Raw genomic sequence first — 55,168 nt, 5'->3', positions numbered from 1 at the left:
AGCGCATCCGCACGCCCTCGGCGGCAAGGCCGTCGGCCTCACGCTCGATATAGCGGGCGAAGATGCCCATCAGGCCCAGCACCTCTTCGGTGGTGCGCTTCCAGTTCTCGGTCGAGAAGGCATAAAGCGTCAGCCAGTTCACGCCCAGATCGGGGCAGGCGCGGACGAGCTGCTTGACCCTTTCCGCGCCGCGCCGGTGGCCGACCAGACGCGGCCAGCCCTTGTTGACGGCCCAGCGTCCGTTGCCATCCATGATGATGGCGACGTGCCGGGGTTTGGCGTCCTGACCGTCGGTCCTGGACAAGCGGGCTGCGGGATCGGCCATGAATTCAGACCTGCATGATTTCGGCTTGTTTCGATTCAAGCGCCTGGTCCACGGCGGCGATCATCTTGTCGGTCAGCTCCTGCACGGCGCCTTCCCAGAACTTCTGATCGTCCTCGGACATGCCCGAGCCCTTGGCCTTCTTGATCCGGTCCATACCGTCGCGGCGCACGTTGCGGATCGCGACGCGGGCATGTTCGGCATATTGCGCGGCCACGCGGGTCAGGTCGCGGCGACGCTCCTCGTTCAACTCGGGGATCGGCAGCATGATGATGGTGCCGTTCAACTGCGGATTGATCCCCAGGCCCGAATCGCGGATCGCCTTCTCGGCCTTGCCGACCAGCGCCTTGTCCCAGATGTTGATCGTGACCATGCGCGGCTCGGGCACGTTGACCGTGCCGATCTGGTTGATCGGCGTGGGCGAGCCATAGGCGTCGACCATGATCGGCTCGACCATGCTGGCCGAGGCGCGCCCGGTGCGCAGCGAGGCGAACTCATGGCGCAGCGAATCCATCGCGCCCTTCATGCGGCGTTCCAGGTCGTCGGTGTCGATCTCGATCTCGTCGGACATGCTCGGTCATGGCCCTTCTGCTGTGATTTTCAGCCGCTTTTAGCCGAGCATTGCCCGCAACGCAAAGGCTATGCAGGCATTTTAACCATGCACGCGTGTATAAGTGCCCTGCCCCGCCAGGATTCCGCGAAAACCGCCGGGCTCGTCCAGCGAGAACACGATGATCGGCAGGTCGTTGTCGCGGGCCAGCGCGATGGCCGAGGCGTCCATCACCCCCAGATGCTTTTGCAGCACCTCGTCATAGGTCACGGTTTCGTAACGCTTGGCGTCGGAGAACTTCTTGGGGTCCTTGTCATAGACCCCATCCACCTTGGTCCCCTTGAAGATCGCCTCGCAGTTCATCTCGTTGGCGCGCAGCGTCGCGGCGGTGTCGGTGGTGAAATAGGGGTTGCCGGTGCCGGCGGCGAAGATGCAGACGCGCTTTTTTTCCAGGTGGCGGACGGCGCGGCGGCGGATATAGGGCTCGGCCACCTCGTCCATGCGGATGGCACTGATCACGCGGGTATGGATGCCCTCGGCCTCCAGCGCGGCCTGCATGCCCAGCGCGTTCATCACGGTGGCCAGCATGCCCATGTAATCGGCGGTCGCGCGCTCCATGCCCTGGGCGCTGCCTTGCAGGCCACGGAAGATATTGCCGCCGCCGATGACCATGCAGATCTCGACCCCCAGGTCATAGACGGATTTCACCTCGGCGGCGATGCGCGCCACCGTCGGCGGATGCAGGCCGTAGGACTGATCACCCATCAGCGCCTCGCCCGAGATCTTCAGCATGACGCGACCGTATTTGATCGATTTCTGGTTCTGGTCGGACATGAGGCACCTTTCAACGGGAGGAGGCAGTTTCGCTGCCGCGCAAAATGTCGCAAAGAGGCGGGATGTTCAACTGCCAGGGACCGCCCCTCAGATGCGATGTGAGCAGATTGTCGCGACCATCCCCGCCGGGCGGCATGTGCTTCTGGCCGGCCCGACCGCCAGCGGCAAGTCGGCGCTGGCCATGGCGATCGCCCAGGCCCAGGGCGGGATCGTGGTCAATGCGGACGCGCTGCAAGTCTGGTCCTGCTGGCGGGCGATCTCGGCCCGGCCTTCGGTCGCGGACGAGGCCGCCGTGCCGCATCGCCTTTACGGCCATATGCGGCCGGAGGACGCGTTTTCGGTGGGTATCTGGCTAGAGCAGGTGCGGGGCCTGCTGGCACAGGGCCAGCGCCTGATCGTGACCGGCGGCACCGGGCTTTACCTGCACGCCCTGGGCCACGGGCTGGCGGTGATCCCGCCCATTCCACCCGAGATCCGGGCCAGGGCCGATGCGCTGATCGCCGAGGGCGGGCTTGCGCGGATGGCCGCGGACCTTGATCCCACCTCGCGGGCGCGGCTGGATTTGAACAATCCCGCCCGCGTCCAGCGCGCCTGGGAAGTACTGCGGGCCACCGGGCGGGGAATCGCCGAATGGCAGCGCGACACCCCAGCTCCGCTGATCCTGCCCGAGGATTCCGAGCGAATCGTCCTGACCAGCGACCGCGATTGGCTGGCCCAACGCATCGCCCGACGCTTCGCGCTGATGATCGAGCAGGGCGCGCTGGACGAGGCGCGGGCCGTCCTGCCCTCCTGGCAGCCGAAGGCACTATGGGCGCGGGCCATCGGCGCGCCGGAACTGGTCGCGCATCTGCGCGGCGAATGCAGCCTGGACGAGGCCGCCCGGCGCGCGGTCATCGCCACAAGGCAATACGCCAAATCGCAGCGTATTTTCTTCCGGGGGCGGTTGAAAACCTGGCGCCAAGTGCCGGCCGATGCAGCATAGCAGCAACATATTAAACAAATCGCAACCTTAAGGCGTTATCCACGTTTCCGATATGCCCTATGCGGGTTAGCCTCACAGGGCAGAAACGTGGAAGTTGCCGTATGTCCGAACTGCTTCGCCTGTTGCCTCTGGACCGACTTCTGCCGGATGCCGACCTGGTGCGGACAAGGCTAAGGGAGGCGGGCATCAATGCCGCGACCATCCTTGAGCCGGGCGCGCCGGATCCCCGTGACCATCCTGAGCCAGCGCCGAGTGTCGCGGCACGCGGCCCGGCCTTCACCGCGCCCATGGGCCTGCGCACCGCCGCCGCGCCGGGCGACGGCATGCGCCTGATCCCGCTGGCCGGATTCTGCTGGGGCGGGCCGGTGCGGGGACGGGTGCTGGGCCGTGGCTCGGCCGCCACGCCCCGCGTCCGGGGCGATCATGTGCTGATCCATATCGGCGCCGGGGCGGCGATGGAGGTGGAACTGCCGCGCATGTCGCATCCGCTGCCGCCGGGGCGGCTGGCCTTCATTCCGGCCGGGACCGCCTTTGCCCTGCATCCACCAGCGAAGGCCCAGGGATGGGCCTTGCTGATTCCGCCGCGCCTGGCCGAGCGGCTGCATGTCGCGCTGCCCGCCGCCTTTCGCTGCGGCCTGCCCGATCCCGCCGACCGCCCCCTGCTTGAACCGACGCTGCAAGCCCTTGGCCTTGGCACCCCCCGCGACGAGACCGAAAAGACCGCGACCGGCTGCCATCTGGGCCTTCTGGCCGTCGCCCTGTCGCGCATCGCCGAACGGGCCGAGGTCCACGAGGACATGGACCACCCCGAGCCCGAGGCACGGCCCCTGTGCCAAGGCTTCATCACGGCGATGACCCGCGATCCGGCCCAGGACCGCACCATGTCCGAGATCGCCGAAAGCCTGGGCGCCACACTGGCGCAGTTGGACCGCGCCTGCCGGCAATTCCGGGGCAAGCCGGCGCTGGATCTGCTTTACGAGATCCGCCGCGACCACGCGGCCCTGCTTCTGCGCGAGACCGATATGCCCATCGCCCAGATCGCGGCGAAGCTGGGCTATAGCAGCCTTGGCCATTTCATGCGCGCCTTCGCGGCGGCGACGGGGCGCACGCCCGAAAGCCTGCGCCAGCCCCCGGCCGACGATGCCGCGATGGCCGATCTGGCCTAGACCGGATCGGCCTGGCCCGGCCCCTCTGGCAGCCGCTCGGACTCGCGGCCGCGAAAGCCCTGGGCCACCACGAATTTCTCGGAGGAATCCGAGCGGCTGGCGGGGGGCTTCACATTCGCCACCTTGCGGAAATTGCGCTTCAGCATGGCCTGCATCTCGGTCTCGGCGCCGCCAGCCAGGACCTTGGCGACGAAGGTGCCGCCCGGTTCCAGCACATCAAAGGCCAATTGCGCCGCCGCCTCGACCAGGGCGACGATGCGCAGGTGATCGGTGCCCTTGTGCCCCGAGGAGGACGCCGCCATGTCCGACATGACCACATCGGCACGCCCGCCCAGCCATTCCTTGACCTTGTCGTCCGCCCCGTCCGACAGGAAATCAAGCTGATGGATTTCGGCCCCGGCGATGGGGTCGACCTCTTGCAGATCGACGCCCAGCACGCGGCCGACCTTCCTGCCGGATTTCTCGCCCAGCGCATTCACCCGCCCGACCGCGACCTGGCACCAGCCGCCGGGGGCGCAACCCAGATCGACGACCCGCGCGCCGGGCACCAGAAAGCCGAACTTGTCGTCCAGTTCCAGGATCTTGAAGGCCGCGCGGCCACGATAGCCCTCGCGCTTGGCACGCGCGACATAGGGATCGTTCAACTGCCGCTCAAGCCAAAGCGTGCTGGACAGCTTGCGACCCCTGGCCGATTTGACCCGCACCCGCAAATCGCGCTGGCCGCGCCCCGAGCTTTTCTTTTCCCCGCCACCGCTGCCGCTGCCGCTGCCGGGTTTCTTTCCAACCGTCATCTCATGCAACCCCGTTCAAGCCCTCGGGGGTCAGCACCCCATCCTTGACCATCTGCGCGTATAGCAGCCCCTCGCGCAGACCGCGATCCGCAACCGACAGCCGCGTCGTCGGCCAGACTCGCATCAGCGTTTGCAGGATCGCCGCGCCCGACATGATCAGCGCATGCCGCTCGCGCCCGATTCGGGGGTCCGAGCGGCGCCCCTCGGGACCCAGCGACAGATAGTCGCGGATCACCCTGTCGATCTGCGCGGAACTCATCACCAGCCCGTCCACCTTGGTCCGGTCATAGCGGCGCAGGCCCAGATGGCTGGCCGCGACCGTGGTGACGGTGCCCGAGGTGCCGATGACCTGAAAGCTTTCCTCCATGTCGCGGGCCAGGGCATAGGGGCTGAAATCGGAAAGCATCTCCTCGAAATGCCAGGACATCAGGGCGAAGCGGCCCTGATCGTCCTCGACATCCTCGAACTGGTCGCGCAGCGTCGCGACCCCCAGCGGCACCGAGATCCAGTCCACCACCCGCGCCCCGCCGGGCTGTGGATTGCGGAACCCATCCGCCAGCCGCATGATCGCGCGGGGCCGCTCGGTGGGTTCCACATCCTCAAGGTCGATCCAGACCAGTTCGGTCGAGCCGCCACCGATATCCACGACCAGAAGCTGGTCCGTGCGCTGGCTGACCAGAGGCGCGCATGAGATCACCGCCAGCCGCGCCTCTTCCTCGGCATCGATGATTTCCAGCGGCAGGCCGGTCTCGCGCCGAATCGTCCGCATGAAGTCGCGGCTGTTGCGGGCGCGGCGGCAGGCCTCGGTCGCGACCAGGCGCATGCGGGTGACGTTATGCGCCTCAAGCTTGCGCCGGCACACTTGCAGGGCATGCACCGTCCGCGCCATGGAAGGACGCGACAGCCTGCCAGACGCTTCCAGGCCGTGCCCCAACTGGACCGGCTTCGAGAAGCTGTCGACCACCTGGAACTGGCTACCCGTGGGGCGGGCAATCAGCATCCGGCAGCTATTCGTGCCAAGGTCCAGGGCGGCGTAAAGCTGCCCATCCTCGGCCGGGCGGGTGACGAAAGGCTCGACCGTTATGCTCGGGAACGCGTCCGCACCCGCGGGACGCCTGGGCGCCATATTCACGCCCTCCGATGACAAGTTGGAACAAAGGTAGCCTGCCGCACCAAGCGGTTCAAGGGTTTCCATCGCTCGACCCTCGACAGGCCGGCGGCGCGGGGCTACCAAAGGCTCATGATCGTCATCATTGCCCTTCTTATCGGCGCCGCGATCGGCTATCGGCGCGCGGCCCGCCTGGGCGGCAACCGGGCCGACCGGCTGCAATACGCCACCGTCCATGCCCTGGGCTTCGCCGTGCTGGGGGTGCTGGCGACGGTGCTGATCGGCAGGTGCCTCTGATGTTTCGGCCTTTTCTCGACAGTCTGCGCAGGCATGGGGTGCCGGTCAGTCTGCGGGAATATCTGGACCTGCTGGCGGGCTTGCAGGCGGGGCTTTCCGACTGGCGCGCCGAAGGCTTCTATCACCTGGCCCGCGCCACACTGGTCAAGAACGAGGCGCATATCGACCGCTTCGACCGCGCCTTCGCCGAAGCCTTCTCGGGCCTGGACGAAATTCCGGTGCAGGCGCTGGTGAATGAGGTCTCGATCCCGAAGGAATGGCTGGAGAAGCTGGCCGAGAAGCTGCTTACCCCCGAGGAACGCGCCGCCATCGAAGGCCCCGGCAGCTTCGACGAGCTGATGAAGCGCCTGCGCGAACGCCTGGCCGAGCAGCAGGGCCGCCACCAGGGCGGCAGCAAATGGATCGGCACGGCCGGCACCTCGCCCTTCGGCGCCTACGGCTACAACCCCGAGGGGGTGAGGATCGGGCAGGACGCCAGCCGGCACCGCCGCGCAGTCAAGGTCTGGGACAAGCGCGAATTCCGCGATTTCGACGATTCGGTCGAACTGGGCACCCGCAACATCAAGGTCGCGCTGAAACGGCTGCGGCAATGGGCACGCCACGGTGCCGAGCAGGAACTGGACCTGCCCGGCACCATCCGCGCCAGCGCCGAGCACGGCTATATCGACGTGCGGACCCGGCCCGAGCGGCACAATGCGGTCAAGGTCCTGCTGTTTCTGGACGTGGGCGGCAGCATGGACGATCATGCCCGCCGCGTGGACGAGCTGTTTTCAGCCGCGCGGACCGAGTTCAAGCATCTGGAACATTTCTATTTCCACAATTGCATCTACGAGGCATTGTGGAAGGACAACCGCCGCCGCTGGACCGAAACCACCCCGACCTGGGACGTGCTGAACCGCTTCGGCCGCGACTACAAGGCGATCTTCGTGGGCGATGCCTCGATGTCGCCCTATGAGATCGCGGTGCCGGGCGGCGCCAACGAACATTGGAACCCCGAATCGGGCGAGACCTGGCTGACCCGCCTGCGCGAGACCTGGCCGGATCATGTCTGGCTGAACCCGGTGCCCCGCGCGGAATGGCGCCATACCCGCTCGATCCAGATGATCGACGAGATCTTTCAGGACCGGATGCAGCCCCTGACGCTGGAAGGGCTGACGCAGGCGATGCGGCTGCTTGGCTAAAGCCCGCGCGCGGCCCATATTGGGATCATGCTCAAGCTGACCCCGATCCTGCTTCTGATCCTTTACATGGCCGCGATGTGGTTCTTTTCGCTGTGGCGGCTGAAGGCGGATCTGAATGCCAGATCCTCGGCCCTGACCCACCCCCGGCTGATGCCAATGCTGGAACGGCTGGGCCGCGCCATGGACCTGCCGCCGGTCAAGGCGCATGTCTATGAGGTGGCGCCGGTGAACGGGCTGGCCGCGCCCGACGGACGGATTTTCCTGACGCGGGGCTTTCTGGACAAGCTGGATGCGGGCGATGTGACCGAGGCGGAGCTGGCATCCGTGATCGCGCATGAACTGGGCCATGTCGCGCACGGACACGCCCGCCGGCGCATGGTGGATTTCGCGGGCCAGAACGCGATCCGCATGGCCCTGGCGACGGTGCTGGGCCGCTTCCTGCCCGGCATCGGCGGCTGGATCGCCAATCTTGCAGCCAGCGCCGTCGCCGCCCGCCTCTCGCGCCAGGACGAATTCGAGGCCGACGCCTTCGCCAGCGCCCTGATGATCAAGGCGGGCTTCGGCACCGAACCGCAGAAAAGCCTGTTTCGCAAGCTCGACAGGCTTGCGGGCGCGCGCGGAACCGCCCCTGCCTGGCTGATGTCGCATCCCAGAATCGACGCCCGAATTGCCGCCATCGAGAAACTGGAACGGCGCTGGGGCGCCCGGTGACTTGCTGCCCGGCGTGATTGTCCTATGCTGCACCTGCAAAACCCCCGAGTGCAAAACACCCCGATGACCCGCCCCTTTCGCCGCCGCGTCTTCTATATCCCCGGCTACGACCCGATCCCGCCGCGCCGCTACCGCGAGCTTTACAAGCGCGAGGGGGCCGAGCAGGCGCGGATCTCGGGCTATGGGCTGGCTTTTGGCCCGCGCCGCGACCGGACCGGCTTCGGCTGGGGCGTCAGCGGCGATTTCGGCGGCGTGCCGACCGAGGCCGAATTCGAGGTGCTGGTCTGGGCCGATCTGGTGCAAGGGTCGATGGGTCAGTCGATCCCCGCGACCTATGCCCAGCTTTGCCGCACCGCCTGGGCCTATATCGGCTCGGGCGCGCTGTTCCGGCTGATGCGGCTGAGGCGTGGCCCGGTGATCGCGGCGCTTTATCCGGTGGTCGTGCTGCTGGCGCAGCTTGTCGCGGCGCTGCTGGCCGGCGCCGCTTTGGGCTGGCTGGCGGGGCGGGCCACCGGCCTCGGCTGGCTGCCTGGCATTCCGGTGCTGCTAGCCGTGACCTGGGCGGGGCTGGTCTTGTGGCGTCGGCTCGACGGCAGGATCTTCGCCTATTACCTGATGCATGACTATGCCTTCACCGCGCGGCATCTGGGCGCCTATCCCCCGGCGCTGGAAACCCGGATCAGCCAGTTCGCGGACCGCATAGCCCAGGCATTGGACGATGATTGGGACGAGGTCCTGGTCGTGGGCCACAGCTCCGGCGCCTATCTGGGCGTCTCGGTCCTGGCCGAACTGCTGCGGTCGAAGGTCGCCGAGGGCACGCGGCTTTCCTTCCTGTCGCTGGGCCATGTCGTGCCTATGGCGTCCTTCCTGCCCGCCGCGAACCGGCTGCGCCGCGATCTGCGCGACCTCAGCGCGCGGCCCAGGCTGGACTGGATCGACGTGACCGCGCCGGGGGACGCCTGCTCCTTCGGGCTTTGCGATCCGGTCGCGGTCTCGGGGGTCGAACCGCCGAACCGCCTGCACCCGCTGGTGCTGTCCGCCGCCTTCACGCAAACCCTATCGCCCGAAAAGCGGCGCGCGCTGCGGGGGCATTGGTTCCGGCTGCATTTCCAATATCTCTGCGCCTTCGACCGGCCAGGCGATTATGATTATTTCGCCATCACCGCCGGACCTCTGACCCTGGGCGGGCGCTACGCGGGGCGCGGCCATTCGCCGGGCCGCATCGCGCGGGCGGTGAACGGGCATGTCGCCACATGATCCCGCCCAAACCCCCTTCGCGCCAGGGCAAGAGCTCGGTCTGGCGCTTCATCCGCGATTTCCGCCGCGACATCCTGTCGGCCCAGTCCGACCGGCTCTATCGGGCATGGATGGCCGAGTTTCGCGGCCCCCTGATCCATAGCTTCACCTGCAACGACCCCGCGCTGGTCGATCTGATCCTGAAGAAACGGCCGATGGATTTCCCGAAATCCCCGCGCATGGCGGCCGGGCTTCAGCCGCTTCTGGGCAATTCCAGCTTCATCTCGAATGGCGAAACCTGGCTGCACCAGCGCCGCATCATCGACCTGGCATTCGAGGGCGGGCGCCTGCGCCAGGCGTTTCCCGCCATGTGGCAGGCCGGGCAATCGGCCGTCGCCCGGCTTTCCCCCCTGGCCCAGGGCGGTCCCTTCGACATCGAGCCCCATACCAGCCACCTCGCCGCCGACGTGATCTTCCGCACGCTCTTCTCGCTGCCGATCGAGGACCAGACGGCAAGCCAGGTTTTCGAGGCGTTCCGCGAGCATCAGGACGCACAGCCCATGGTGAACCTGGGCGGGCTGATCGCCCTGCCCCGCTGGGCGCGGCTGCACTCCCGCCAGGTCCGGGCCAGCGCCCGCCGCATCCGCGGCCTGATCCGGCAACTGGTCGCCGAACGCGCCCGGCAGATCGCCGCGGGCACGGCGCCCCCCGACCTGGCGACCAAGATCATGACCACACCCGACCCGCAGACGGGAAAGGTCTTCTCGGACGCGGAAATGATCGACGAGGTGGCAACCTTCTTTCTGGCCGGCCACGAGACCGGCGCCTCGGCGCTGGCCTGGGCGCTTTACCTTCTGGCCGAGAATCCCACCTGGCAAGACCGCGTCGCGCGCGAGGCCCTGGCCCATCTCTCGCCCGATTTCGCCTGCATCAAGAACCTTCCACTCGCGCGCGCCGTCTTCCGCGAAACGCTGCGCCTTTACCCCCCCGTCGCGATGACAGTGCGCGAGACCCGCCGCCCCGAGACCATGCGCGGCCGTCGCGCGCCCAAGGGCGCCCAACTCGTGCTGTCGCCCTGGCATCTGCACCGCCATGAACGGCTCTGGGACAATCCCGACGGCTTCGACCCAGGCCGCTGGGAAACCGAGAACGGCAAGACCTGCATGCGCGATGCCTTCATCCCCTTCTCGGCCGGCGCCCGCGCCTGCCCCGGGGCGGGCTTCGCCATGATCGAGGGACCGCTTCTGCTGGCGACGCTAGTGCGGACCTATGAATTCACCCCGGGCCCCGAACGCCCCGTCCCGGTCATGCGTCTGACATTGCGGGGCAGAAATGGCATAGGGTTGCGCCTGCGGCCACGTCGAATGGGTATTTGAAAAAGCAAAGAAGGCGTAATGCGGCGCCCAGTCCTTCTTTGCTTTCTAAATACCCATTCGCCGCAGTCACAGCCGATAGATGCCAGCGAATTTTTCCTCCAGGTAATCGAGCAGCGGCGCCTCGCTGATCGACTCGCCCGTCGCGCGTTCGATCAACTCGCGGGGTGGGTAGAGCCCGCCATGGCGCTGCATGTTCTCGCGCAGCCATTCTACGGCGGGAGAGGCATCGCCCGCAGCGAGGAAGCGGTCGAGATCAGGGACGGCGCCGCGCATGGCCTGGTTCAGGCAGCCCGCATAGACGTTGCCCAGCGCATAGGTCGGGAAATAGCCAAAAAGCCCCACCGCCCAATGCACGTCCTGCAAGAGCCCGTTCGCGGGCCGGTCCACGGCAAGGCCGAAATCATGCAGGAAGCGGGTGTTCCATGCCTCGACCAGATCCTCGACATCGAGCTTGCCGGCGATCAGATCGCGCTCCAGATCGAAGCGCAGCATGATGTGCAGGTTATACTGCACCTCGTCGGCCTCGGTGCGGATATAGCCCGGCGCGACGCGGTTCACCGTCGCGTGGAAGGCATCCGCGCCGGGAACGGACAGGCCGTCGAAGGCATCCGCCATACGCTGGTAGAGCCAGCCGGTGAAGGCGCGGCCGCGGCCGATCTGGTTCTCATAGATCCGGCTCTGGCTTTCATGCGCGCCCATCGAGACGCCCCGGCCAAGCGGCGTGAAGGCATAATCGCTGTCGATGCCCAGTTCATAGCTGGAATGGCCGACCTCGTGGATGGTAGAATAGAGACAGTTGAAAGGGTCGGTCTCGACCACCCGCGTGGTGATGCGGCTGTCCTGCCAGCGCCCGGAACTGAAGGGATGGACGGCGATATCCATGCGCCCGCGCGACCAGTCATAGCCATAGGCCGTCGCGCAGGCGCGGGCCAGGCGCAGCTGGGTCTCCTGCGGGAAATGGCCGGTCAGCGCCTGCGGCTGGAACGCGGCGCCCAACACATCCTCGCGCAGCGCGACCAGACGGAGGCGCATGGCGTCGAAAAGCGCCGCGATCTCGGCCTGGCTGGTGCCCGGCTCGTAATCCTCAAGGAGTGCGTCATAGAGATCGCCGCCATCGGCCAAGGCGGCGGCCTCTTCGCGCTTCAACATCAGGATGTCGTTCAGGACCGGCAGGAAATCCTGGGGCGCGTCCTTGGCGCGGGCTTCCGCCCATATACCCTGCGAAAGCGAGGTCTGCCGCGCCAGCTCGGTCGCAAGGCGTGCCGGAATGCGCGAGGCGCGAAGAAAATCGCGCGAGATCAGGTCCAGGATGCGCTGGTCCTCGGCATCCTCGGGGACGGCCTGATCCAGCCATTCGGCCAGACGCGGATCGGTGCGGCGCTCATGCAGCACGGCCTCCATCGCGGCCATTTCCTCGCTGCGCTGCTCGGTCGCGCCGCGCGGCATCACGGTTTCCTGGTCCCAGCCCAGCCGCTCGGCCACCGAGGAGAGCGCCTCGGTCTGGCGCTGGAAGGCGAGAAGGTCTTCGAATGCGCTCATCGGATGGTCCCCCGCACCGAGGTTTCATAGGGATAGCGGGCATGGTGCCTGGCCCGCAGGATCAGGGTGAAGAATGCCACGGCCCCGAGTTGATGCGCCAGCGCCAAAGGCAAGGGCGAGGCGTGAACCACATTCATGATACCCAGGAGCACCTGCACGCCCATGGCCGCGATCATCACCGCATAGGCGCCGCGCGTCACCGGATGGGGCGAGCGGCGGGCGCGCAGGAAGACGACCAACGCGAAGATCGCCAGCAGATAGCCCGTCATGCGGTGGGCGAATTGCACCAGGGCCGGGTTCTCGAAGAAATTGCGCCAGCCGAGAGTGGCGTCCCAGATCTCGGACGGAATCCATTCGCCGCCCATGGTGGGCCAGCCGGTATACATGCGGCCCGCGTCGATGCCCGCCACCAGCGCACCGATCAGGATTTGCAGAAAGGTCAGGTGCATCAACCCCGTGGTCATCGAGAAAAGCTTCGCCTCGCCGGCGCGGCGAGCGCGCATCAGCTCGGCCTCGCTGCGCGAGAGCGCCAGGACCGACCAGGCGATCAGGCCGAGGATGGCGAAGGCCAGGCCAAGATGCGTGGCCAGGCGATAGGAGGCCACGCGCACCATCTCGCCCGAAAGGCCGGAATGGACCATCCACCAGCCAATCGCGCCCTGAAGCCCGCCCAGGACACCCAGCATCAGAAGGCGCGGCGTCCAGCCCAGGGGGATGCGCCTGGTGACCAGGAAAAAAAGAAAGCCCGCCGCCCAGATCAACCCGACGAGGCGCCCCAGCAGGCGATGTGCCCATTCCCAGTAATAGATCTGCTTGAAGCCGGCCAGGTCCATGTCGGGATTGACCAGTTCGAACTGCGGGATCTGCCTGTATTTCTCGAACTCGGCGGCCCAGGCGGCGGCGTCCATCGGCGGCAGCGCCCCGGTGACGGGCTTCCATTCGGTGATGGAGAGGCCCGAGCCCGTCAGCCGCGTCGCCCCGCCGAGCGCGATCATCGCCGCGACCAGGACGAAAAGCACGATCAGCCATAGCCGGATCGCGGAGCGGCCACCGCGATGCCCGGAATCGATCAGCCCCCCTTGGGGCGTGCCGCTGCGCGGGGTGGTGTCGGTGACTTCCTGAAAGACGGGGCGTCTTGCCATGTCAGCTTCCTTGCCTTTTCGCCCGGACCGGGCCGGCCCAGCTTGACGGGGCGCGCCCCGAAGTTCAATCAACCGCGACGGACCAATTGTCGCAACATGCCATGAAACACCCGTGTATCGGCCTGGGTCAGAGACATGCGGGACCAAAGGTTGCGCAGGGTCAGCTTCATCGCCGGGGCCTTCTCGGGCGGGAAGAAGAAGCCCGCCGCCTCCAGCCGCTGCTCGTAATGATCGGCGAGCTTCTCGATCTCGATGCGGGTGGCCGGGATCTCGCCCTCGGGGCGGCGGCCCTGGGGCATGGGCTGGGCGGGAAGGCTGTCGCGCGCCCATTCATAGCCGTTCAGCAGCACCGCCTGGGCGAGGTTCAGCGAGGGGAAATCCGGATTTACCGGAACCGTGATGATGGCATTCGCCCGCGCCACGTCGTCGTTTTCCAGGCCGGCGCGCTCGGGGCCGAAAAGGATGCCGACCCGCCCGCCCTGGGCCACGCGCGCCCGCGCATCCTGCATCGCGGTCGCGGGGGTCAGGACGGGTTTCGTCAACTCGCGCCCGCGCGCGGTGGTGGCATATACATGGTCCAGATCCGCCATCGCCTCGGCAAGGCTGGGGAAGACGCGCGCCCGGTCCAGCACCTGCCCCGCCGCGCCCGAGGCCATGGCGACGGCGCCGGGATTCGGCCAGCCGTCGCGGGGCGCCACCAGGCGCATGTCGGTCAGGCCGAAATTCAGCATGGCGCGAGCCGCCGCGCCGATATTTGCGCCCATCTGGGGGCGGACAAGAATGATCGCGGGTTCCATCCCGGGGCCATATCCTTCGCAGGAACGGCTGGCAAGGCGCGGCTTGCTGGGTTATCTGCGGGACGGACCATCAGGATGACATGACCATGACAAACGAACCGAACGCGCCGCAACTCTACCTGATCGCGCCCCTGGGAGCGGCGGCCTCGACGGTGGGGCCGATGCTGGCGGATGTCATGGATCGCTTTCCGGTCGCCTGCCTGCGCATCCCCGGCGCCGGGGCCGAGGACGATCTGGGCCGCCTGGCGGATCTTGCCCGCGAGATCGCCCATGCCCGCGACGTGGCCGTGGTCATCGACGACCATGTGCAATTGGCGCTGCGCCATGGTCTGGACGGCGTGCATCTGACCGATGGTGCCCGCAGCGTTCGCTATGCCAGGAAGGAGCTTGGCGCGGATGCGATCGTCGGGGCCTTCTGCGGCGCCTCGCGTCATGACGGCATGAACGCCGCCGAGGCCGGTGCCGACTATGTCAGCTTCGGCCCCTGCGGTCCGACCGCGCTGGGGCATGGCACCCTGGTCGATTTCGACCTTTTCCAATGGTGGTCCGAGGTGATCGAGGCCCCCATCGTGGCCGAAGGCGCGCTGAGCCCCGCCCTGATCGGCCAATTGGCGCCGGTCGCCGATTTCATCGCGCTTGGCCCCGAGATCTGGAGCGAAGAGGATCCGGTCGAGGCGCTGGGCCTTCTCTGGCGCTGATGGCGCTTACGGCGCGTCCGCATGGGTATTTGGAAAGCAAAGAAAGCGCGGGTGCGGCTCTGTGGAAGGCGGGCATTGCCATTGCGGTCGGCACCGCGCCCATGGCCCTTTCCGTTTTCTTGAATATCCTAGGCTCCGGCTGCCTCTTGCGGAGTTGATGCGGCCGGCCTAAAGCCTTGCCATGACCCAGCATCAGCGCCTTCTCATCATCGACTTCGGTTCACAGGTCACGCAGCTTATCGCGCGTCGCCTGCGCGAGTTGAACGTCTATTGCGAAATCCACCCGTTCAACGCGGTCGATGACGCTTTCCTGCACGCTTTCGCGCCGCGGGCCGTGATCCTTTCGGGAGGGCCGGCCTCGGTCACGCAGGCGGATTCGCCCCGCGCGCCGCAAAGCCTGTTCGATATGAACATCCCGGTCTTCGGCATCTGTTATGGCCAGCAGGTCATGATGGCGCAGCTGGGCGGCCGCGTCGAAGCCGGGCATCACGCCGAATATGGCCGCGCCTTCGTCGCCCCGGCCGAGGACCACAAGGGCGACGGCATCTTCTCGGGCCTGTTCGATACCGGCCGCGAAGAGGTCTGGATGAGCCATGGCGACCGCGTGACCCGGCTTGCGCCCGGTTTCGAGGTCATCGGCACCTCGCCCAACGCGCCCTACGCCATGATCGCCGACGAGGCGCGCGGGTTCTACGCCGTGCAGTTCCATCCCGAGGTGCATCACACCCCGAACGGGCGCAAGATGCTTGCGAATTTCGTCCGCATGGCCGGCTTCACCGGCGACTGGACCATGGCCAGCTATCGTCAGGAGGCAATCCGCAAGATTCGCGAGCAGGTTGGCGACAAGCGCGTGATCTGCGGCCTGTCGGGCGGCGTGGACAGTTCCGTCGCCGCCGTCCTGATCCATGAGGCGATCGGCGAGCAACTGACCTGCGTTTTCGTCGATCACGGCCTGTTGCGTCTGAACGAGGCCGATGAAGTCGTGGCCATGTTCCGCGATAACTACAATATCCCGCTGATTCATGCTGACGAGGCCGATCTGTTCATCAGCGCGCTGGAAGGCGTGTCGGACCCCGAGGTCAAGCGCAAGACCATCGGCAAGCTGTTCATCGACGTGTTCCAGAAATACGCTAATGAAATCGAGGGCGCCGAGTTCCTGGCCCAGGGCACGCTTTATCCCGACGTGATCGAATCGGTCAGCTTCAGCGGCGGCCCCTCGGTCACCATCAAGAGCCACCACAATGTCGGCGGCCTGCCCGAGAAGATGGGCCTGAAACTGGTCGAGCCGCTGCGCGAACTTTTCAAGGACGAGGTGCGCGCGCTTGGCCGCGAACTGGGTCTGCCCGAACAGTTCATCGGCCGCCACCCCTTCCCCGGCCCCGGCCTTGCCATCCGCTGTCCCGGTGAGATCACGCGCGAAAAGCTGGACATCCTGCGCAAGGCGGATGCGGTCTTCATCGACCAGATCCGCAGGCACGGCCTCTATGACGAGATCTGGCAGGCTTTCGTCGCCATCCTCCCCGTCCGCACCGTGGGCGTGATGGGCGACGGGCGCACCTATGACTATGCCTGCGCGCTGCGGGCGGTAACCTCGGTCGATGGGATGACGGCGGATTACTATCCGTTCGCGCATGAATTCCTGGGCGAGACCGCGACGCGGATCATCAACGAGGTCAAGGGCATCAACCGCTGCACCTATGACATCACCTCGAAGCCGCCGGGGACGATTGAGTGGGAGTAATTCGGGCCTATCCAAACGCCGCCGACAACCGCCGATCCGCCTCAATAACACACTGAGAATAAATAATTCTCCTTCCGTTATCTTTCGCCGTCGATCGCTAGGCAAGCCTCGCGATCGACGGCAGGGCTGACGGTATGGGGCGTCTTGTGACATCGCAGAATTGCATATACCGTCAGGGCTTAGAGAGCTTGTGACGGTGTTTTTTTACCTTACTATATTGATAATAAAGGAAAATTAGCCGTGAGGATTGGTCCATTTTGGCCTGACGGTATTTTTGGGGCTCTCTGGCGTTTCTTGAACGAATTCGGAAAGTCCAATGCTTACTGATGCTGCGATCAAGTATCTGAAATTAGAAGAAAAATTATACAATGCGCCTGATCGTGACGGTATGTATGTCGTCGTAAACCCGTCGGGTGCCGTCGTGTTCCGCTATGACTACCGGATGCACGGTCGACGCGAGACCCTGGCCCTCGGCCGATACGGGCCGGCGTGCCTCTCTCTGGCCCGCGCGCGGGAGAAGTTGATCGACGCGCAGCGCTCGATTCAGGAAGGTCGGTCGCCTGCCCAGAAGAAGCAGCGGGAGAAGCGCCGCATCAAGGAAGCGAAGAGCTTCGGCGAGTTCGGCGAACGCTGGCTGCAAGAGCGAGTTGCAGGACGCGGTGTGGGATGAGGTCGACTTCGAGAATGCAGTGTGGCCGATCCCGAAGGAGCGGATGAAACGTTCCAAGCCGCACAACGTCTAGCGAACACTATCCGTCACTCTCAACGCGCGGCAAGGCGGTCAGACCGGACGGTTACCTATCAACGGCAGGCAGGAGACCATCACCTTCGGCCGCTACGGTGTCGGCGGCATCACCCTGTCGGAAGCCCGCGAGCAGTTGGGCGAGGCCAAGAAGCTGATCGCGGTCGGGAAGTCGCCGGCCAAGGAGAAGGCGCGGGACAAGGCCCGCGTCAAGGATGCGGAGACGTTCAGGGCCTGGGCGGAAAAGTGGCTGCGCGGCTACCAGATGGCAGACACCACCCGTGACATGCGCCGCTCAGTCTATGAGCGCGAGCTGAAGCCAAAATTCGGCAATCCGAAGTTGCTGGAAATCACCCATGAGGATTTGCGCGCACTGACCGATGCCATCGTGGAGCGTGGCGCACCGGCAACCGCAGTGCATGCCCGCGAGGTGGTGTTGCAGGTTTTTCGCTGGGCCATCAAGCGCGGCCAGAAGGTCGAGAACCCGGCAGAGCTGTGCGCCCGACGAGCATCGCCACGTTCAAGCCGCGCGACCATGCGCTGACGCCCGATGAAATTACCAGAAATGGAGCGCATCGGCACGACGCCATCTACCTAGGCGACGGCCAAGCTGTTGCCGCTGACGATAGCGCGCAAGAGCAAGTCTATCAATCGGCGGCAATAACCGAACAGGGGCCGATTCGGCCGCTGCTGATCCTGATGATGAAGTAGCCGCGTTCGCCAACCGCGAGCACGGTAAATCGGAGGTGTGACCATGAAACGTAGTGGCTTTTTCGACTGCCTGGCGATCAATCATCCGGGCTTGATGCAGCGGCGGAAGTGGCGGCCTTCATTGATCGCCCTGCCGTGTCTGCTATCGCCCACCAGCCCCGGAAGCGATCGTCTCGATGGGCCAAAGGCCGGTCATGCACTGATGTTTAAAATGGACCACCCGCGGAGGGGATGATCAGGGTGCGCTGCCGCCGAAAAGGCGTTCATCAGAGAAATGCGGCGAAGGCAACCAAGCGGGAAGACCTGCGGCGCCCGCTTGCCGGCACGACCTGGATCTGGACGTTCTCCACTTCCCGCGCCAAATGCGGCATCTACGATGGCGCGGCCCCCATGGTAAAAGGCATGGAGCCCAGACCAATTCCCATGGCGATATTGGCGGCGCCAGAACGAAAGCAGGGACCGCGAAACGCCATGTCCGAAGAGGGTTTGCGCGATCACCCCAGGCGGACCTCACCAAAGTAATCTCCGCGTGAAACGACAGCGCGGCCTGCAAGCCAGGAAGCGCCGGACATCCCCTCTCCGCGCGTCTTTCTTGTCCAAATATCCTCGGGGGTCCGGGGGCAGACAGCCCCCGGCCGGCATCGACCACCCAAAGGCTGGACCTTCGATCTTCGGAGACGGGCCCGAACGGACCCCTCTCGACTTAGCCGATCCGTGCGCCAAGCTCTTTCATCAGCGGCAGAAAATCGGGAAAGGAGGTCGCGATGGGGCTGCCGTCATCGACGCCGATCGGCTGTTCCGAAGCGAGGCCGGCGACCAGAAAGGACATGGCGATCCGGTGGTCCAGATGGGTCTGGGCGACGGCCCCGCCCCTCAGCCCGCCGCCGCCCTCGACCGTCATGCTGTCCTGGGTCGAGGTGACGGCGGCGCCATTGGCCAGCAGCCCCGCCTCCATCGCCGCGATGCGGTCGCTTTCCTTGACGCGAAGCTCATGGACGCCCTGCATCACGGTCGGGCCTTCGGCGAAGCAGGCGATGACGGACAGGATCGGGAATTCGTCGATCATGCTGGCCGCGCGCTCCGGGGGCACCGTCACGCCCTTCAGAGCCGAATGGCGGACAAGAAGATCGGCCACCGGCTCGCCGCCCTCCTCGCGTTCGTTTTCGAACGTGATATCCGCGCCCATTTCCAGAAGCGTGACATAAAGCCCGTCGCGGGTCGGGTTGCGGCTGACGCCGGGCACGCGGATTTCCGAGCCGGGCACGATCAGCGCCGCCGCCACGGGAAAGGCCGCGCTGGAGGGATCGCGCGGCACCGCCACGGGCTGCGGGATCAGTTCGGGCCGGCCTTGCAAGGTGATGACACGGCCCTCGTCAGTGATCTCGGTGCGGATGGTGGCGCCAAAGCCGGCAAGCATGCGCTCGGTATGGTCGCGGGTCGGCTCGGCCTCGATCACCACGGTTTCGCCTGGGGCGTTCAGGCCCGCAAGCAGCACTGCCGATTTGATCTGGGCGCTGGCCACGGGAGTCCGGTAGCGGGCCGGGACGGGTTCGGTGGCGCCGGTGATCGTGACCGGCAGGCGCTTGCCCTCACGCGAGGTGATGCGGGCACCGAAAAGCTCCAGCGGGTCGGTGATGCGGCCCATGGGACGGCGCGACAGGCTGGCATCGCCGGTGAAGGTCGCGGTGATCGGCGTGGTCGCCATCGCGCCCATGATCAACCGCACGCCGGTGCCGGAATTGCCGCAATCGATCACGCCCTCAGGCTCCGAGAAGCCGCCGACGCCGACGCCGTTCACCCGCCACTCCCCCTCTGCCACACGCTCGACCTGGGCGCCGAACGCCTGCATCGCCTTGGCGGTGTCCAGCACGTCCTGACCCTCCAGCAGGCCGGTGATATGCGTCTCTCCGACCGAAAGCGCGCCCAGGATCAGCGCGCGATGGCTGATCGACTTGTCGCCGGGGATGCGCGCCTGGCCGGAAAGCGGGCCGGAACGATGCGCGGTCAAAGGAAGCGGTTCGGCGGAATGTGACATCTGGTCCCCCTGGCTTGTCGCGCAAGGTGATAGCGGTCACCAGGGCGCGAGGCAATCGGCCCGCCTGAAATTCATTCCTGCCGCCGAAAGGTGACGTAATGCGGCACGCGCCCCTCGCGCAGGGCCTTCTGCTCATAGCGGGTGGACAGCCAGTCATCCCAGGCCCCCGGCCCCTCATGGATCAGGTCGAAGCCCGCGGGGGGCACCTCCTCAAGCGTCTGGCGGACGTAATCGGGGATGTCGGTCGCCACGCGGAACTCGGCTCCGGGCTTCATGACGCGGGCAAGCGGGATCAGATGCTCGGGCGTGACGAAGCGGCGGCGATGATGGCGCGCCTTGGGCCAGGGATCGGGATAGTTCAGGAAGGCGCGACTGATCGAGCCTTCGGGCAGCACATCCATCAGGTCGCGCGCATCGCCGGGATGGACGCTGACATTCTGAACCCCGGCATTGCGGATCTTGCCCAGAAGCATGGCCACGCCGTTGATGAAGGGCTCGCAGCCGATGATGCCGATCCGGGGATAGCGGGCAGCCATGTGGACCATATGCTCGCCCCCGCCAAAGCCGACCTCAAGCCAGACCGGGCGGTCGTCGCCGAAGATCGCCGACGGATCGACCGGCCTGCGTTCGGGATTGTCCTGCACGGTGATGCCGCGCGGGCGCAACTCGCCCAGATCCTCGGAGAGATAGCCCTTTTGCGACTGCCGCAGGGTCTTGCCATGGCGGCGGCCATAGAAATTGCGGCGCGGAGGGGTGGGGTCGAATTCGCTCATGGACCGGGGCATTGCCCGGTCCATCGCGAAAGGTCAAGTCAGTCGGCGGCAAGGCGCGAGATGATTACCGTCACCTCGGGCTTCTTGCCGATCTCTTCCATGGCGACCTGACGGGTGATCTTGCGAATCGCCTCTTCCAGGCGGCTGTCATCCCTTACCGTGCGGTCGTCGGCGCGTTCCAGGAACTCGGCCAGCTCGCTTTCGATATTGCGCGCCAAAGGCGCGCCAGCGCGGCCCGTCTCGGGCAGGCCCGAAAGCTCAACCCAGGCGTCGGGCAGCGGACTGTCATCCTCGTCGATGATGACAGAAACCATCGCCTGGCCGTTCAGCGCCATGCGGATGCGGTCGCGCACGATGCCGTCCATGGCGCCGATCAGCACGGTCCCGTCCAGATAAAGCCGCCCGGTGTCGATGTGGTCGACCACGCGGGGCTTGTCGCCGGTCAGGTCCAGCATCATGCCGTTGGTGGCCACGACCGAGGCGATGCCCTTGGCTTCGGCCAGTTTCGCGTGTTCGCGCAGGTGCATATGCTCGCCATGCATGGGGATCACCATCTGCGGCTTCAGCAGGTCATGCACCGCCTGGATATCGGGGCGATTGGCATGGCCCGAAACGTGATAGGTGCCGTCATCGGCATCGAACAGGTCCACGCCCATTTCGGAAAGCGAGTTCATCACCCGGATCACGCCGCGTTCATTGCCGGGAATGGTGCGGGAACTGAACAGGAAGCTGTCGCCCTCCTTCAGCTCGATGCCCAGGTAGCGGCCGCGCGCCAACTGGGCCGAGGCGGCGCGCCGTTCGCCCTGGCTGCCGGTGACGATCAGCATCACCTTGTCGCGCGGCAGTTCCGAGGCTTCCTCGGGGCTGATCACCTGGGGGAAGCGTTCAAGGATGCCGGTCTCGATCGCGACCGTCACCATGCGGCGCATGGCGCGCCCCAGCAGACAGACCTTGCGGCCCGAGGCGATCCCGACCTCGGCCAGGGTCTTGAGGCGCGCGATATTGCTGGCGAAGGTCGTCGCTACCACCATCTTGCGCTGCGAGGTCACGAAATCCAGAAGCGGGTTCGCCAGCACCGCCTCGGAGCGGCCCGGATGCGGCGAGAAGACATTGGTGGAATCGCAGGCAAGGATCTTGACCCCCTGCCCCTCGTTCGCGATCTCGTGCCAGAGGATCGGATCGAACGCCTCGCCCACGACCGGGGTGCCGTCCAGCTTGAAATCGCCGGTATGCACGATCCGGCCCGCCGGCGTGTCGATGATCAGCGCCGAGCTTTCGGGGATCGAATGGCTGATCGGCACGAACTGGACCTGGAAGGGCCCGGCCTGGATCACCTCGGGACGCGGGGCGTGAATGTGGATCTGATCGGCGGGCTGGCCCATATCCTCCATCTTCAGCCGCGCCAGCGCGCCGGTGAAGCGGCGGCAATGGATCGGCTTCTGGATCCGGTCCCAAAGCAGGCCCAGGGCGCCGACGTGATCCTCATGCCCGTGGGTGATGAAGATCGCCTCGATCCGGTTGCGGTTCTGCGCAAGCCAGGCGACATCCGCCATGATCAGGTCGATCCCCGGCGCACTGTCCATGTCGCCGAAGGTCACGCCCAGATCGACCACGATCAGCCTTTCGCGGCCCGGCTCGCCATAGCCGTAGACATAGGCGTTCATGCCGATTTCGCCAGCGCCGCCAAGCGGCAGATAGATCAGGCGTTCAGCCATTTTCCAACTCCTTGTTATAGTCATGGATCAGGCGCAGGCCATGCACGGTCAGATCGTCCTCGATATGATCGAACAGGTCGAAGCCTTGATCGAAAAGCGGGGCCAGCCCGCCGGTCGCGACCACTTTCATGGGCCGGTCGCGTTCCGCCCTAATGCGTTTGATCAGCCCCTCGATCAGGCCGATATATCCCCAGTAGATCCCCGACTGGATACAGGCGACGGTATTGGTGCCGATCACCTTTTCGGGCATGGTGACATCGACATGGGGCAGCTTGGCCGCCGCCATATGCAGGGCCTCCAGCGACAGGTTGACGCCGGGCGCGATCACGCCGCCGACATAGGCGCCGTCCAGGTCGACCACATCCAGATTGGTCGCGGTGCCGAAATCCACCACGATGGTATTGCCGCCATGCCGGTCGAAGGCGCCGGCCGCATTGGCCAGCCGGTCCGGCCCGACCACGGCGCCCGGATCGACACGGGGAGCGACGGGCAGCGCGGTCTCGGGCTTGCCGACGACCAGGGGGCGGGTGTCGAAATAGCGGTTGCACAAGACGCGCAGATTGAAGACCACGCGCGGCGCGGTCGCGCTGATGATGCATTCGGTGATCTGGATATCCAGCTTTTGCAGGGCGATCAGCGACGAGATCCAGACGAAATACTCATCCGCCGTGCGGCGATGATCGGTCGCGATGCGCCAATGCGACAAAAAGCGCGTGCCGTCCCAGACCGAGAAGACCGTATTCGTATTGCCGGTGTCGATGCAAAGCAGCATGGCGATCAGCTTCCGAAAAAGACATCGGCGGCAGGAAGCGAGACCCGGCCGCCAGAGGTGTTCAGGATCAGCGCGCCCTGCTCGTCCACGCCCTCGAAGATGCCGCGCGTCTCGGCCTGGCCGGTGCGGGCGATGATCGGCTCTCCCAGGCGGGCGGCGCGGGCCAGCCAGGCGTTGCGGATGACCGAAAAGCCCCAGTTCTCAAGCTGGGAAAGCCAGTTGGCGAAGGCGGGGGCCAGCAGGTCCAGAAACGCCTCGGGCGATGCGTCGAAGCCCGTCTCGCCCCGGACCGAGACCGGAGGCAGGGCGCCCGCCTCGACCGCCGTGGCCTCGGGGGCGGCGGCCAGATTGACACCGATCCCGACCGCGACCCAGGAGACCGCGCCCGCGGCTCCGCCTTCCAGAAGGATCCCCGCGACCTTGCCGCCGTTCAGCAGCACGTCGTTCGGCCATTTGATCGCCAGCCGGGCGGCGGGACCGCAGGCAAGCGTCAGCGCGTCATGAAGCGCCAGCGCGGCCACGAAGGAAAGCTGCGGCGCCTGGGCCATGCCGCCCTTGGGGCGTATCACCAGCGTAGCCGCGAAATTCCCCTCGGGCATGACCCATTCCCTGCCCCGACGCGCCCGCCCGGCCATCTGCCGATGCGCCATGATCCAGGCAGGAGCGGAAAGTGCCGAGGCCATCCGCATGGCCTCGGCATTGGTGCTGTCGGTGCGGGCCAGCACATGCCGGCCCACGCCCATAGGCCAAAGATCACTCAACGGTATCTGGCTCGGGCTGCGGCTGATCGGGCAGCGCGGGGGCCGGGGCGGCATGCGCCGACGGGGCCGCCACCAGCGTCTCGGCCGCGCGGCCGGCGGCGCCATCCACCCCGAACATGCTGATCGCGCCGATCACCATGGCGGCGGCGGGAACCACCAGACCCAGATACTGCACGGCACCCATGCGCGAGGTCACGCCCTCGGTCTCGGTGCCGAAATACAGGTAATAGACGATGCGCAGGTAATAGAAGGCCCCGATGACCGAGGCGATCACGCCCATCACCGCCAGCCAACCCAGGCCGGCGCCCACCGCCGCGTTCAGCACGCCGAACTTGGCGAAGAAGCCCAGGGTCGGCGGCACGCCCGCCAGGCTGAACATCAGGACCAGCACGGCAAGGCCCTTGGTCGGCTCGGCCCAGGCGAGGCGGTTGAGCGCGGCAAGGTCGCTGACCGGCACGCCGTCACGCTCAAGCGACAGGATGAAGGCGAAGGTGCCGATGTTCATCACCGCATAGATCGTCATATAGATCAGCATCGCCTGCACGCCCACGGTCGAGCCTGCCGCCAGGCCGACCAACGCGAAGCCCATATGCGCGATCGAGGAATAGGCCATCAGCCGCTTGACATTGGTCTGGCCGATCCCGGCGATCGAGCCGAGAAACATCGACATGACGGCCAGCGCGGCGACGATCTGGCTCCAATCGGCGATGACCTGCCCGAAGGCGTCAAAGACCAGCCGCGCGATCAGCGCCATCGCCGCGACTTTGGGCGCGGTAGCGAAGAAGGCGGTGACCGGCGTGGGCGAGCCTTCATAGACATCCGGGGTCCACATGTGGAAGGGCACGGCCGAGACCTTGAAGGCCAGCCCGACCAGCATGAAGACCAGCCCGAAAAGCACGCCCAGCGACAGGTGCCCCGCGTTCAGCGTCGTGATGATGCCGGCAAAGCTGGTCGTCCCCGAGAAGCCATAGACCAGCGAGGCGCCATAAAGCAGCAGGCCCGAGGACAGCGAGCCGAGCACGAAATATTTCAGCCCCGCCTCGGACGAGCGGACCGAGTCCCGGCGCATGGCCGCGACGACGTAAAGCGCCAGCGATTGCAGCTCCAGGCCCATATAGAGGACCAGCAGATCCCCTGCCGACACCATCAGCATCATGCCCACGACCGAAAGCGCGATCAGGATCGGGAACTCGAAGCGCAGCATGTTGCGGCGCTGCATGTAATCGGCGCTCATCGCCAGGACGGCGGCGGCGGCGACCAGCATCACCACTTTGGCAAAGCGGGAATAGGCATCGTCGATGAACATGCCGTGGAAGGCAAGCTGGTCGGCCCGGTCACCCAGACCCACCATGGCCGCGACGATCAGGAAGGCCGCCACGGTCGCCCAGAGCAGCGTCGGAGCCAGCCGGTCCTTACCCAGATAGGCGCCCGCCATCAGCGCGGCAAGCGCGAAGCAGGACAGCAGCGCCTCGGGCAGAATGGTCGAAAAATCGAGCGAGGTCATATCTGCCCCCTAGTGGCTGGTCGTCGCCGCGGCGGTTTCGACCACCGCCTGGCTTTGGTTATAGTCATTGAGCAGGCTGGCCACCGCAGGGCCGGTCACATCGGTGACCAGACGCGGATAGACGCCCAGGATCAGGGTCATGGCGATCAGCGGCACAAAGATCCACTTCTCGCGCGCGGTCATGTCCGTGATCGTCTTAAGGCTTTCCTTGATCAGATCGCCCAGGGTCACGCGGCGGTAAAGCCACAGCGCATAGGCGGCCGAGAAGATCACCCCGGTCGTCGCGATCAGCGCGACCCAGGTGTTTTCCCTGAACACCCCCATCAGCGTCAGGAACTCGCCCACGAAACCCGAGGTGCCGGGCAGGCCCACGTTCGCCATGGTGAAGAACATGAAGATCATCGCATAGCGCGGCATCCGGTTCACGAGACCGCCATAGGCGTCGATCTCGCGCGTGTGCATGCGGTCGTAGATGACGCCGACGCAAAGGAACAGCGCGCCCGAGACGAAGCCATGCGACAGCATCTGGAAGATCGCGCCGTCGACGCCGATCTGGTTCGCGGCGAAAATCCCCATGGTCACATAACCCATATGCGCGACCGAGGAATAGGCGATGACCTTCTTCATGTCCGACTGCACCAGCGCCACCAGCGAGGTATAGACGATGGCGATGGCCGACATCCAGAAGATCACCGGCTGCATGATTTCGGAAGCGACCGGGAACATCGGCAGGCTGAAGCGCAGGAAGCCATAGCCACCCATCTTCAAGAGCACCGCCGCCAGCAGGACCGAACCCGCCGTAGGCGCCTGGACGTGCGCGTCGGGCAGCCAGGTATGGACCGGCCACATCGGCATCTTGACCGCGAAGCTGGCGAAGAAGGCCAGGAACAGCAGCATCTGCGTGCCGCCGATCACGGTGACGCCCAGCAGGCGATAGGTTTCATGGGGGAAGTCGAAGGTGAGCAGCGTCGCGATATCGGTCGTGCCCGCCATGCGATACATCGAGATCATCGCGACCAGCATCAGGACCGAGCCGAGGAAGGTATAGAGGAAGAACTTGAAGGCCGCATAGATGCGGTCCTTGCCGCCCCAGATCCCGATGATCAGGAACATCGGGATCAGCCCGGCCTCGAAGAACAGGTAGAACAGCACCAGGTCCAGCGCGGTGAAGACGCCGATCATCAGCCCTTCCAGCACCAGGAAGGCGATCATGTATTCCTTGACCTTATTTTCCACTTCCCAGCAGGAAAGGATGGTCAGGGGCATCATGAAGGTGGTCAGCATCACGAAAAGGACCGAGATGCCGTCCACGCCCATCTTGTAGCGCAGGCCCATGATCCAGGCGCGATCCTCGACGAACTGGAAGCCGGTATTGGCTGGATCGAAGCCGAACAGCACGAAAAGCGAGATCAGGAATGTGGCCGAGGTCGCCAGCATCGCCAGCCATTTGGCATTGCGCGCCGCCGCCTCGTCCTGACCACGCAGGAACAGAGCCATGATCCCCGCCGCGACGATGGGCAGGAAGGTGATGATGGAAAGAAGGTTCGTCATGTCAGTGCGCGCCCCGCATCATCACCCAGATCAGCAAGCCCACGATCCCCAGCACCATCGCGAAGGCATAGTGGAACAGATAGCCCGATTGCACCCGGACCGCAGCGCGGGTCATGCGCGGGATCAGCCCCATCGCAACCCCGTTGATCGCCCCGTCGATGACCGCGCCATCGCCACCCTTCCACAGGAAGCGGCCCAACCACAGCGCCGGACGGACGAAGATGAAATTGTAGATCTCGTCGAAATACCATTTGTTCAGCAGGAACTGATACAGTGCCGGTTGCGCCCGCGCCAGCCGCACCGGAATGTCCGGGCTGCGGATATAGAAGATCCAGGCGGTGAACAAGCCGATCAGCATCGCGATGAAGGGCGAGACCTTGACCCAGGCGGGTGCGTGGTGGGCCTCGTCCATGATATGGTTGTCCGGCGCCATATAGATCGCCCCTCCGACCGGAGCGGCGACGGCCGCATGCCCACCTTCGGCCGCTTCGCCTTCGGCCACCGCGTGGCCCGCATCCGCGCCTTCGGCGGCGTGGGTCCCGGCCGGTGCTTCGGTCGTCGCGTGTTCGGCGGCGCCATGCTCGCCCTCGGCGGCCTCATGATGCGCGCCAGCGATATGGAAATACTCGGTCACCTTGTGGTGATCGCCGAAGAAGGGGCCATACCAGACCATCCCGGCGAAGACCGCGCCGACGGCCAGGATGCCCAGCGGCACCGTCATGATCGGCGGGCTTTCATGGGCATGCTCATGCGCGTGGTGATCGCCCCGCTCCTTGCCAAAGAAGGTCAGGAAGATCAGGCGCCAGCTATAGAAGCTGGTGAAGCAGGCGGCGATGACCAGCATCACGAAGGCATAGGAACTCCCCGCCCAGGCGCTTTCGATCACCGCGTCCTTGGACAGATAACCCGCGAAGCCGATATGGGTCAGCGGAATGCCGACGCCGGTGATGGCGAAGGTGCCGATCATCATGGCCCAGAAGGTCAGAGGGATCTTCTTGCGCAGGTTGCCATAGTTCCGCATGTCCTGCTCGTGATGCATGGCATGGATGACGGACCCCGCGCCCAGGAACAGCATGGCCTTGAAGAAGGCATGCGTCAGCAGGTGGAACATGGCGACCGAATAGACCCCCACGCCCGCCGCCACGAACATATAGCCCAGTTGCGAACAGGTCGAATAGGCGATGACGCGCTTGATGTCGTTCTGCACCAGCCCCACGGTCGCCGCGAAGAAGGCGGTGGTCGCGCCGATAATGACGATGAAATGCTTGGTCTCGGGTGCGAACTCGATCAGCGGCGACATGCGGCAGACCAGGAAGACCCCCGCCGTCACCATGGTCGCGGCGTGGATCAGCGCCGAAACCGGCGTCGGCCCCTCCATCGCGTCCGGCAGCCAGGTGTGCAGCAGAAGCTGCGCCGATTTGCCCATCGCACCCACGAACAGCAGGAAGGCCAGCAGGTTCGCGGCGTTCCAGTCGCGCCACAGGAAATGCATCGAGGTCTGGGCGATCTGCGGCACCTGGGCGAAGATCTGGTCGAACTGGATCGTGCCCGTCAGCCAGTAAAGCCCGAAGATGCCCAGCAGGAAGCCGAAATCCCCGACCCGGTTCACGATGAATGCCTTCATCGCCGCGGCACCCGCCGACTGCTTCCTGTAATAGAAGCCGATCAGCAGATAGGACGCGACGCCCACGCCTTCCCAGCCGAAGAACATTTGCAGCAGGTTGTCCGCCGTCACCAGCATCAGCATGGCGAAGGTGAAGAAGGACAGATAGGCGAAGAAACGCGCCTTGTAATGCGCATGATGACCGAAATGGTCGTCATGGGCCATGTAGCCCATCGAATAGGTATGCACCAGCGCCGAGACCGAGTTGACCACGACCAGCATGATCACGGTCAGCCGGTCGATGCGGATGGCCCATTCGGAATGGAAGTCCCCGACCACGACCCAATCCAGGATCGGAATATGGCGCGTCACGCCGTCGAAGGTCAGAAACAGCACCCAGGACAGCAGGCAGCTCAGCACCAGCAGGCCCGTGGTGATCAACTGCGCGGCCTTCTCGCCGGTCAGGCGCCAGCCATAACCAGCCAGCAGGGACCCGATCAGGGGCGCGAAGAGGACGATCTTTTCCATGCGCGGCTTAGCCCTTCATCACGTTGACATCTTCCACCGCGATCGTGCCGCGGTTGCGGAAGAAGACGACCAGGATGGCAAGGCCGATGGCGGCCTCGGCGGCGGCGACGGTCAGGATGAACATGGTAAAGACCTGCCCCGCCAGATCGCCCAGATGGGTCGAGAAGGCGACGAAGTTGATGTTCACCGCCAGAAGCATCAACTCGATCGACATCAGAATGACGATGACGTTCTTTCGGTTCACGAAGATGCCGAAAATGCCGGTGACGAAAAGTATCGCCCCCACCACCAAGTAATGTGTCAATCCGATCATCGTCTTGTCCCTCCGGGTTCTTTCACCCGCCGAAATATTCGTTTGCTACAAGGACCGCCGTGACGGTCCCGATGGCTATCGCGGTCCGATTGCCGCGCTCAAAGCCCCTGGCCCGGCTTCACATCCTTCAGTTCCATCGCCTTGGCCGGGTCGCGCCACATCTGCTCCAGCACGTTCTGGCGCTTGATGTCGCGGCGGTGGCGCATGGTCAGGACGATGGCGCCGATCATCGCGACCAGCAGGACCAGGCCCGCGATCTGGAAGGTCAGCAGATAGCGGTCGTAAAGCACCAGGCCCAGGCCCAGCGTGTTCGGCACGCCCTCGGCCATGGGGGCGGCACGCAGGCTTTGCGCCTGCTCGGCCGGGGTCCAGCCCGAGAAGGCGATGCCAAGCTGCGCCAGCAGCACCACCGCGATCACCAGCGCCAGCGGCAGGTAACGCGCCAGCTCGCCCTTGAGCGCGGCGAAATCCACGTCCAGCATCATGACGACGAACAGGAACAGCACCGCAACCGCGCCGACATAGACCACCACCAGCAGCATGGCCGGGAATTCGGCGCCTTGCAGCACGAACAGCCCCGCCGCCGAGAAGAATGCCAGGATCAGCCACAGCACCGAATGCACCGGGTTGCGCCCGATCACGACCATGAAGCCCGCGACGCAGGCGCAGATCGCGAACAGGTAGAATGCGAAGGTCATCATTCCTCGTCCTCCTCGGCATAGACGCTCTGGGCGATCTCAAGCGCCTTCTGCATCGCAGGCAGCCCGCCGAACATGCTCATCTGATAGATCGTCTCGGCGATCTCGCGTTTCGTGGCGCCGGCCGCCAGCGCCTGGCGGATGGTCATGCGCAATTGCGGCTCGGCCAGCGCGCCCTGGACGGTGATCGCGCCGATGGTCAGAAGCAGACGCGTCTTGGCGTCCAGCCCCTCACGGTTGAAGGTCTTGCCGAACCACATTTCCAGCATATCGGCCGGCATGGTGGGCACCAGCTTTTCGACCTTGCGCATGTCGAAATGTTCGATCGCGGGGTTCCATGCCCTGGCCATTTCCTGACCCTGGCTCATCATCTGCGCGAAAAGCTTGGTGAAGGGATCGCTCATCTGTAAGGCGCGTCCATGGAAAGGTTGCGGGCAATCTCGGCCTCCCAGCGGGCGCCGTTCGCAAGCAGCTTCTCCTTGTCATAGAAAAGCTCCTCGCGGGTCTCGGTCGCATATTCGAAGTTCGGCCCCTCGACGATGGCATCGACCGGGCAAGCCTCCTGGCAGAAGCCGCAATAGATGCATTTCGTCATGTCGATGTCATAGCGCGTCGTGCGGCGCGAACCGTCGTCGCGCGGCTCGGCATCGATGGTGATGGCCTGGGCCGGACAGATCGCCTCGCAGAGCTTGCAGGCGATGCAGCGTTCCTCGCCGTTCGGATAGCGGCGCAGCGCGTGCTCACCCCGAAAGCGCGGGCTCAGCGGACCCTTCTCATGCGGATAGTTCAGCGTCGCCTTGGGCGAGACGAAATAGCGCATGCCCAGGCCGAAGCCCTTGATGAAGTCCCACATCAGGAAATATTTGGTCGCGCGGACCAGGTCGAAGGCCATCAGAAACGCTCCCCTTGCTTCGGGGCCGCGAAACGATCGAACGCGGCAACACAACCCCGCCCCCACGCGCTGTCCTGCGCATGGTCCGCGGCATCCAGATTATTGACCAGGAAATGCGCCAGTTCCACCTTGTCAGTCTTACTGGCTGCCGCAAATACCTCGGCTAGCTTGTTGGAATACATGGATCAACCTCCGATCGCGAAGCGTGCCCAGAACCCGCCCAGAACCTCGTAGCGCGCCAGGATCGCGACCAGCACCACCCAGCCCAGCGACAGAGGCAGGAACACTTTCCAGCCGATCCGCATCAGTTGGTCATAGCGATAGCGGGGCACGATCGCCTTGACCATGGCGAACATGTAGAACCAGAACCACATTTTGATGACCATCCACCACCAGCCGTCCGCGATGAACGGGACAGGCGACAGCCAGCCGCCGAAGAACAGCAGCGAAAGCAGCGCGCACATCAGGTAGATGGCGATATATTCGCCTGCCATGAACAGCAGATAGGGCGTGGACGAATATTCGACCATATGGCCCGCGACCAGTTCCGATTCCGCCTCGGCCAGGTCGAAGGGCGGGCGGTTGGTTTCCGCCAGGGCCGAAACGAAGAACAGCACGACCATCGGCAGATGCGGTAGCCAATACCAGTTCAGCAGGCCATAGCTGCCCTTTTGCGCATGAACGATCTCGGTCAGGTTCATCGACCCGGTCGAGATGATGATGCCGATGATGATCAGCCCCAGCGAGACCTCGTAGGAGATCATCTGCGCCGCCGACCGCAGCGAGGCCAGGAACGGATATTTCGAGTTCGAGGCCCAGCCGCCCATGATCGCGCCATACACCTCAAGCGATGAGGCGGCGAAGATGAACAGGATCCCCACGTTGATATTGGCCATCACCCACCCTTCGTCGAAGGGCACGACGACAAAGGCGAACAGCGCCAGCATCATCGACAGGAAGGGCGCCAGGAAAAAGACGAACTTGTCCGCCCCGGCGGGGATGACGATTTCCTTGACGATATATTTCAGCGCGTCGGCGAAGGTTTGCAGCAGGCCCCAGGGACCGACGACGTTCGGGCCTCGACGCATCTGCACCGCCGCCCAGATCTTGCGGTCGCCATAGACCATGAAGATCAGCGAGCCCATGACGAAGGCGATGATCGCCAAACCTTGCAAAAGCAGGCTGAGCGCGAAACCAAAGGGCGAACCCCAGAATTCAGCCATGATCTTACGTCCCTCTTGTCACGCCGCGGGAATGCCGCGCGCCTTGCATTCCTGCAAGGTGTCTTTCGTTGTCATTACCGTCAGGCCCATCGGCTGCTTTTCGGAAAGCGTGAAGACCGAGCCGACAATCACCTTGCCGTTGCGCTCCTGGCGCAGGGTTCGAATGTGACGGGCGTACTGGGTGCCCTGAGCATCCGCCCAATTGGCCAGCGCGCATGTGGCATAGGCGAATGCCGTGTCGGCGTCTACCCCGCCGCGCAGGTTCGCCGTCACTTCGACCAGGCTGTCACCCTTGCGTCGGGGGCTGTCGTAATTCGCCACATTGGCACCGACGAATGCCTTCGGATCGGCCTTGAAGCTGGCGGGCAGGTTCAGCCGCAGCGGCTTGGTGCGGGCCTTGAATTCGGCGATGGCGCGCTCTTGCGCGGTCGGGCCGCGACGGGTCACCGGACCCAGGCTGCGCACACCCGACAGGTCCAGGCCCAGGTTCTGGTTCAGAAGCGCCAGATCGGCCTCGGAAACCTCGAAGGCATCGCGCCCGCCGGGGCTGTCCAGCGCCATCTCGGTCACCGAGCCATCGGGTTCCAGAATCAGGATATCGCCGGATTTGGTCGAGATCCGGCCACGGGAAAGCACCTTCTTGTCCGGCGCACCCGCATCGCTATGCAGGACCGAGACGTTCAACTGCTCGGGCTTGGACCGAGGCCGGCCATTCTCGGGCTCCGGCGCGCCCTCGGAACATGCCGAGAGCAGCGCCAGGACCGAGACAAATCCGATGCAGCTCCAGAAGGGCTTTCGCATACCAAGTCACTCCGCCGCCATTGCGGGCGCCCTGCGCGCCGCTGCCATTGCCGAAAGCTCGCCCATCAGCGGCGATGAACGCGCGATGGGATTGGTCAGGTAGAAATCCTTGACCGCATAGCGGAAGCTGGCTCGGCCCAGGTCGAAGCGGGTCAGCGGCTGCCATTCGTTTTCCGGCACGCAATCGATCCGCGACAGATGCGGCACCGCCTGGACCAGCGCACGGCGCAGACCCGCCAGACTGTCCCAGGGCTGGGTCGCGCCCAACTCGGCGGAAAGCGCGCGCAGGATCGCCCAGTTCTCTTTCCCCTCGCCGGGCGCGAAATTCGCCCGCATGGCAAGCTGCGGCCGGCCCTCGGTGTTCACGAACAGGCCGTTCTCCTCGGTATAGCAGGCGCCGGGCAGGATGATGTCGGCGCGATGAGCGCCCCGGTCGCCATGGCTACCTTGATAGATCACCACCGGGCCGGCGGCGATGTCCACCTCGTCGGCGCCCAGGTTATAGACCACCTCGGCGCCGTCGATGGCGGCACTCAGCCCGCCTTCGGTCACCGCGCCCACATCCATCGCGCCGACGCGGGACGCCGCCGAGTGCAGGACCAGAAGCTTGCTGCCCGAATTCTCGGCCAGCCGCATCGCATGGGCCAGCACGGCCTCGCCATCCGCCTCACGAATTGCACCCTGGCCAACGATGACCAGCGAGGGCTTCGCCTTGGCCTCGTCGCCGATCTCGGTCGAGGAAAGCTTTTCCAGCGCCGCGCGGTCGCTGCCATGGTGGGCATAATCATAGGTCAGATCGACCGCCTCACCCACCAGCCCGATCTTGGCGCCGCGCGCCCATGCCTTGCGCAGGCGAGCGTTCAGCACCGGCGCCTCTTCGCGCGGGTTGGTGCCGATCAACTGGATCATCGCGGCATTGTCGATGTCGGCGATCGTCGCATTGCCGACATAGGCCGAGCGGTTGCCGGCCGGCAGGCGCGCGCCATCGGTGCGGCATTCCACCTTGCCGCCCAGACCCTCGACCAGGTGCTTCAGGCTGAACGCAGCCTCGGTGGGGACCAGATCGCCGATCAGGCCGGCGATCTTCCTGCCCTTCATCGCGCGGGCGGCCGCCTCCAGCGCCTCGGGCCAGGAGGCCGGGCGCAGCTTGCCGTTCTCGCGGATATAGGGGCGATCCAGGCGCTGGCGACGCAACCCGTCCCAGACGAAACGGGTCTTGTCGCTGATCCATTCCTCGTTCACGCCGTCATTGTTGCGCGGCAGGATGCGCATGACCTCACGGCCCTTGGTGTCGACGCGGATGTTCGATCCCAGCGCATCCATCACGTCGATGGATTCGGTCTTGGTCAGTTCCCAGGGACGGGCGGTGAAGGCATAAGGCTTGCTGACCAGCGCGCCCACCGGGCACAGGTCGATCACGTTGCCCTGCATGTTCGATTCCAGCGTCTGGTTCAGATAGCTGGTGATCTCGCTATCCTCGCCACGGCCGGTCTGGCCCATCTGGGTGATGCCCGCGACCTCGGTGGTGAAGCGCACGCAGCGGGTGCAGGAAATGCAGCGCGTCATATGCGTCTCGACCAGCGGGCCAAGGTTCAGATCCTCGCTGGCGCGCTTGGGTTCGCGATAGCGGCTGAAGTCGATGCCATAGGCCATGGCCTGGTCCTGCAAGTCGCATTCGCCGCCCTGGTCGCAGATCGGGCAGTCCAGCGGGTGGTTGATCAGCAGGAACTCCATCACCCCCTCGCGGGCCTTCTTGACCATGGGGCTGTTGGTCTTGATCTCGGAGGGCGCGCCCTCGGGGCCAGGGCGCAGGTCCTTGACCTGCATCGCGCAAGAAGCGGCGGGCTTGGGCGGGCCGCCCACGACCTCGACCAGGCACATGCGGCAATTGCCGGCGATCGACAGGCGCTCGTGATAGCAGAAGCGCGGCACCTCGATCCCGGCCTGCTCGCAAGCCTGGATCAGGGTCAGATTGGGATCGACCTCGACAATCTTGCCGTCGATCTTGAGCTTGCGAAGGTCCGCCATCTTTCGTCTTCCCTCATGCCCCGCAGCGGCGACCGGCCGATGCGAGTTTCAAATGCTGGCCCAAGGCTGGCCGGTTCGTATCTTGCGCCATCATCCCTGCACCTTCACGAAGGCACGGGGAAAGACTTGCGGCACCATTCTGTCCTGTTCCCCGTCGCGCTGGACCAGCACGCTGCCGGTGTCGGCGCCGGGCCGGAAGGTGACGGTGGCCCGGATCGCCCCCCCCGTATTATAGCGCAGGGTGCGGTTCAGATCGGTGGTATAGCGGCTGCCATCCGGCCGCCAGCAACTGATCACCGCCTGATCGGCATTGCCGGTGATGCGCAGCAGCGGCGCGCCGGTGATGCCATGCGTCACCTTGCTGCGCACGCCGGGACCGCTGGCGTCGCATTGCAGGTCGCCCGGCGCGAAGATCGAGAATTGCAGGTAGAATTTCTGCGCGGTCGGCTGGAACGGGTCCGAAGGCTCACCCGCGAAGGCGTCCCCCGCGATCATCGCGGCGGCCGAGGCGGCCATCAGAAGCAGTCCGATGCGGTTCATCCATTTCTTCATTTCGCCACCAACAGGCTACCGATGATCGACTTGGCACGGATCTCGTTCCGGCCCAGGACGCAGAAGCTTTGCGCATCGCCCGCCTTCGCGCCGTTGCGGGTCAGATAATCCTCGGCCACGGCATAGATCCGCTTCTTATCGGCCTTGCTGTCCAGGAAAGCATCTATCTGGGCGTTAGAATAGCCCTTGTCCTGGGCATAGCTTTTCAGCTTGCGGGCCTCGCCATAGGCGTAAAGCAAGCGGGCATTGATCGTCGGACAGGTGCGGCGGATACGGTCCGCCACCCGCGCGGCGATCAGCCGGTCATTGATGTATTTCTCCTGGCTAAGTGATTCCAGCGCGGCGGCGGGACTGGCCAGGGTGGCGGCGATCAGCGCGAAGCGCAGGAGGTTCATGGCTTTGGCCTTTCTGTCATGACACCCGGTCATAACACGGCGGGCGCGACGAGGTTCGACACCTTGTCTTGATCGCGGCCCGACCATGCGCCCGCGATCCCCCAGGGGGGCCGCCGCAGCCGCATGTGCGAAAACCAACGCCACGCGCCTTACTCCGCCGCCATGGCGCCCATGCGCCCGGTGCGTTTGGCCTTGATGCGGTCCTCGATTTCCTCGCGGAAGTTGCGGATCAGGCCCTGGATCGGCCAGGCGGCCGCGTCGCCAAGCGCGCAGATGGTATGGCCCTCGACCTGCTTGGTCACGTCGAACAGCATGTCGATCTCTTCGATCTCGGCCTCGCCCCGGACCAGGCGGTCCATGACGCGCATCATCCAGCCCGTGCCCTCGCGGCAGGGGGTGCACTGGCCGCAGCTTTCATGCTTGAAGAACTTGCTGAGCCGCCAGATCGCCTTCACCACGTCGGTGGACTGGTCCATCACGATCATGCAGGCGGTGCCGAAGGACGAGCGCAACTCGCGCATGCCGTCGTAATCCATGATGGCGTTCTCGCACATCTCGGCCGTCAGCACCGGGCATGAGGCACCGCCTGGGATCACCGCCTTCAGGTTCTTCCAGCCGCCGCGCACGCCGCCGCCATGTTTCTCGATCAACTCGCGCATGGGGATGGACATGGTCTCCTCGACCACGCAGGGGGTGTTGATATGGCCCGTCATGCCGAAAAGCTTGACCCCGGCATTGTTCGGACGGCCGAAGCCCGCGAACCATTGCGCGCCGCGGCGCAGGATGGTCGGCACCACCGCGATAGATTCGACATTGTTCACCGTGGTCGGACAGCCGTAAAGCCCCGCCCCCGCCGGGAAGGGCGGTTTCATCCGGGGCATGCCCTTCTTGCCCTCAAGCGATTCCAGCAGCGCGGTTTCCTCGCCGCAAATATAGGCTCCGGCGCCGTGATGCAGGTAAAGGTCGAAGTCCCATCCCGAACCGGCCGCGTTACGGCCCAGCAGGCCCGCGTCATAGCATTCGTCGATGGCGGCTTGCAGCGCCTCTTTCTCGCGGATGAACTCGCCCCGGATGTAGATATAGGCGGCATGCGCGCCCATGGCAAAGCTGGCGATCAGCGCGCCCTCGATCAGGGTATGCGGATCATGGCGCATGATCTCGCGGTCCTTGCAGGTCGCGGGCTCGGATTCGTCGGCGTTGATCACCAGATAGGACGGGCGGCCATCCGTTTCCTTGGGCATGAAGGACCATTTCATGCCGGTCGGAAAGCCCGCGCCGCCTCGGCCGCGCAGGCCCGAGGCCTTCATCTCGTTGACGATGCCGTCGCGGCCCCTGGCGATGATGGCGGCGGTGCCGTCCCAGCAGCCGCGCTTTCTGGCCCCGGCCAGGCTGCGGTCGCCCATGCCGTAGATGTTCGTAAAGATCCGGTCCTGATCGTTCAGCATCGTCGTCTTATCCTTGTCCCTGCGAGGACGCATCGCGCCGCCGCCAGATCCGCCAGGTCACCAGAAGCGACCAGATCAAGGCCCCCATCGCCAGAAGATCGGCGAGAAAGGCATATTTCGCGGGCCAGCCCATCCGGCCCCCCAGCCATTGCATCCCCAGCCAACTGAGCATGGTCACGGCGATCACCACCCCGACCAGGCGCATCTGCCCGGCTTGCGCCGCCCCCACCCTTTCAGGCGGCGGCGGCCTATCCTTCGGCGCGCGGGGCTTCAAGTCGCCTCGCCGCGTTCGACCTTGCGCGAATGCTCGGTCTTGCCGCCCTGGGCCAGGATACGGGCCTGACCCACCCAGTCATCCGTCTCGATCCGCCCGCCCATGCGGCCCAGCCTCTGGGCGAAATCCGCCACCTGCGCCGCGTCCCAGGCCGCGATCTGGGCAAAGCGGGTCACTCCATTTTCGTGGAGCCAGTCCGAAAGCTTCGGCCCGACCCCCTTGATCTGGCGCAGGTCGTCCGACACCGCGGCCTGCGGTTCCGGCGCCTGGGCCGCGACCTTGGGCATCGCCCCCGCGACCAGCGGCATCTGCGCGGCAAAGCTGACCGCCTCCGGCCCAACGGACGATACCAGCAGAGCCTCGGGCTGACGCTCGGCAACCTCGCGCTCCCAATCGGTGCGGGTCAGCCCCTCGGGGCCGGCGACCAGATCGGGCCGCTCCTGGCAGACCAGCCAGACCATCATCGCACCGAACAGAACCCCGGTCACGATGCCCAGGAACAGTCCTCCGCCCCAAGCCAGATCCCCGATGCCCGAGGTGAACAACAGCACCACGACCCCGGCGATCGCGCCCGAGACCCAGCAGTTCCTGTTGCACACCAACCGATCCATCGTCACATCCCCCGTTGCGGCCCCCTGTCGCGGCCAAGCCTCAGCCGTTGATACCATCCTTTTCCGTCACGGTCGCCTCTTGGCTGCGCAGCCATGGCGTGGTGATCGGAACCTCGGTCCCGTCGATCCGCTTGATCGTCTCGCCCAGCCGCACCGCGCGCGCGACGCTGCCATTATATTGCTCGCCGCCCTTCAGACCCGCCAGGGCGGTCGGCCCGCCAAGCGCCTCGGACGAGAAGCGGCCGTTCTGCGGGCCGGGCACGGGCACCTCGCCGGCGGTGAAGCTGTCGATCAGCGCCGCCAGTTTCTCGGCGGTCAGATCCTCGTAGAAATCCTTGCCGATCTGGGCCATGGGCGCATTGGTGCAGGCGCCCAGACACTCGACCTCTTCCCATGAGAAGCGCCCGTCCGCCGACAGCGTATGCGACGAGGGGGCGATCTTGTCCTTGCAGACCCGGATCAGATCCTCGGCCCCGCAGATCATGCAGGTCGTGGTGCCGCAGATCTGGATATGCGCAACGCTTCCAACGGGATAAAGCTGAAACATGAAGTAGAAGGTGGCGACTTCCAGCACCCGGATATAGGCCATGCCCAGAAGGTTGCCGACATATTCGATAGCCGGGCGCGACAGCCAGCCTTCCTGTTCCTGCGCCCGCCACAGGACCGGGATCACCGCCGATTGCTGGCGGCCTTCCGGGTATTTGGTCATCTGCGCCCGCGCCCATTCCAGGTTGGCGGGGGTGAATTCGAAACTTTCAGGCTGGATGGGGGACAGACGGCGCAGCATCAGCGGTCAACCTCTCCGAAAACGATATCAAGAGTGGCGATGATCGCCGGAACATCGGCCAGCATATGGCCCTTGGACATCCAGTCGATGGACTGGAGATGGGCGAAACCCGGTGCCCGCAGCTTGGCGCGCCAGGGCTTGTTCGTGCCATCCGCGACCAGATAGACGCCGAATTCGCCCTTGGGCGCCTCGACGGCGGCATAGACCTCGCCCGCCGGAACCTTGAAGCCCTCGGTGTAAAGCTTGAAGTGATGGATCAGACTTTCCATGTCGCGCTTCATGTCGCTGCGCTTGGGCGGCGTCAGCTTGCCGCGCGCCAGCACGTCGCCCGCAGGCTCGGCCCGCAGCTTTTTCACCGCCTGCTTCATGATCTTGCAGGATTCGCGCATCTCTTGCATGCGAATCAGGTAGCGGTCGTAGCAATCGCCGTTCCGGCCGACCGGGATCTGGAAATCGAACTCATCATAGCATTCATAGGGCTGGCTGCGGCGCAGGTCCCAGGCCAGGCCCGAGCCACGCACCATCACCCCAGTATAGCCCCAATCCAGACAGTCCTGCTCGGTCACGATGCCGATATCGACAAGGCGCTGCTTGACGATGCGATTCTCGGTCAGAAGCGTGTTCAGGTCATCGCAAAGGTTCGGGAAACTCTCGCACCATTCCTCGATATCGTCCAGAAGCTCGGGCGTCAGATCCTGGTGAACACCGCCGGGCCGGAAATAGGCCGCGTGCAGCCGCGCGCCACAGGCACGTTCGTAGAACACCATCAACTGCTCGCGCGCCTCGAACCCCCAAAGCGGAGGCGTCAGCGCGCCGATGTCCAGCATCCCAGTTGTCAGGCCCATCAGGTGGTTCAGGATGCGGCCGATCTCGGAATACAGCACCCGGATCAGGCTGGCGCGGCGCGGCACCACGGTGCCGGTCAGCCGCTCGATCGCCATGCACCAAGCATGTTCCTGGTTCATCGGCGCGACGTAATCCAGCCGGTCGAAATAGGGCAGGTTTTGCAGGTAGGTCCTGCTTTCCATCAGCTTTTCGGTGCCGCGATGCAGCAGGCCGATATGAGGATCGGCGCGCTCGACGATCTCGCCGTCCAGTTCCAGCACCATGCGCAGCACGCCATGGGCAGCCGGGTGCTGGGGGCCGAAGTTGATGTTGAAGTTGCGGATGCTCTGCTCGCCCGTCAGGCTGTCGAGCGAACCGTCGTCATAGTTGTTCTTGCGGATGTCGCCGTCCATGGTCATCCCTCAAATGCGATGCTTGGCCGCATGGGCCGGCTGCGTCACGAAACTCACTTCTTGGCCTCCGGCGCCTTCTCGTCGCCGGGCAGGACGTATTTCGCGCCCTCCCAAGGCGACAGGAAATCGAACTGGCGGTATTCCTGCACCAGCTTGACCGGCTCATAGACGACGCGCTTCTCCACGTCATTCCAGCGCACCTCGGTATAGCCGGTGGTCGGGAAATCCTTGCGCAGCGGATGGCCGCGGAAACCGTAATCCGTCAAGATGCGGCGCAGATCGGGATGGCCCGCGAACAGGATCCCGAACATGTCGAAAATCTCGCGCTCATACCAGTTGGCGCCGGGAAAGACACCCATCAGGCTGGGAGCGATTTCGTCCTCGCGCAGTTGCGCCTTCACCCGGATGCGCTGGTTGCGATACATTGAGAGCAGATGATAGACCAGATCGAAGCGCGCCGGGCGGTTCGGATGGTCCACCGCCGTGATGTCGATCAGGGTTGAAAAGCGGCAATTCGCGTCGTTGCGCAGAAATTCGATGAATCCGACCAGGCCCGAAAGGGTCACGGTCACGGTCAGCTCGCCATAGGCAAGCCCGGTCTCGACCACGTCATTGTCGCGGCGCAGCGCGATATGCTCGGCCAGTTCGCTCAGGGCTTCGGTATCGACCATGGCTTACCTCACCAGAGTGCCGGTGCGCCGGATGCGGCGCTGAAGTTGCAGAATGCCGTAAAGCAGCGCCTCGGCCGTGGGCGGGCAGCCGGGGATATAGATGTCCACCGGCACGATGCGGTCGCAGCCGCGCACCACGGAATAGGAGTAATGGTAATAGCCGCCGCCATTGGCGCAGCTTCCCATGCTGATCACATAGCGCGGCTCGGGCATCTGATCATAGACCTTGCGCAGCGCCGGGGCCATCTTGTTGGTCAAGGTGCCCGCGACGATCATCAGGTCCGACTGGCGCGGAGAGGCGCGCGGCGCGGTGCCGAAACGTTCGACGTCATAGCGCGGCATCGAGGTCTGCATCATCTCGACCGCGCAGCAGGCCAGCCCGAAGGTCATCCAGTGCAGCGAGCCGTTGCGCGCCCAGTTGATGATGTCCTCGGTCGTGGTCAGCAGGAAGCCCTTGTCCTGCAATTCACGGTTCAGCTCGGCCGTGGCGAATTCACGGTCCGCGCCTGCGGTATTGGCTCCGGTCATCACGCCCATTCCAGCGCCCCCTTCTTCCATTCATAGGCGAAGCCGATGGTCAGGACGGCCAGGAAGACCATCATCGACCAGAAGGCCACTTCGGACAAAGCCGCGAAACCCACCGCCCAGGGGAACAGGAAGGCGACCTCCAGGTCGAAGATGATGAACAGGATCGAGACCAGATAGAATCGCACGTCGAACTTCATCCGCGCATCGTCGAAGGCATTGAAGCCGCATTCGTAGGCGCTGACTTTTTCGGGATCCGGGTTGCGGATGGCGACCACGGCGGCGGCGAGAATCAGCACGAGCGCCAGGGCCGAGGCCATTCCCAGAAAGACCAGGATGGGCAGATATTCTTGCAGCAGGTATTCCACTGAGGTTGGGCTCCCTTCAACTCGCAGGAACCCGGTTGGCGCCCCGCGATGGGTTTGGCTGAGGCCCATTTAGCCGCACCCGCAGGCAGGGTCAACGGTGGCGATGGTCTGACGGCCATCCTAGTCGCCAAGCTGTTGTATCGCTAGCGGAATGCAACGGATTTTCAAGAAAATGCCCGGCCGGCGCCCATGGCGTGTTCAATCGCGTATCTGGTCGCTCTTCCCGCCCGGCCCGATCCGGCCAAGATGCGTGTCGCGAAAACCCGATGGCAGCTTCAGCCCCAGCCCAAGCGCGCGGTCCATGCCGACATGCGCAAGCCATAACCCCGAGGCGGCGATGACCTCGATTCCGCCGCCCGCGACGCCCAGCATCATCAGCAGGAAGGGCGCCGCGTAAAGATGCGCCAGATTATAGCCGATGGCGCCTATCCGCCGCCCGGCCAGATAGGCCAGCATCGACAGATCCGGCGCCAGCAAGACCAGCAGCCAGGCCCACCAGGGCCAGCCGGGCGACGCGAAACCCGCCACCGCCACGCCGCCAAGCGCCACCCCGGCGCCCTCGGCCTGCTGCCAGGCGCGGGCGGGCGCGCTCATGTCCGCGCCCCTTGGATCCGCGCCGCCTCGGCCACCAAATCCGCATTGGTGGCGGGCCGACCGTCAGGCAGGGTCACGCAATCCTCAAGCCCGATACGGGTGTCGCAGCCCAGCTCCCTCGCCATGGCGACGAAGGCGAAGGCATTGTCGTCAAAGCCATGCAGCAGAATCGGCACCCCGCCCCGCAGCCGCGCGAAGATCCGCCGGGCGACCGGCGCGATCTCCTCGGCCGGTCCCGCCGGCATCTCGATCAGCGCCCGCAATGCCCGTGGCGGTTCCAGCCCCGCGAGCCTGTCCAGATCCGCCTCGGAGGCCAGGCCAAGCTCGATTCCGATCCCCATCGCGGTCATCAGCGCGATGACCTGGGGCGCGACCGGCTCGGAAAGGTTGACCGAGACGTAATCCGGCCGCTCGGTCCAGCCGCGCATGTCCCGAAGCCGCCCGGCGCGGGGCCGGATCCAATCCCCGGTCGAGATCCCGACCGCCATCCCCGGCACCGCCGCGCGCACGGCCCGAAGATGCGCGGCGACATCGGCGCAGGCCAGCGATTCGCGGCCCACCACATCGCGGGGATGGATGTGCAGGCAATCGGCCCCCGCCCGGCGCGCCGCCACCGCATCCGCCGCCACCGCCTGCGGCGTGACCGGAAGGCTTGGCACCGACAGGGGCCGCGCGCCGTTCAGGCAGCCCTGAATCATTCCGCCGCCCGCTGCCGCGCCGCGGCCAGCATGGGCGCCAGGTAGCGCCCGGTATAGCTTTCGGCGACCTTCGCCACGTCCTCGGGCGTGCCGGTGGCGACGATGCGGCCGCCGCCGTCGCCGCCCTCGGGGCCGATGTCGATGATCCAGTCGGCGGTCTTGATCACGTCCAGGTTATGCTCGATCACCACGACCGTATTGCCCTGGTCGACCAGGGAATGCAGCACTTCCAGCAGCTTCCTCACATCCTCGAAATGCAGGCCCGTGGTCGGTTCGTCCAGGATATACAGCGTCTTGCCGGTCGCGCGGCGCGACAGTTCCTTGGACAGCTTGACCCGCTGCGCCTCGCCGCCCGACAGCGTGGTGGCCTGCTGGCCGACCTTGATATAGCCCAGGCCCACCTCGACCAGCGCATCCATCTTGTCGCGGATCGAGGGCACGGCCTTGAAGAATTCCTGCGCGTCCTCGACCGTCATGTCCAAGACATCGGCGATGGATTTGCCCTTGAAATGCACTTCAAGCGTCTCGCGGTTGTAGCGCCTGCCCTTGCAGGTCTCGCAGGTGACGTAGACATCGGGCAGGAAGTGCATCTCGATCTTGATGACGCCGTCGCCCTGACAGGCCTCGCAGCGGCCGCCCTTGACGTTGAAGCTGAAGCGGCCGGGCTTGTAGCCGCGCGCCTTCGATTCGGGCAGGCCGGCATACCAGTCGCGGATATGGGTATAGGCGCCGGTATAGGTCGCGGGGTTGGAGCGCGGAGTCCGTCCGATGGGCCGCTGGTCGATGTCGATCACCTTGTCCAGCAGTTCCAGCCCCTTGATCGTCTCGCAGGGCGCCGGGGTCTGGCGGGCGCCGTTCAGGCGCAGGCTGGCGGTCTTGAACAGGGTCTCGATCGTCAGCGTCGATTTGCCCCCGCCCGAAACGCCGGTGACGCAGACGAACTTGCCCAAGGGGAATTCGGCGCTGACGTTTTTCAGGTTGTTGCCGGTGGCGCCCACCACCTTGATCGCCTTGCCCTTGCCCTTGCGCCGCTCGGCGGGGACCGCGATCTCGCGCAGGCCGGAAAGATATTGCCCGGTCAGGCTGTCGGGATTGGCCGCGATCTGGCCCGGCGTGCCCTTGGCCACCACCGCGCCGCCATGCACGCCGGCCCCCGGCCCCATGTCGAAGACGTAATCCGCGTGCCGGATCGCATCCTCGTCATGTTCGACCACGATCACCGAATTGCCCTGATCGCGCAGGCCCTTCAGCGTGTCCAGAAGCCGGTCGTTGTCGCGCTGATGCAGGCCGATGCTGGGCTCGTCCAGAACGTAAAGCACGCCCGTCAGCCCGGAGCCGATCTGCGACGCCAGCCGGATGCGCTGGCTTTCGCCGCCCGAAAGCGTGCCGGCCGCGCGGGAAAGCGTCAGGTAATCCAGGCCCACGTTCACCAGAAAACCAAGCCGCTCGCGGATTTCCTTAAGGATCGCCGCCGCGATCTCGTTCTTCTGCTTGCTCAGATGGCGCGGCGCCGTCTCGACCCAGGCCAGCGCCTCGCGGATCGAAAGCTCCGTGACCTGGCCGATATGCGTGCCCGCGATCTTGACCGCCAGCGCCTCGGGCTTCAGCCGATAGCCCTGGCAGACGCCGCAGGGGCGGTTGTTCTGGTATTTCTCGAACTCCTCGCGCACCCATTGGCTGTCGCTTTCGCGCAGCCGGCGCTCCATGTTCGGGATGATGCCCTCGAATGTGCGGGCGATCTCATAGATCCGGCCGGCATCGTCGAAGCGAAAGGGGATCTCTTCGCGCCCCGAGCCGTGCAGGAACATCTGCCGCACTTCCTCGGGCAGGTCCTTCCAGGGCGTTTTCTTGTCAAAGACGTAATGCTTGGCCAGCGCGTTGATCGTCTGGGTGACATAGGCCGATTTCGACTTGGCCCAGGGCGCCAGGGCGCCTTGCGCGATGGAAAGCGCCTGATCCGGCACGATCAGCCGCTCGTCGAAGAACAGCTCGACCCCCAGCCCGTCGCAGGACGGACAGGCCCCGAAAGGCGCGTTGAAGGAAAACAGCCGAGGCTCGATTTCCGGGATGGTGAAGCCGCTGACCGGGCAGGCAAAATTTTCGCTGAAGGTGATGCGCTCGGGCTCGCCCTCGGCCGGGGCGGTTTCCAGCAGCGCGATGCCGTCGGCCAGGTCCAGCGCGGTGCGGAAGCTGTCGGCCAGCCGCGTCTCCATGCCTGCGCGCACCACGATCCGGTCCACCACCACGTCGATATTGTGGCGGAATTTCTTGTCCAGAACCGGCGGCTCGTCCAGCTCATGAAACTGGCCGTTGACCTTGACGCGCTGGAAACCCTGCTTGCGCAGTTCCAGGAATTCCTTTTTATATTCGCCCTTGCGGTCGCGGACGATGGGGGCCAGCAGATAGGCGCGGGTGCCTTCGGGCAGGTCCATCACCCGGTCCACCATGTCCTGCACCTGCTGCGCCTCGATCGGCAGGCCGGTCGCCGGCGAATAGGGCGTGCCGGCGCGGGCGAACAGCAGCCGCAGATAGTCGTAGATTTCCGTCACCGTGCCGACGGTCGAGCGCGGGTTCTTGCTGGTCGTCTTCTGCTCGATGGAAATCGCCGGCGACAGGCCCGAGATATGGTCCACGTCCGGCTTGCCCATCATGTCCAGGAACTGCCGGGCATAGGCCGACAGGCTTTCGACATAGCGCCGCTGCCCCTCGGCATAGATGGTATCGAAGGCCAGGCTGGACTTTCCGCTCCCCGACAGGCCGGTGATCACCACCAACTGGTCGCGCGGAATGTCCATGTCCACGTTCTTGAGATTATGCTCGCGCGCGCCGCGAACTTCGATGAACTTCTGTTCCATCGTGCCGTCCTGATTCCGCCAAGCGCATCAGATAGGCATGATCCGCGAAATGGCAACCGTTAAAGAACATCACGCGAACATTTCCGCTTGCACCCTTGCCGCCAAACAGACAGCATGTGGACAGGACGGGCAAAAGGAGGGTATGCATGGCCAGACAGCATTACACCGGAAGCTGCCAATGCGGCGCCGTCGCCTATGAAGTCGAGGCCGATCTGGACCAGACCGTGACCTGCAACTGTTCGCGCTGCAAGCGGCTGGGGTCGGTGCTGGCCTTCGCGCCGGCTGCGGATTTCTGGCTGACCACCGACGGGCCGGTGACGGAATACCTGTTCAATCGCAAGGCGATCCACCACCTGTTCTGCCCGACCTGCGGCATCGAATCCTATGCGCGCGGCACAGGCCCGGACGGGGCCGAGGTGGTGGCTATCAACGTCAATTGCCTGGAAGGAGTCGATGCCCGCGCGCTGCCCAGCCAGGCGGTGGACGGCGCCAGCTTCTAGCCGCCCGTATGGCTCATGAACCGGGGCACCTGCCCCAAAACATGGCGCCGCGCGTAATCGAAATCGTGGCCCTTGGGCTTGCGCGAGATCGCCTCGCGGACCGCGTCGCGCAGCGGCATGTCGCTTTCGCTGGCGCGCAGGGGCGCGCGCAGGTCGGCGCGATCCTCCTGCCCCAGGCACATGAACAGTTCGCCCGTGCAGGTCAGCCGCACCCGATTGCAGCTTTCGCAGAAATTATGTGTCAGCGGCGTGATGAAACCGATCTTCTGGCCCGTCTCCTCGATGCGGGCATAGCGGGCCGGGCCACCGCTGCGCTCGGCCAGAGGGGTCAGGGTCAGACGCGACTCCAGCCGCCGCCGCAGGTCCGAAAGCGGCCAATACTGGTCCAGCCTCGCCTCTTCGCCCATGTCGCCCATGGGCATCACCTCGATGAAGGTCAGGTCGTGGCCCTGATCGGCGCACCAGTCCAGCAGCGCGAAAAGCTCATCCTCGTTGAAGCCCTTCAAGGCGACGGTGTTGATCTTGACCTGCATCCCGGCGCGGGCAGCGGCCTCGACCCCCTCCAGCACCTGCGGCAGGCGCCCCCATCGGGTGATGCGCGCGAACTTCTCGGCGTCCAGCGTATCGAGCGAGACATTGACCCGCCGCACCCCGCAATCGGCCAGTTCCCCGGCGAAGCGCGCAAGCTGACTGCCATTGGTGGTCAGCGTCAACTCATCAAGCCCCTGCCCCAGATGCCGCGACATGGCGCGAAAGAATTCCATGATGTTGCGCCGCACCAGCGGCTCGCCCCCGGTGACGCGCAGCTTGCGCACGCCCAGTTCGACAAAGACCGAACACAACCTGTCCAGTTCCTCAAGCGTCAGCAGGTCGCGCTTGGGCAGGAACTGCATGTGCTCGGCCATGCAATAGGTGCAGCGGAAATCGCAGCGATCCGTGACCGAGACCCGCAGATACGAGATCGGGCGGGCAAAGGGATCGACCAGGGGGCCATGCGCTTCCATGGCTCCGAAGATAGGGCCGCCGCCCCTGGCGCACAAGCCAGCCGATCCGTTGACGTGGCCGTAACCAGTTTCGCGGGTTGAGGTGGACTTCCTGCCCCGCCCCCGGCTAGCCTTCCCGGCGAATTGAAGGTGAGGAAAGCGATGCACAAGCTGATCCGACTGACCGGCGCCCTGGCCCTTATGGCGCTTGCCGCCTGCGCCCAGAAGCCCGCGACGCAAGCACCGCCGCCGGTCATGCCGGTAATGGTCGACCCCGGCACCGGCCAGCCGGTGATCTCGGGGCCGGTTCTGCAAGGCACGGCGCCCCGCACACCGGGCAAGACCAGCGGCACTTCCTCGATCGGCGAGGGGGCGGCGCTCAGCGTGGCCCAGCTTGACCGCGCCTCGCAGGCCGAACGCGCGCAGGCCGCCGCCGCACCCAGCGGGGGCGAGCGTCGGCTGGGGACCACGGTGGCCTCGCTGGGCGATCCCTCGCTGCCGGGCTTCTGGGTCAAGACACCGCTGGTCGATGCTGAAAGCGCGGGCCGCGTGGTCAATCCCGCGACGGGCAAATCCTCCAAGGTGCGGCTGATCCCCCTGGGCGGTCCGCCGGGCGGCGGTAGCCAGGTCTCGCTCTCGACGCTGCAAATGCTGGGCGCCAGCCTGACCGACCTGCCCACGCTTGAGCTTTTTCAGGGCTAGCCGCGCGTTGGTCGCGTCGAATCGGCTGCTTCCCCTGCCGCACGCGGCGGGTTTTCCCGTGTCGACGCGCCGGATTCCAGTCCCGACCAGACGCCGCATGCGTTCACGGATGCGACGATGCCATCCCAGACCTCCGCGAGGCGCACCAGGTGAAAGCAAACGCTGTGCTTATGGCGGCTCTATTCGCTTGGTTCTGCCCGGCGTTTCTTGCCTTGGAAGCCGCGCAGGTGGGTCTTGGCTGAACAACCAGGCCGGCCCACCAAGCTCACGTCCGGCCAATGACGGCCAATGCACCCCGCCCGGCCCGTCGATTATTCCGCCACGTCGCCGCCACGCGCCTGGCGATTCTCGGGCAGCCAAAGCCCCGCCTCGCGAAGGGCAAAGGGCTTCAGCCGGGCACCATGCACCGCCAGCCAATCGCGCACCCGCCGCGGGTCGTGCTTCGAAAGATCCCGCAGCCACCAGCCGACGGCTTTCTGCACGAACCATTCTGGATCATCGGCCAGGCGCTCCAACCAGATAAGGATGCGATCCCGCGCCGCCACTTCCTGCGGTTTCGGGTTGCGGATACGGGTCCAGGGCAAGGTGCCGACCAAGGCAGCCCGGCGCACCCAGAAATTACCGTGATCCAGCCAGGTCTCTACCTCGTCCAGCCGCTCGGGCGCGGCGATCAGACGCCGCCCGCCCGCGCCCATCGCATGATCCGCGATCGCCCAGGCATCGAAATCGGGCACCCAGGATGCGATCAGCCGCCAGACCTCGGCATCCGGACGGATCCGCGCCTGGGTCAGCAGCTTCGCCGCCGCGACCCGCCCTTCATGCAGGTCGCTGGCCCACAGGATCCGCGCCAGATCCAGGCGCGCCTCAAGCGGCATCCCCTCGCGCCAGCCGCGCGCCAAGGCGTCGATCACCGGCACCGGCACGCCCAGATAGACGCGCGGGGCCTTATGATAGGCGGCCATTTCGGCGGCCCGGTCCGCATCGCCCAAGGCGCGCAATTCCATCAACTGCGGGATCTCATGCTGGTCCATCGGGGCCTCCTGTCGCCTGGGACCGCTTGAACCGCGCGGCTTGCGATTTGTCAAACCCCGGAACCCGCCGCCCAGGTCCCAGCCTTCCCTTCGCAGCAACAGGAAGATCGCCACGACCAGTGCAGACATGACCACCACGGACATCGCCACCCAGTCCGCAACATCCCGAAAGGACACTTTCTGAAACCACCTTGAAGGCACCAATGCCGGCATGCTCGGCAGCGCGCGGCGACTGAAGCTTGCCCCGATGTCGCATCATGCCGAACCGGATATGGGCAAGCATTTCACGCTGACCGTCCAGGACGGGCCAGGGCGCGCCGCCCCGGCACCGCCGGCATACGCCCGATCAGACGCCAGTGACGCGCCAGATCACATCCCCCACGTCATCGGCCATCAAAAGCGAGCGTCCGTCCGGCCCGACCGCCACGCCGACCGGGCGGCCATAAGAAAACTTCTCGTCCGGGCTGAGAAAGCCGGTCAGGATGTCGCGCGGCGGACCCGAGGGCTTGCCGCCCGCGAAAGGCACGAAAACCAGCCGATAGCCGCTGAGCGTGGCCCGGTTCCAGGAGCCGTGCTGCCCGATCACCATCCCCGCGCCGAAGCCCGGCAGCGTTCCCTCGGGCATCCAGCACAGTCCCAGCGAGGCGGTATGCCCGCCCAACGCGTAATCGGGCCGCAGCGCCGTCGTCACCATGGCCGGATCCTGCGGCACCCGGTCATCGACGATCTGCCCCCAATAGCAATAGGGCCAGCCATAGAAGCCGCCCTCCTGCACCGAGGTCAGATAGTCGGGCGGCGTCTCATCGCCCAGGCCGTCCCGCTCGTTCACCACGGTCCACAGCGCGCCGGTCTCTGGCTCCCATGCCAGGCCCACCGGGTTGCGCAGGCCGCTGGCAAAGACCCGCGCCGCGCCGCTGGCCAGGTCCAGTTCCCAGATCGCGGCCCGGCCCTCCTCGACCTGCATGCCGTCGTCGGCGATATTGCTGAGCGAGCCCACACCCGCATAGATCCGGCCCCGGTCGGGCGAGACGATCAGGCTGCGCGTCCAATGCCCGTCCGGCTTGAATTCGACCAGCCGCCGCCCCGACCCTTCAAGCCGCGTCGCGCCCTCGGCATAAGGAAAGGCCAGAATGCCGTCGGTATTGCCCAGATAGAAGGTCCCGCCGACCAGGGCCATGCCGAAGGGCTGGTTCTGGTTCTCGACAAAGACGTGGCGCTCTTCGGCTATGCCATCGCCATCGGGATCGCGCCAAAGGCTGACCCGATTCGCGCTGTGCCCGATCGCCCTCGCCCGGCGCATGGTCGAGACCATGGCATGATCCAGCAAGGTCTTCGGCGGACGCTCGGCCTGCAATGCCTCGGCGACCAGCACGTCGCCATTGGGCAGCACCTCGATCCAGCGCGGATGCTGCAATTGCGTGGCGAAGGCATTCACCCGCAGCCCCGGCGCCGCCTGCGGGACCTGTCCCGGCGCCCAGCCCCGCGCCGTGGGCATCTTCAGCGTCATGATCCCCTGTTCGCGCGCCTGGGGGATCTGCGGCGCGCTGCCCACCGCCTGGACCTTGGGGGAATCCTTGCGCCGCAGCGCCACCATCGCCGCCCCCACCAGTTCGGTCGCCTTAGCCATCAGATCCATCTTGCCCGCCTTGTCCTGCACCGTTCCATGCCCGTCAGGCTAAAGCAGCCGACCGCCCTTGTCACCGGGATTTGGTATACCATCTTTTTCCCGAGAATTTCTATCAACTAATTGAAATCAGTTATTTTTTTATTGACGCCCCCAGGGCTTTCATCTAAATGGACCACAAGACAGCGCGCCAGCCTTTCGCCAGCAAGCTTTCGACCGGATCAACGCCAGCAAGGAGTGCGGCAGCATCGCCGAAACCGCCCGCATATGATGCAGGCCGGCTCGCCACTCAGACACTCCCAGCCCGCCCTTTCCGACCAGAAATTCCAGCCATGCCACGCATGGCCCAGCAGTTACCGCCCCGCAGGCGGTCCTCCGGGGTTTATACCTTACCTTGTTAACCATTCCCCCGGAGCAGAATGCGGCCTAGCCGGCCACCAGCCGCTCCAGGCTGGCGCGGACCCGGTCGGCGTCCTCCTGATAGCCGATCAGCCCGCTATAGCGCCCGTCCCGGTCGAACAGCAGCACCATGGCAGAATGGTCCATCGTGTAGTCGCCCCCCTCCAGCGCCGCCTTGCGGGCATAGACCCGAAACGCCTTCAGCGCCTTGGCGATCTCCTCGGGCGAGCCCGAGACACCCTGCACCCCCGGCACCCACGAGACGTAATCCCGCATCACCTCGGGCGAATCACGCTCGGGGTCCACGGTGACCAGGAAGACCCGCAGCGTTTTTCCCGCCCGCGCCAGATCCTCCTGCCAGCCCGAGATGTCGCCCAGCGTGGTCGGGCAGACATCGGGGCAATGGGTGAAGCCGAAGAACACCGCCGTCGGCTGCCCCTTCAGGCTGTCCTGGGTAAAGGGCTGGCCATCCCCGGTCACCAGCCGGTAATCGCCGCGCCCCAGATTGGCCATGCCGCCATCGGACAGCGCCTGCAAGCGCGGCGAGATCACCTGCACCCAGGCCAGACCGATCAGCGCCAGCGCCACCAGCGCCCAAAGCGCCAGGCGGATGGGCCGCAGCCCCGATTTCACGCTCATTCATGACCTCCCGTCGCATCCAAAGGCCCCACGGCAAGCTGAACCTCGATCCGACCCGCCCTCTCGAACCGCAGTTTGACGGGCAGGCGCGCGCCCTCGACCAGCGGGGCCTTCAGCGCCATCAGCATCAGATGCGCCCCGCCCGGCCGCAGATCGACCGTGGCGCCGGCGGGGATCTCGATCCCCTTGGGCAGCGGGCGCATCCGCATCACCCCGTCCCGCATCGCCATCCGGTGGATCTCGACCCGGCCGGCGGCGGGACTTTCCGCGCCCAGCAGCCGATCCGGCACCCGGCCCTGGTTCTGGATGGACAGATACCCCGTGCCCACCGGCGCATGGGGCGGCGTGGCGCGACCATAGCCCCGCGAGATCACCAGATCGCCCAGCATCACCGGCATGGGGATCGCCCCGGCATGGCCGGAATGCGCCTGCGCCCAGACATCTGGGACGTGCAGCGCCAGCGCCGCAAGCGTGGCCAGAAAGATTGTCCTCATGCCTCGCTCCTTTCCGAATGCGGGCCATGCCGCAAGCAGACCACCCCTGCTGCTGCCAGATTTTCACCGGATTGGAAAGATCGAGGGATATGAGGGGGAAAGAGCGTGCCGGGCGGAAGGGGCACTGCAACCACCGTCTGGCACGCTTGCTTCGAAAAGCTCTGTTCCCGGCTCTCTTAAGGACGCGGCAAGACGCCGCGGCCCACGATGGCTATAAAAACCCAACCCTTGGGCAAAACTGCCTAAGCCCTGGGACCTCTCAGGTAGCGGGCCGGATTTGCCACTTCAAGGCGTATGTGCGCGTGCAATCCCAAAGCGGCGGAAAACACCCGATCCGACTGGAGGTCTGCAAGAATTTTCCGCAAAAAACGGTCGTTCAACGCGGCTATTCCCACCAGCGGTCGATGGCCGCGATATCGGCATCCGACCAGCCGAAGTGATGCGCGAATTCATGCACCACGACATGGGCGACCAGCGCGCCCAGCGTCACGTCGCCGCGCGCGGACCATTCGTCCAGGATGGCGCGGCGGAACAGCCAGACCGTATCCGGGAAATGCTGCGGTTCGCTCGGGCTTTTCTCGGTCATGGGCACGCCATCGTAAAGCCCGGTAAGTTCCAGCGGATCGTCGATCTGCAACTCGTCCAGGAACTCCTCGCTGGCGAAATCCTCGATGCGCAGCACCACCTCGCGCGCGGGGCCGGCGAATTCGGGCGGCAGGCCGGCGATGGCCTCGCGCGCCAGTTCCTCGATCAGGCCCGCGTCGGGCGCCTCGGCATTCTTCCAGTCAAGCATCTGCTAACCTCGTCTTTGGCCCAGATATGGACAAAAACCGCCGTTTGTGAAAGAGCGAAGCCCACAGGAGACCCCCATGACCATCACCCGTTTCGCCCCTTCGCCCACCGGCCACATCCATGTCGGCAATCTGCGCACCGCGCTGATGAACTATCTGATCGCACGCAAGGCGGGCGGCAGCTTCATCCTGCGCCTGGACGATACCGACCGCGAACGTTCGAAACAGGAATATGCGGACGGCATCCAGCGGGATCTGGAATGGCTGGGCCTGGACTGGGACCGGATCGAGCGTCAGTCCGACCGCCTGGACCGCTATGCCGAGGCCGCCCGCGACCTGCGCGATGCCGGACGCCTTTACGAAGTGTTCGAAACGCCGACCGAGCTGGACCTTAAGCGCAAGAAGCAGCTCAATATGGGCAAGCCCCCGGTCTATGACCGCGCGGGCCTGAGCCTTTCGGATGAGGCGCGCGAAAAACTGCGGGCCGAGGGGCGGGACGGCTATTGGCGCTTCCTTCTGGACCAGGAACGCATCGAATGGGCCGATGGCATCCTGGGCGACATCTCGATCGACGCGGCAAGCGTGTCGGATCCGGTGCTGATCCGCGCCGATGGGCAGGTGCTTTACACCTTCGCCTCGTCCGTCGATGACGCCGACATGGGCGTGACCCATATCGTGCGCGGCGCCGACCATGTGACGAATACGGCGACACAGATCCAGATCATCCGCGCGCTTGGCGCGACGCCCCCCAGCTTCGCCCATCACAGCCTGCTGACCGGCCCCCAGGGCGAGGAACTGTCCAAGCGCCTGGGCACCCTGTCGCTGAGGGACCTGCGCGAGAATGGCGTCGCCCCCGAGGCGCTTCTGTCGCTGATGGCACGGCTTGGCTCATCGCAGCCGGTCGAACTGCGCATGAGCCTGGACGAACTGGCCGAAGGATTCGATCCCGCGCAATTCGGCGCCTCGCCGACCAAGTTCGACGCCGAGGATCTCTGGCCTCTGACGCGCGAGGCGAACCAGGCCCGCCCCTTCGCCGAGGTGCGCGACCACATCCTGGCCCTTGGCGTGCCCGAGGATCAGGCCGAGCGGTTCTGGCGCGTGGCCTCGCAGAACATCACCCGGCTGGACGACCTGGCGGGCTGGTGGCGGATCTTCTCGCAAGGGGCCGAGCCGCAGATCGACCCGGAAGATGCCGAATTCGTGGCCCAGGCCATGACCCTGCTGCCGCCCCCGCCCTATACCGAGGCAAGCTGGTCCCAGTTCACCACCGCGGTCAAAGAGGCCACGGGCCGCAAGGGCAAGGCCCTGTTCATGCCGCTGCGCAAGGCCCTGACCGGCCAATCCCACGGCCCGGACATGTCCGAGGTGATGCCGCTTTTGCAGGTCATCCGCGCGCGGGGCTGACTCGCCCCTTACAGGGGAGCCGACGGATCGCCGCGAAAACCACGGCAAGGCGTCCTTGTGCCGCGTCGTCACAGCTTCGACCTGGCCTCATGTGCCGGCCCCCGCTTGCACCTTGGCGCCGGCGGATTCGCCGCGCCGACCTCCGGCGCGGCATCGGGCACAGCGCGGCCAGGCCCTCGTCTCGCCATCGCCCTGTCTGGCTTACGGCTTCATGCCGCGCCCATATCTATGCCCATCTCAGGAAATGTTGGACTTTCCCGCGCCCGGCGTATCGCGCCACACGCGCGGTCGTCCGACGCCCCAAAACACTTCTCCGGGAAATCCGTGAATGCGAAAAAACTGCCGCCAACCCCCTTGACCCTTCCAGGCACACGCCGTAGTTAGCCCGCACTCCGTGGCGGAGTAGCTCAGCTGGTTAGAGCAGAGGAATCATAATCCTTGTGTCGGGGGTTCAAATCCCTCCTCCG

At 65.4% G+C, this 55,168-nt stretch carries 55 protein-coding genes and 2 pseudogenes (1 of these 57 cut by a window edge); 14 read left to right on the top strand and 43 right to left on the bottom strand.

Annotated elements, in window-relative coordinates; all coding sequences use genetic code 11:
* The 3 genes from uppS to pyrH form a co-directional block, all read right to left on the bottom strand.
* Positions 1–325 carry the 5' portion of a polyprenyl diphosphate synthase gene (gene uppS, locus QM682_RS08850; RefSeq protein WP_415128854.1) on the bottom strand. 410 nt of this gene lie to the left of the window's left edge, so the window shows 325 of its 735 coding nt (coding positions 1–325); its start codon is at positions 323–325; its stop codon lies off the left edge, out of view.
* Positions 326–329: 4 nt separating this feature from the next.
* Positions 330–893 carry a ribosome recycling factor gene (gene frr / locus QM682_RS08845; RefSeq protein WP_415128852.1) on the bottom strand — a complete coding sequence of 188 codons (564 nt, stop codon included), beginning with the start codon at positions 891–893 and terminating at the stop codon, positions 330–332.
* Between the two features lie 81 nt (positions 894–974).
* Positions 975–1,706: a UMP kinase gene (pyrH, locus tag QM682_RS08840; RefSeq protein ID WP_415128850.1), complete on the bottom strand. Its 732-nt coding sequence runs from the start codon at positions 1,704–1,706 to the stop codon at positions 975–977.
* A gap of 91 nt (positions 1,707–1,797) precedes the next feature.
* Between pyrH and miaA the strand changes: the two genes are divergently transcribed.
* Complete coding sequence (miaA, locus tag QM682_RS08835; RefSeq protein WP_415128848.1) at positions 1,798–2,688, top strand: tRNA (adenosine(37)-N6)-dimethylallyltransferase MiaA; 891 nt, start codon at positions 1,798–1,800, stop codon at positions 2,686–2,688.
* A gap of 101 nt (positions 2,689–2,789) precedes the next feature.
* A complete protein-coding gene (locus tag QM682_RS08830) occupies positions 2,790–3,854 on the top strand; it encodes an AraC family transcriptional regulator (RefSeq protein ID WP_415128846.1) in 1,065 nt (354 codons plus the stop codon).
* Here the strand turns inward: QM682_RS08830 and QM682_RS08825 are convergent.
* Positions 3,851–4,645, bottom strand: coding sequence for an RlmE family RNA methyltransferase (locus QM682_RS08825; RefSeq protein ID WP_415128844.1), 795 nt, complete (start codon positions 4,643–4,645; stop codon positions 3,851–3,853). The two genes, QM682_RS08830 and QM682_RS08825, sit on opposite strands and share 4 nt — an antisense overlap.
* Before the next feature lies 1 nt (position 4,646).
* Entirely contained in the window at positions 4,647–5,771 is a 1,125-nt protein-coding gene (locus QM682_RS08820) for a Ppx/GppA phosphatase family protein (protein WP_415128842.1), read from the bottom strand.
* A 114-nt stretch (positions 5,772–5,885) separates the two neighbouring features.
* Here QM682_RS08820 and QM682_RS08815 point away from each other — a divergent pair, with 114 nt between their 5' ends.
* From QM682_RS08815 to QM682_RS08795, 5 genes are all read left to right on the top strand, one after another.
* Positions 5,886–6,050: a hypothetical protein gene (locus QM682_RS08815; RefSeq protein WP_415128840.1), complete on the top strand. Its 165-nt coding sequence runs from the start codon at positions 5,886–5,888 to the stop codon at positions 6,048–6,050.
* Positions 6,050–7,231 carry a vWA domain-containing protein gene (locus tag QM682_RS08810; protein ID WP_415128838.1) on the top strand — a complete coding sequence of 394 codons (1,182 nt, stop codon included), beginning with the start codon at positions 6,050–6,052 and terminating at the stop codon, positions 7,229–7,231. The genes QM682_RS08815 and QM682_RS08810 overlap by 1 nt, the downstream gene beginning before the upstream one ends.
* A gap of 27 nt (positions 7,232–7,258) precedes the next feature.
* On the top strand, positions 7,259–7,942 hold the full coding sequence (locus QM682_RS08805) for a M48 family metallopeptidase (RefSeq protein ID WP_415128836.1): 684 nt from the start codon (positions 7,259–7,261) through the stop codon (positions 7,940–7,942).
* 63 nt (positions 7,943–8,005) lie between these two features.
* Positions 8,006–9,199 carry a hypothetical protein gene (locus QM682_RS08800; RefSeq protein ID WP_415128835.1) on the top strand — a complete coding sequence of 398 codons (1,194 nt, stop codon included), beginning with the start codon at positions 8,006–8,008 and terminating at the stop codon, positions 9,197–9,199.
* Entirely contained in the window at positions 9,196–10,554 is a 1,359-nt protein-coding gene (locus QM682_RS08795) for a cytochrome P450 (protein ID WP_415128833.1), read from the top strand. Before QM682_RS08800 ends, QM682_RS08795 begins: the two co-directional genes overlap by 4 nt.
* Before the next feature lie 66 nt (positions 10,555–10,620).
* On the opposite strand, the gene QM682_RS08790 is transcribed toward QM682_RS08795, so the two are convergent.
* From QM682_RS08790 to QM682_RS08780, 3 genes are all read right to left on the bottom strand, one after another.
* Positions 10,621–12,093 (bottom strand): carboxypeptidase M32, encoded by a 1,473-nt coding sequence (locus QM682_RS08790; protein WP_415128831.1) that lies wholly within the window; start codon positions 12,091–12,093, stop codon positions 10,621–10,623.
* On the bottom strand, positions 12,090–13,235 hold the full coding sequence (ctaA, locus tag QM682_RS08785) for a heme A synthase (RefSeq protein ID WP_415128829.1): 1,146 nt from the start codon (positions 13,233–13,235) through the stop codon (positions 12,090–12,092). The genes QM682_RS08790 and ctaA overlap by 4 nt, the downstream gene beginning before the upstream one ends.
* A gap of 68 nt (positions 13,236–13,303) precedes the next feature.
* Positions 13,304–14,032, bottom strand: coding sequence for an RNA methyltransferase (locus QM682_RS08780; RefSeq protein ID WP_415128827.1), 729 nt, complete (start codon positions 14,030–14,032; stop codon positions 13,304–13,306).
* Between the two features lie 86 nt (positions 14,033–14,118).
* On the opposite strand from QM682_RS08780, the gene QM682_RS08775 reads away from it, so the two are divergent.
* The 4 genes and pseudogenes from QM682_RS08775 to QM682_RS08760 form a co-directional block, all read left to right on the top strand.
* Entirely contained in the window at positions 14,119–14,730 is a 612-nt protein-coding gene (locus QM682_RS08775; protein WP_415128825.1) for a thiamine phosphate synthase, read from the top strand.
* Positions 14,731–14,911: 181 nt separating this feature from the next.
* A complete protein-coding gene (guaA, locus tag QM682_RS08770; RefSeq protein ID WP_415128823.1) occupies positions 14,912–16,471 on the top strand; it encodes a glutamine-hydrolyzing GMP synthase in 1,560 nt (519 codons plus the stop codon).
* Between the two features lie 316 nt (positions 16,472–16,787).
* Entirely contained in the window at positions 16,788–17,141 is a 354-nt protein-coding gene (locus QM682_RS08765) for an Arm DNA-binding domain-containing protein (RefSeq protein ID WP_415128821.1), read from the top strand.
* Between the two features lie 130 nt (positions 17,142–17,271).
* Positions 17,272–17,808 (top strand): annotated as a pseudogene (locus QM682_RS08760) (tyrosine-type recombinase/integrase); the annotation flags it as partial.
* Between the two features lie 819 nt (positions 17,809–18,627).
* Here QM682_RS08760 and aroA read toward each other — a convergent pair.
* From aroA to uvrA, 29 genes and pseudogenes are all read right to left on the bottom strand, one after another.
* Positions 18,628–19,959 carry a 3-phosphoshikimate 1-carboxyvinyltransferase gene (aroA, locus tag QM682_RS08755; RefSeq protein ID WP_415128819.1) on the bottom strand — a complete coding sequence of 444 codons (1,332 nt, stop codon included), beginning with the start codon at positions 19,957–19,959 and terminating at the stop codon, positions 18,628–18,630.
* Positions 19,960–20,030: 71 nt separating this feature from the next.
* On the bottom strand, positions 20,031–20,732 hold the full coding sequence (gene trmB, locus QM682_RS08750; protein ID WP_415128817.1) for a tRNA (guanine(46)-N(7))-methyltransferase TrmB: 702 nt from the start codon (positions 20,730–20,732) through the stop codon (positions 20,031–20,033).
* A gap of 38 nt (positions 20,733–20,770) precedes the next feature.
* Entirely contained in the window at positions 20,771–22,447 is a 1,677-nt protein-coding gene (locus tag QM682_RS08745; RefSeq protein WP_415128815.1) for a ribonuclease J, read from the bottom strand.
* Complete coding sequence (locus QM682_RS08740) at positions 22,440–23,219, bottom strand: type III pantothenate kinase (protein WP_415128813.1); 780 nt, start codon at positions 23,217–23,219, stop codon at positions 22,440–22,442. The genes QM682_RS08745 and QM682_RS08740 overlap by 8 nt, the downstream gene beginning before the upstream one ends.
* Before the next feature lie 5 nt (positions 23,220–23,224).
* Positions 23,225–23,980 carry a biotin--[acetyl-CoA-carboxylase] ligase gene (locus tag QM682_RS08735; RefSeq protein WP_415128811.1) on the bottom strand — a complete coding sequence of 252 codons (756 nt, stop codon included), beginning with the start codon at positions 23,978–23,980 and terminating at the stop codon, positions 23,225–23,227.
* Positions 23,973–25,484, bottom strand: a complete 1,512-nt coding sequence (nuoN, locus tag QM682_RS08730) for an NADH-quinone oxidoreductase subunit NuoN (RefSeq protein WP_415128809.1) — start codon at positions 25,482–25,484, stop codon at positions 23,973–23,975. The genes QM682_RS08735 and nuoN overlap by 8 nt, the downstream gene beginning before the upstream one ends.
* A gap of 9 nt (positions 25,485–25,493) precedes the next feature.
* Positions 25,494–27,035 carry an NADH-quinone oxidoreductase subunit M gene (locus QM682_RS08725; RefSeq protein ID WP_415128807.1) on the bottom strand — a complete coding sequence of 514 codons (1,542 nt, stop codon included), beginning with the start codon at positions 27,033–27,035 and terminating at the stop codon, positions 25,494–25,496.
* A 1-nt stretch (position 27,036) separates the two neighbouring features.
* Entirely contained in the window at positions 27,037–29,166 is a 2,130-nt protein-coding gene (gene nuoL / locus QM682_RS08720) for an NADH-quinone oxidoreductase subunit L (protein WP_415128805.1), read from the bottom strand.
* A gap of 7 nt (positions 29,167–29,173) precedes the next feature.
* On the bottom strand, positions 29,174–29,479 hold the full coding sequence (nuoK, locus tag QM682_RS08715; RefSeq protein ID WP_155064184.1) for an NADH-quinone oxidoreductase subunit NuoK: 306 nt from the start codon (positions 29,477–29,479) through the stop codon (positions 29,174–29,176).
* Between the two features lie 98 nt (positions 29,480–29,577).
* The gene (locus QM682_RS08710; RefSeq protein ID WP_415128803.1) at positions 29,578–30,180 is read right to left on the bottom strand and encodes an NADH-quinone oxidoreductase subunit J; all 603 of its coding nucleotides are present in this window, start codon (positions 30,178–30,180) and stop codon (positions 29,578–29,580) included.
* Positions 30,177–30,581, bottom strand: coding sequence for a carboxymuconolactone decarboxylase family protein (locus QM682_RS08705; RefSeq protein ID WP_415128801.1), 405 nt, complete (start codon positions 30,579–30,581; stop codon positions 30,177–30,179). The genes QM682_RS08710 and QM682_RS08705 overlap by 4 nt, the downstream gene beginning before the upstream one ends.
* A complete protein-coding gene (nuoI, locus tag QM682_RS08700) occupies positions 30,578–31,069 on the bottom strand; it encodes an NADH-quinone oxidoreductase subunit NuoI (protein WP_415128799.1) in 492 nt (163 codons plus the stop codon). The genes QM682_RS08705 and nuoI overlap by 4 nt, the downstream gene beginning before the upstream one ends.
* Entirely contained in the window at positions 31,069–31,251 is a 183-nt protein-coding gene (locus QM682_RS08695; protein WP_415128797.1) for a hypothetical protein, read from the bottom strand. Before QM682_RS08695 ends, nuoI begins: the two co-directional genes overlap by 1 nt.
* A 3-nt stretch (positions 31,252–31,254) precedes the next feature.
* Complete coding sequence (gene nuoH, locus QM682_RS08690) at positions 31,255–32,292, bottom strand: NADH-quinone oxidoreductase subunit NuoH (protein WP_415128795.1); 1,038 nt, start codon at positions 32,290–32,292, stop codon at positions 31,255–31,257.
* 18 nt (positions 32,293–32,310) lie between these two features.
* Positions 32,311–33,093 (bottom strand): hypothetical protein, encoded by a 783-nt coding sequence (locus QM682_RS08685; RefSeq protein WP_415128793.1) that lies wholly within the window; start codon positions 33,091–33,093, stop codon positions 32,311–32,313.
* 6 nt (positions 33,094–33,099) lie between these two features.
* Entirely contained in the window at positions 33,100–35,121 is a 2,022-nt protein-coding gene (gene nuoG, locus QM682_RS08680) for an NADH-quinone oxidoreductase subunit NuoG (protein WP_415128791.1), read from the bottom strand.
* 90 nt (positions 35,122–35,211) lie between these two features.
* The gene (locus tag QM682_RS08675) at positions 35,212–35,661 is read right to left on the bottom strand and encodes a hypothetical protein (protein ID WP_415128789.1); all 450 of its coding nucleotides are present in this window, start codon (positions 35,659–35,661) and stop codon (positions 35,212–35,214) included.
* 8 nt (positions 35,662–35,669) lie between these two features.
* Entirely contained in the window at positions 35,670–36,068 is a 399-nt protein-coding gene (locus tag QM682_RS08670) for a DUF5333 domain-containing protein (protein WP_415128787.1), read from the bottom strand.
* Between the two features lie 149 nt (positions 36,069–36,217).
* Positions 36,218–37,513, bottom strand: a complete 1,296-nt coding sequence (gene nuoF, locus QM682_RS08665; RefSeq protein ID WP_415128785.1) for an NADH-quinone oxidoreductase subunit NuoF — start codon at positions 37,511–37,513, stop codon at positions 36,218–36,220.
* Between the two features lie 7 nt (positions 37,514–37,520).
* On the bottom strand, positions 37,521–37,742 hold the full coding sequence (locus tag QM682_RS08660) for a DUF5337 domain-containing protein (RefSeq protein WP_415128783.1): 222 nt from the start codon (positions 37,740–37,742) through the stop codon (positions 37,521–37,523).
* A 41-nt stretch (positions 37,743–37,783) separates the two neighbouring features.
* Positions 37,784–38,398, bottom strand: coding sequence for a hypothetical protein (locus tag QM682_RS08655; protein ID WP_415128781.1), 615 nt, complete (start codon positions 38,396–38,398; stop codon positions 37,784–37,786).
* Positions 38,399–38,480: 82 nt separating this feature from the next.
* Positions 38,481–39,185, bottom strand: a pseudogene (gene nuoE, locus QM682_RS08650) (NADH-quinone oxidoreductase subunit NuoE); the annotation flags it as partial.
* A complete protein-coding gene (locus QM682_RS08645) occupies positions 39,185–40,423 on the bottom strand; it encodes an NADH-quinone oxidoreductase subunit D (protein ID WP_415128779.1) in 1,239 nt (412 codons plus the stop codon). The pseudogene nuoE and the gene QM682_RS08645, both read right to left, overlap by 1 nt.
* 53 nt (positions 40,424–40,476) lie before the next feature.
* Positions 40,477–41,094 carry an NADH-quinone oxidoreductase subunit C gene (locus tag QM682_RS08640; protein WP_415128777.1) on the bottom strand — a complete coding sequence of 206 codons (618 nt, stop codon included), beginning with the start codon at positions 41,092–41,094 and terminating at the stop codon, positions 40,477–40,479.
* A gap of 3 nt (positions 41,095–41,097) precedes the next feature.
* Positions 41,098–41,622, bottom strand: a complete 525-nt coding sequence (locus tag QM682_RS08635) for a NuoB/complex I 20 kDa subunit family protein (protein WP_415128775.1) — start codon at positions 41,620–41,622, stop codon at positions 41,098–41,100.
* Positions 41,622–41,987 (bottom strand): NADH-quinone oxidoreductase subunit A, encoded by a 366-nt coding sequence (locus QM682_RS08630; RefSeq protein WP_415128773.1) that lies wholly within the window; start codon positions 41,985–41,987, stop codon positions 41,622–41,624. Before QM682_RS08630 ends, QM682_RS08635 begins: the two co-directional genes overlap by 1 nt.
* Positions 41,988–42,185: 198 nt before the next feature.
* Complete coding sequence (locus QM682_RS08625; RefSeq protein ID WP_415128771.1) at positions 42,186–42,581, bottom strand: DUF4260 domain-containing protein; 396 nt, start codon at positions 42,579–42,581, stop codon at positions 42,186–42,188.
* Complete coding sequence (locus tag QM682_RS08620) at positions 42,578–43,279, bottom strand: 3-keto-5-aminohexanoate cleavage protein (RefSeq protein WP_415128769.1); 702 nt, start codon at positions 43,277–43,279, stop codon at positions 42,578–42,580. Before QM682_RS08620 ends, QM682_RS08625 begins: the two co-directional genes overlap by 4 nt.
* The gene (gene uvrA, locus QM682_RS08615; RefSeq protein WP_415128767.1) at positions 43,276–46,134 is read right to left on the bottom strand and encodes an excinuclease ABC subunit UvrA; all 2,859 of its coding nucleotides are present in this window, start codon (positions 46,132–46,134) and stop codon (positions 43,276–43,278) included. The genes QM682_RS08620 and uvrA overlap by 4 nt, the downstream gene beginning before the upstream one ends.
* Before the next feature lie 146 nt (positions 46,135–46,280).
* Here uvrA and QM682_RS08610 point away from each other — a divergent pair, with 146 nt between their 5' ends.
* Positions 46,281–46,634 carry a GFA family protein gene (locus tag QM682_RS08610; protein WP_415128765.1) on the top strand — a complete coding sequence of 118 codons (354 nt, stop codon included), beginning with the start codon at positions 46,281–46,283 and terminating at the stop codon, positions 46,632–46,634.
* On the opposite strand, the gene moaA is transcribed toward QM682_RS08610, so the two are convergent.
* Positions 46,631–47,638 carry a GTP 3',8-cyclase MoaA gene (gene moaA, locus QM682_RS08605; protein WP_415128763.1) on the bottom strand — a complete coding sequence of 336 codons (1,008 nt, stop codon included), beginning with the start codon at positions 47,636–47,638 and terminating at the stop codon, positions 46,631–46,633. The genes QM682_RS08610 and moaA overlap by 4 nt on opposite strands.
* Positions 47,639–47,779: 141 nt before the next feature.
* On the opposite strand from moaA, the gene QM682_RS08600 reads away from it, so the two are divergent.
* A complete protein-coding gene (locus QM682_RS08600) occupies positions 47,780–48,319 on the top strand; it encodes a hypothetical protein (protein ID WP_415128761.1) in 540 nt (179 codons plus the stop codon).
* A 311-nt stretch (positions 48,320–48,630) separates the two neighbouring features.
* Here QM682_RS08600 and QM682_RS08595 read toward each other — a convergent pair whose 3' ends face one another.
* The 5 genes from QM682_RS08595 to QM682_RS08575 all read right to left on the bottom strand — a co-directional run bounded on the left by QM682_RS08595 (position 48,631) and on the right by QM682_RS08575 (position 53,299).
* Complete coding sequence (locus QM682_RS08595) at positions 48,631–49,350, bottom strand: DNA alkylation repair protein (RefSeq protein ID WP_415128759.1); 720 nt, start codon at positions 49,348–49,350, stop codon at positions 48,631–48,633.
* A 346-nt stretch (positions 49,351–49,696) separates the two neighbouring features.
* Positions 49,697–50,986 (bottom strand): PQQ-dependent sugar dehydrogenase, encoded by a 1,290-nt coding sequence (locus QM682_RS08590; RefSeq protein ID WP_415128757.1) that lies wholly within the window; start codon positions 50,984–50,986, stop codon positions 49,697–49,699.
* 414 nt (positions 50,987–51,400) lie between these two features.
* A complete protein-coding gene (locus QM682_RS08585; RefSeq protein WP_415128755.1) occupies positions 51,401–52,012 on the bottom strand; it encodes an SCO family protein in 612 nt (203 codons plus the stop codon).
* Complete coding sequence (locus tag QM682_RS08580; protein ID WP_415128753.1) at positions 52,009–52,506, bottom strand: copper chaperone PCu(A)C; 498 nt, start codon at positions 52,504–52,506, stop codon at positions 52,009–52,011. Before QM682_RS08580 ends, QM682_RS08585 begins: the two co-directional genes overlap by 4 nt.
* 385 nt (positions 52,507–52,891) lie before the next feature.
* Positions 52,892–53,299, bottom strand: a complete 408-nt coding sequence (locus QM682_RS08575; RefSeq protein WP_415128751.1) for a metallopeptidase family protein — start codon at positions 53,297–53,299, stop codon at positions 52,892–52,894.
* 76 nt (positions 53,300–53,375) lie between these two features.
* Here QM682_RS08575 and gltX point away from each other — a divergent pair, with 76 nt between their 5' ends.
* A complete protein-coding gene (gltX, locus tag QM682_RS08570) occupies positions 53,376–54,701 on the top strand; it encodes a glutamate--tRNA ligase (protein ID WP_415128749.1) in 1,326 nt (441 codons plus the stop codon).
* Positions 54,702–55,168 lie beyond the last annotated feature (467 nt).

It is taken from the genome of Paracoccus sp. (in: a-proteobacteria) (genome assembly GCF_047605025.1).
GTDB lineage: Bacteria > Pseudomonadota > Alphaproteobacteria > Rhodobacterales > Rhodobacteraceae > Paracoccus.
The sequence above is the reverse complement of the archived record's forward strand: the minus strand, read 5'-3'. Positions and strand labels throughout refer to the sequence as shown.

What these genes read in the sequence shown, in the direction of transcription:
- frr (WP_415128852.1), bottom strand. Translation starts at nt 893, where the DNA reads ATGTCCGACGAGATCGAGATCGACACCGACGACCTGGAACGCCGCATG.
- pyrH (WP_415128850.1), bottom strand. Translation starts at nt 1,706, where the DNA reads ATGTCCGACCAGAACCAGAAATCGATCAAATACGGTCGCGTCATGCTG.
- miaA (WP_415128848.1), top strand. Translation starts at nt 1,798, where the DNA reads ATGCGATGTGAGCAGATTGTCGCGACCATCCCCGCCGGGCGGCATGTG.
- QM682_RS08830 (WP_415128846.1), top strand. Translation starts at nt 2,790, where the DNA reads ATGTCCGAACTGCTTCGCCTGTTGCCTCTGGACCGACTTCTGCCGGAT.
- QM682_RS08825 (WP_415128844.1), bottom strand. Translation starts at nt 4,645, where the DNA reads ATGACGGTTGGAAAGAAACCCGGCAGCGGCAGCGGCAGCGGTGGCGGG.
- QM682_RS08820 (WP_415128842.1), bottom strand. Translation starts at nt 5,771, where the DNA reads ATGGCGCCCAGGCGTCCCGCGGGTGCGGACGCGTTCCCGAGCATAACG.
- QM682_RS08815 (WP_415128840.1), top strand. Translation starts at nt 5,886, where the DNA reads ATGATCGTCATCATTGCCCTTCTTATCGGCGCCGCGATCGGCTATCGG.
- QM682_RS08810 (WP_415128838.1), top strand. Translation starts at nt 6,050, where the DNA reads ATGTTTCGGCCTTTTCTCGACAGTCTGCGCAGGCATGGGGTGCCGGTC.
- QM682_RS08805 (WP_415128836.1), top strand. Translation starts at nt 7,259, where the DNA reads ATGCTCAAGCTGACCCCGATCCTGCTTCTGATCCTTTACATGGCCGCG.
- QM682_RS08800 (WP_415128835.1), top strand. Translation starts at nt 8,006, where the DNA reads ATGACCCGCCCCTTTCGCCGCCGCGTCTTCTATATCCCCGGCTACGAC.
- QM682_RS08795 (WP_415128833.1), top strand. Translation starts at nt 9,196, where the DNA reads ATGATCCCGCCCAAACCCCCTTCGCGCCAGGGCAAGAGCTCGGTCTGG.
- QM682_RS08790 (WP_415128831.1), bottom strand. Translation starts at nt 12,093, where the DNA reads ATGAGCGCATTCGAAGACCTTCTCGCCTTCCAGCGCCAGACCGAGGCG.
- ctaA (WP_415128829.1), bottom strand. Translation starts at nt 13,235, where the DNA reads ATGGCAAGACGCCCCGTCTTTCAGGAAGTCACCGACACCACCCCGCGC.
- QM682_RS08780 (WP_415128827.1), bottom strand. Translation starts at nt 14,032, where the DNA reads ATGGAACCCGCGATCATTCTTGTCCGCCCCCAGATGGGCGCAAATATC.
- QM682_RS08775 (WP_415128825.1), top strand. Translation starts at nt 14,119, where the DNA reads ATGACAAACGAACCGAACGCGCCGCAACTCTACCTGATCGCGCCCCTG.
- guaA (WP_415128823.1), top strand. Translation starts at nt 14,912, where the DNA reads ATGACCCAGCATCAGCGCCTTCTCATCATCGACTTCGGTTCACAGGTC.
- QM682_RS08765 (WP_415128821.1), top strand. Translation starts at nt 16,788, where the DNA reads ATGCTTACTGATGCTGCGATCAAGTATCTGAAATTAGAAGAAAAATTA.
- aroA (WP_415128819.1), bottom strand. Translation starts at nt 19,959, where the DNA reads ATGTCACATTCCGCCGAACCGCTTCCTTTGACCGCGCATCGTTCCGGC.
- trmB (WP_415128817.1), bottom strand. Translation starts at nt 20,732, where the DNA reads ATGAGCGAATTCGACCCCACCCCTCCGCGCCGCAATTTCTATGGCCGC.
- QM682_RS08745 (WP_415128815.1), bottom strand. Translation starts at nt 22,447, where the DNA reads ATGGCTGAACGCCTGATCTATCTGCCGCTTGGCGGCGCTGGCGAAATC.
- QM682_RS08740 (WP_415128813.1), bottom strand. Translation starts at nt 23,219, where the DNA reads ATGCTGCTTTGCATCGACACCGGCAATACGAATACGGTCTTCTCGGTC.
- nuoN (WP_415128809.1), bottom strand. Translation starts at nt 25,484, where the DNA reads ATGACCTCGCTCGATTTTTCGACCATTCTGCCCGAGGCGCTGCTGTCC.
- QM682_RS08725 (WP_415128807.1), bottom strand. Translation starts at nt 27,035, where the DNA reads ATGACGAACCTTCTTTCCATCATCACCTTCCTGCCCATCGTCGCGGCG.
- nuoL (WP_415128805.1), bottom strand. Translation starts at nt 29,166, where the DNA reads ATGGAAAAGATCGTCCTCTTCGCGCCCCTGATCGGGTCCCTGCTGGCT.
- nuoK (WP_155064184.1), bottom strand. Translation starts at nt 29,479, where the DNA reads ATGATCGGATTGACACATTACTTGGTGGTGGGGGCGATACTTTTCGTC.
- QM682_RS08710 (WP_415128803.1), bottom strand. Translation starts at nt 30,180, where the DNA reads ATGATGACCTTCGCATTCTACCTGTTCGCGATCTGCGCCTGCGTCGCG.
- QM682_RS08705 (WP_415128801.1), bottom strand. Translation starts at nt 30,581, where the DNA reads ATGAGCGATCCCTTCACCAAGCTTTTCGCGCAGATGATGAGCCAGGGT.
- nuoI (WP_415128799.1), bottom strand. Translation starts at nt 31,069, where the DNA reads ATGGCCTTCGACCTGGTCCGCGCGACCAAATATTTCCTGATGTGGGAC.
- QM682_RS08695 (WP_415128797.1), bottom strand. Translation starts at nt 31,251, where the DNA reads ATGTATTCCAACAAGCTAGCCGAGGTATTTGCGGCAGCCAGTAAGACT.
- nuoH (WP_415128795.1), bottom strand. Translation starts at nt 32,292, where the DNA reads ATGGCTGAATTCTGGGGTTCGCCCTTTGGTTTCGCGCTCAGCCTGCTT.
- QM682_RS08685 (WP_415128793.1), bottom strand. Translation starts at nt 33,093, where the DNA reads ATGCGAAAGCCCTTCTGGAGCTGCATCGGATTTGTCTCGGTCCTGGCG.
- nuoG (WP_415128791.1), bottom strand. Translation starts at nt 35,121, where the DNA reads ATGGCGGACCTTCGCAAGCTCAAGATCGACGGCAAGATTGTCGAGGTC.
- QM682_RS08675 (WP_415128789.1), bottom strand. Translation starts at nt 35,661, where the DNA reads ATGAACCGCATCGGACTGCTTCTGATGGCCGCCTCGGCCGCCGCGATG.
- QM682_RS08670 (WP_415128787.1), bottom strand. Translation starts at nt 36,068, where the DNA reads ATGAACCTCCTGCGCTTCGCGCTGATCGCCGCCACCCTGGCCAGTCCC.
- nuoF (WP_415128785.1), bottom strand. Translation starts at nt 37,513, where the DNA reads ATGCTGAACGATCAGGACCGGATCTTTACGAACATCTACGGCATGGGC.
- QM682_RS08655 (WP_415128781.1), bottom strand. Translation starts at nt 38,398, where the DNA reads ATGGATCGGTTGGTGTGCAACAGGAACTGCTGGGTCTCGGGCGCGATC.
- QM682_RS08645 (WP_415128779.1), bottom strand. Translation starts at nt 40,423, where the DNA reads ATGGACGGCGACATCCGCAAGAACAACTATGACGACGGTTCGCTCGAC.
- QM682_RS08640 (WP_415128777.1), bottom strand. Translation starts at nt 41,094, where the DNA reads ATGGTCGATACCGAAGCCCTGAGCGAACTGGCCGAGCATATCGCGCTG.
- QM682_RS08635 (WP_415128775.1), bottom strand. Translation starts at nt 41,622, where the DNA reads ATGACCGGAGCCAATACCGCAGGCGCGGACCGTGAATTCGCCACGGCC.
- QM682_RS08625 (WP_415128771.1), bottom strand. Translation starts at nt 42,581, where the DNA reads ATGAGCGCGCCCGCCCGCGCCTGGCAGCAGGCCGAGGGCGCCGGGGTG.
- QM682_RS08620 (WP_415128769.1), bottom strand. Translation starts at nt 43,279, where the DNA reads ATGATTCAGGGCTGCCTGAACGGCGCGCGGCCCCTGTCGGTGCCAAGC.
- uvrA (WP_415128767.1), bottom strand. Translation starts at nt 46,134, where the DNA reads ATGGAACAGAAGTTCATCGAAGTTCGCGGCGCGCGCGAGCATAATCTC.
- QM682_RS08610 (WP_415128765.1), top strand. Translation starts at nt 46,281, where the DNA reads ATGGCCAGACAGCATTACACCGGAAGCTGCCAATGCGGCGCCGTCGCC.
- moaA (WP_415128763.1), bottom strand. Translation starts at nt 47,638, where the DNA reads ATGGAAGCGCATGGCCCCCTGGTCGATCCCTTTGCCCGCCCGATCTCG.
- QM682_RS08600 (WP_415128761.1), top strand. Translation starts at nt 47,780, where the DNA reads ATGCACAAGCTGATCCGACTGACCGGCGCCCTGGCCCTTATGGCGCTT.
- QM682_RS08595 (WP_415128759.1), bottom strand. Translation starts at nt 49,350, where the DNA reads ATGGACCAGCATGAGATCCCGCAGTTGATGGAATTGCGCGCCTTGGGC.
- QM682_RS08590 (WP_415128757.1), bottom strand. Translation starts at nt 50,986, where the DNA reads ATGGATCTGATGGCTAAGGCGACCGAACTGGTGGGGGCGGCGATGGTG.
- QM682_RS08585 (WP_415128755.1), bottom strand. Translation starts at nt 52,012, where the DNA reads ATGAGCGTGAAATCGGGGCTGCGGCCCATCCGCCTGGCGCTTTGGGCG.
- QM682_RS08580 (WP_415128753.1), bottom strand. Translation starts at nt 52,506, where the DNA reads ATGAGGACAATCTTTCTGGCCACGCTTGCGGCGCTGGCGCTGCACGTC.
- QM682_RS08575 (WP_415128751.1), bottom strand. Translation starts at nt 53,299, where the DNA reads ATGCTTGACTGGAAGAATGCCGAGGCGCCCGACGCGGGCCTGATCGAG.
- gltX (WP_415128749.1), top strand. Translation starts at nt 53,376, where the DNA reads ATGACCATCACCCGTTTCGCCCCTTCGCCCACCGGCCACATCCATGTC.